57 protein-coding genes, 1 pseudogene and 1 other annotated feature (1 of these 59 running past the window's edge) are annotated in these 57,671 nt (G+C 45.1%); of the genes and pseudogenes, 43 read left to right on the forward strand and 15 right to left on the reverse strand.

Features of this window, described 5'->3' with window-relative positions; all coding sequences use genetic code 11:
- Positions 1-914 precede the first annotated feature (914 nt).
- Together MKY48_RS14075 and MKY48_RS14080 are read left to right on the forward strand one after the other, a co-directional pair.
- Entirely contained in the window at positions 915-1,367 is a 453-nt protein-coding gene (locus tag MKY48_RS14075; protein ID WP_213644862.1) for a VOC family protein, read from the forward strand.
- Positions 1,368-1,534: 167 nt separating this feature from the next.
- Positions 1,535-2,248, forward strand: coding sequence for a metallophosphoesterase family protein (locus MKY48_RS14080; RefSeq protein WP_339293236.1), 714 nt, complete (start codon positions 1,535-1,537; stop codon positions 2,246-2,248).
- Positions 2,249-3,078: 830 nt separating this feature from the next.
- Here the strand turns inward: MKY48_RS14080 and MKY48_RS14085 are convergent.
- The 3 genes from MKY48_RS14085 to MKY48_RS14095 form a co-directional block, all read right to left on the reverse strand.
- Positions 3,079-3,618: a helix-turn-helix transcriptional regulator gene (locus tag MKY48_RS14085; protein WP_339293237.1), complete on the reverse strand. Its 540-nt coding sequence runs from the start codon at positions 3,616-3,618 to the stop codon at positions 3,079-3,081.
- Positions 3,615-4,457 carry a sialate O-acetylesterase gene (locus MKY48_RS14090; RefSeq protein WP_339293238.1) on the reverse strand — a complete coding sequence of 281 codons (843 nt, stop codon included), beginning with the start codon at positions 4,455-4,457 and terminating at the stop codon, positions 3,615-3,617. The genes MKY48_RS14085 and MKY48_RS14090 overlap by 4 nt, the downstream gene beginning before the upstream one ends.
- A 75-nt stretch (positions 4,458-4,532) precedes the next feature.
- Positions 4,533-4,820 carry a hypothetical protein gene (locus MKY48_RS14095; RefSeq protein ID WP_339293239.1) on the reverse strand — a complete coding sequence of 96 codons (288 nt, stop codon included), beginning with the start codon at positions 4,818-4,820 and terminating at the stop codon, positions 4,533-4,535.
- Positions 4,821-4,960: 140 nt separating this feature from the next.
- Between MKY48_RS14095 and MKY48_RS14100 the strand changes: the two genes are divergently transcribed.
- From MKY48_RS14100 to MKY48_RS14130, 7 genes and pseudogenes are all read left to right on the forward strand, one after another.
- Positions 4,961-5,407 carry a helix-hairpin-helix domain-containing protein gene (locus MKY48_RS14100; protein WP_339293240.1) on the forward strand — a complete coding sequence of 149 codons (447 nt, stop codon included), beginning with the start codon at positions 4,961-4,963 and terminating at the stop codon, positions 5,405-5,407.
- 695 nt (positions 5,408-6,102) lie between these two features.
- Positions 6,103-7,632: a PucR family transcriptional regulator gene (locus MKY48_RS14105; RefSeq protein ID WP_339293241.1), complete on the forward strand. Its 1,530-nt coding sequence runs from the start codon at positions 6,103-6,105 to the stop codon at positions 7,630-7,632.
- Between the two features lie 130 nt (positions 7,633-7,762).
- A complete protein-coding gene (locus tag MKY48_RS14110) occupies positions 7,763-9,025 on the forward strand; it encodes a cytosine permease (protein ID WP_339293242.1) in 1,263 nt (420 codons plus the stop codon).
- Positions 9,026-9,028: 3 nt separating this feature from the next.
- A complete protein-coding gene (locus tag MKY48_RS14115) occupies positions 9,029-10,132 on the forward strand; it encodes a DUF917 domain-containing protein (protein ID WP_339293243.1) in 1,104 nt (367 codons plus the stop codon).
- Complete coding sequence (locus MKY48_RS14120) at positions 10,125-11,675, forward strand: hydantoinase/oxoprolinase family protein (protein WP_339293244.1); 1,551 nt, start codon at positions 10,125-10,127, stop codon at positions 11,673-11,675. Before MKY48_RS14115 ends, MKY48_RS14120 begins: the two co-directional genes overlap by 8 nt.
- A 256-nt stretch (positions 11,676-11,931) precedes the next feature.
- Positions 11,932-12,528 (forward strand): hypothetical protein, encoded by a 597-nt coding sequence (locus tag MKY48_RS14125; protein ID WP_339293245.1) that lies wholly within the window; start codon positions 11,932-11,934, stop codon positions 12,526-12,528.
- Between the two features lie 465 nt (positions 12,529-12,993).
- Positions 12,994-13,120: pseudogene (locus MKY48_RS14130) on the forward strand (beta-hydroxyacyl-ACP dehydratase); the annotation flags it as partial.
- 140 nt (positions 13,121-13,260) lie between these two features.
- On the opposite strand, the gene MKY48_RS14135 reads toward MKY48_RS14130, so the two are convergent.
- Positions 13,261-13,611, reverse strand: coding sequence for a TipAS antibiotic-recognition domain-containing protein (locus MKY48_RS14135; protein WP_339293246.1), 351 nt, complete (start codon positions 13,609-13,611; stop codon positions 13,261-13,263).
- A gap of 203 nt (positions 13,612-13,814) precedes the next feature.
- Between MKY48_RS14135 and MKY48_RS14140 the strand changes: the two genes are divergently transcribed.
- The 7 genes from MKY48_RS14140 to MKY48_RS14170 all read left to right on the forward strand — a co-directional run bounded on the left by MKY48_RS14140 (position 13,815) and on the right by MKY48_RS14170 (position 20,311).
- Positions 13,815-14,432: a TetR/AcrR family transcriptional regulator gene (locus MKY48_RS14140; RefSeq protein WP_339293247.1), complete on the forward strand. Its 618-nt coding sequence runs from the start codon at positions 13,815-13,817 to the stop codon at positions 14,430-14,432.
- 415 nt (positions 14,433-14,847) lie between these two features.
- Positions 14,848-15,903, forward strand: coding sequence for an ankyrin repeat domain-containing protein (locus MKY48_RS14145; RefSeq protein ID WP_339293248.1), 1,056 nt, complete (start codon positions 14,848-14,850; stop codon positions 15,901-15,903).
- Positions 15,904-16,281: 378 nt separating this feature from the next.
- A complete protein-coding gene (locus tag MKY48_RS14150) occupies positions 16,282-16,674 on the forward strand; it encodes a GNAT family N-acetyltransferase (protein WP_339293249.1) in 393 nt (130 codons plus the stop codon).
- A 95-nt stretch (positions 16,675-16,769) separates the two neighbouring features.
- Positions 16,770-17,519, forward strand: coding sequence for a class I SAM-dependent methyltransferase (locus MKY48_RS14155; RefSeq protein ID WP_339293250.1), 750 nt, complete (start codon positions 16,770-16,772; stop codon positions 17,517-17,519).
- Positions 17,520-17,799: 280 nt separating this feature from the next.
- On the forward strand, positions 17,800-18,330 hold the full coding sequence (locus MKY48_RS14160) for a DNA topology modulation protein (RefSeq protein WP_339293251.1): 531 nt from the start codon (positions 17,800-17,802) through the stop codon (positions 18,328-18,330).
- Between the two features lie 230 nt (positions 18,331-18,560).
- Positions 18,561-19,301 carry a hypothetical protein gene (locus MKY48_RS14165; protein ID WP_339293252.1) on the forward strand — a complete coding sequence of 247 codons (741 nt, stop codon included), beginning with the start codon at positions 18,561-18,563 and terminating at the stop codon, positions 19,299-19,301.
- A 128-nt stretch (positions 19,302-19,429) separates the two neighbouring features.
- On the forward strand, positions 19,430-20,311 hold the full coding sequence (locus tag MKY48_RS14170; RefSeq protein ID WP_339293253.1) for a GNAT family N-acetyltransferase: 882 nt from the start codon (positions 19,430-19,432) through the stop codon (positions 20,309-20,311).
- A 238-nt stretch (positions 20,312-20,549) separates the two neighbouring features.
- Here MKY48_RS14170 and MKY48_RS14175 read toward each other — a convergent pair whose 3' ends face one another.
- The 5 genes from MKY48_RS14175 to MKY48_RS14195 are packed head-to-tail and all read right to left on the reverse strand — an operon-like array spanning position 20,550 to position 25,011.
- Positions 20,550-21,128 carry a hypothetical protein gene (locus MKY48_RS14175; RefSeq protein WP_339293254.1) on the reverse strand — a complete coding sequence of 193 codons (579 nt, stop codon included), beginning with the start codon at positions 21,126-21,128 and terminating at the stop codon, positions 20,550-20,552.
- On the reverse strand, positions 21,125-21,889 hold the full coding sequence (locus MKY48_RS14180; RefSeq protein WP_339293255.1) for an energy-coupling factor transporter transmembrane component T: 765 nt from the start codon (positions 21,887-21,889) through the stop codon (positions 21,125-21,127). The genes MKY48_RS14175 and MKY48_RS14180 overlap by 4 nt, the downstream gene beginning before the upstream one ends.
- A gap of 1 nt (position 21,890) precedes the next feature.
- On the reverse strand, positions 21,891-22,748 hold the full coding sequence (locus MKY48_RS14185) for an ATP-binding cassette domain-containing protein (protein WP_339293256.1): 858 nt from the start codon (positions 22,746-22,748) through the stop codon (positions 21,891-21,893).
- Positions 22,748-23,554 (reverse strand): ATP-binding cassette domain-containing protein, encoded by an 807-nt coding sequence (locus MKY48_RS14190; RefSeq protein ID WP_339293257.1) that lies wholly within the window; start codon positions 23,552-23,554, stop codon positions 22,748-22,750. Before MKY48_RS14190 ends, MKY48_RS14185 begins: the two co-directional genes overlap by 1 nt.
- 29 nt (positions 23,555-23,583) lie before the next feature.
- Complete coding sequence (locus MKY48_RS14195; RefSeq protein WP_339293258.1) at positions 23,584-25,011, reverse strand: PQQ-dependent sugar dehydrogenase; 1,428 nt, start codon at positions 25,009-25,011, stop codon at positions 23,584-23,586.
- 127 nt (positions 25,012-25,138) lie between these two features.
- On the opposite strand from MKY48_RS14195, the gene MKY48_RS14200 reads away from it, so the two are divergent.
- Entirely contained in the window at positions 25,139-25,321 is a 183-nt protein-coding gene (locus MKY48_RS14200) for a hypothetical protein (RefSeq protein WP_339293259.1), read from the forward strand.
- 582 nt (positions 25,322-25,903) lie between these two features.
- Here the strand turns inward: MKY48_RS14200 and MKY48_RS14205 are convergent.
- Positions 25,904-26,773, reverse strand: a complete 870-nt coding sequence (locus tag MKY48_RS14205; protein ID WP_339293260.1) for a cation diffusion facilitator family transporter — start codon at positions 26,771-26,773, stop codon at positions 25,904-25,906.
- Positions 26,774-26,999: 226 nt separating this feature from the next.
- Positions 27,000-28,946, reverse strand: a complete 1,947-nt coding sequence (locus MKY48_RS14210; protein WP_339293261.1) for a translation factor GTPase family protein — start codon at positions 28,944-28,946, stop codon at positions 27,000-27,002.
- A 281-nt stretch (positions 28,947-29,227) separates the two neighbouring features.
- Between MKY48_RS14210 and MKY48_RS14215 the strand changes: the two genes are divergently transcribed.
- The 4 genes from MKY48_RS14215 to MKY48_RS14230 all read left to right on the forward strand — a co-directional run bounded on the left by MKY48_RS14215 (position 29,228) and on the right by MKY48_RS14230 (position 33,311).
- The gene (locus MKY48_RS14215) at positions 29,228-29,671 is read left to right on the forward strand and encodes a GNAT family N-acetyltransferase (protein ID WP_339293262.1); all 444 of its coding nucleotides are present in this window, start codon (positions 29,228-29,230) and stop codon (positions 29,669-29,671) included.
- Positions 29,672-29,909: 238 nt separating this feature from the next.
- On the forward strand, positions 29,910-30,674 hold the full coding sequence (locus tag MKY48_RS14220) for a metallophosphoesterase family protein (RefSeq protein ID WP_339293263.1): 765 nt from the start codon (positions 29,910-29,912) through the stop codon (positions 30,672-30,674).
- A 41-nt stretch (positions 30,675-30,715) separates the two neighbouring features.
- Positions 30,716-31,204: a translation initiation factor IF-3 gene (gene infC / locus MKY48_RS14225; RefSeq protein WP_339293264.1), complete on the forward strand. Its 489-nt coding sequence runs from the start codon at positions 30,716-30,718 to the stop codon at positions 31,202-31,204.
- A gap of 87 nt (positions 31,205-31,291) precedes the next feature.
- Positions 31,292-31,550, forward strand: a binding site (T-box leader).
- Positions 31,551-31,628: 78 nt separating this feature from the next.
- Positions 31,629-33,311 (forward strand): glutamine--tRNA ligase/YqeY domain fusion protein, encoded by a 1,683-nt coding sequence (locus tag MKY48_RS14230; RefSeq protein ID WP_339293265.1) that lies wholly within the window; start codon positions 31,629-31,631, stop codon positions 33,309-33,311.
- Between the two features lie 112 nt (positions 33,312-33,423).
- Here MKY48_RS14230 and MKY48_RS14235 read toward each other — a convergent pair whose 3' ends face one another.
- Positions 33,424-34,287, reverse strand: coding sequence for a pentapeptide repeat-containing protein (locus tag MKY48_RS14235; protein WP_339293266.1), 864 nt, complete (start codon positions 34,285-34,287; stop codon positions 33,424-33,426).
- A 356-nt stretch (positions 34,288-34,643) separates the two neighbouring features.
- Between MKY48_RS14235 and MKY48_RS14240 the strand changes: the two genes are divergently transcribed.
- From MKY48_RS14240 to MKY48_RS14305, 14 genes are all read left to right on the forward strand, one after another.
- Positions 34,644-35,069, forward strand: a complete 426-nt coding sequence (locus MKY48_RS14240) for a DMT family transporter (protein WP_076326058.1) — start codon at positions 34,644-34,646, stop codon at positions 35,067-35,069.
- 52 nt (positions 35,070-35,121) lie between these two features.
- Positions 35,122-35,823 (forward strand): cyclic nucleotide-binding domain-containing protein, encoded by a 702-nt coding sequence (locus tag MKY48_RS14245; protein ID WP_339293267.1) that lies wholly within the window; start codon positions 35,122-35,124, stop codon positions 35,821-35,823.
- A 40-nt stretch (positions 35,824-35,863) separates the two neighbouring features.
- Positions 35,864-36,322 (forward strand): DMT family transporter, encoded by a 459-nt coding sequence (locus MKY48_RS14250; protein ID WP_339293268.1) that lies wholly within the window; start codon positions 35,864-35,866, stop codon positions 36,320-36,322.
- A gap of 33 nt (positions 36,323-36,355) precedes the next feature.
- The gene (locus MKY48_RS14255) at positions 36,356-36,760 is read left to right on the forward strand and encodes an NUDIX domain-containing protein (RefSeq protein WP_339272728.1); all 405 of its coding nucleotides are present in this window, start codon (positions 36,356-36,358) and stop codon (positions 36,758-36,760) included.
- 751 nt (positions 36,761-37,511) lie between these two features.
- Positions 37,512-38,759: an MFS transporter gene (locus MKY48_RS14260; RefSeq protein WP_339272730.1), complete on the forward strand. Its 1,248-nt coding sequence runs from the start codon at positions 37,512-37,514 to the stop codon at positions 38,757-38,759.
- A 185-nt stretch (positions 38,760-38,944) separates the two neighbouring features.
- Positions 38,945-39,397 carry a hypothetical protein gene (locus MKY48_RS14265; protein WP_339272731.1) on the forward strand — a complete coding sequence of 151 codons (453 nt, stop codon included), beginning with the start codon at positions 38,945-38,947 and terminating at the stop codon, positions 39,395-39,397.
- A gap of 29 nt (positions 39,398-39,426) precedes the next feature.
- Positions 39,427-40,053 carry a TetR/AcrR family transcriptional regulator gene (locus tag MKY48_RS14270; protein ID WP_076326064.1) on the forward strand — a complete coding sequence of 209 codons (627 nt, stop codon included), beginning with the start codon at positions 39,427-39,429 and terminating at the stop codon, positions 40,051-40,053.
- On the forward strand, positions 40,050-40,511 hold the full coding sequence (locus MKY48_RS14275) for a DUF2269 family protein (RefSeq protein ID WP_339272733.1): 462 nt from the start codon (positions 40,050-40,052) through the stop codon (positions 40,509-40,511). The genes MKY48_RS14270 and MKY48_RS14275 overlap by 4 nt, the downstream gene beginning before the upstream one ends.
- Positions 40,512-40,687: 176 nt before the next feature.
- Positions 40,688-43,195, forward strand: a complete 2,508-nt coding sequence (locus MKY48_RS14280) for a WG repeat-containing protein (protein ID WP_339272735.1) — start codon at positions 40,688-40,690, stop codon at positions 43,193-43,195.
- A 113-nt stretch (positions 43,196-43,308) separates the two neighbouring features.
- Positions 43,309-43,722: a hypothetical protein gene (locus MKY48_RS14285; protein WP_339272737.1), complete on the forward strand. Its 414-nt coding sequence runs from the start codon at positions 43,309-43,311 to the stop codon at positions 43,720-43,722.
- 26 nt (positions 43,723-43,748) lie between these two features.
- On the forward strand, positions 43,749-44,969 hold the full coding sequence (locus tag MKY48_RS14290; protein WP_339272739.1) for an MFS transporter: 1,221 nt from the start codon (positions 43,749-43,751) through the stop codon (positions 44,967-44,969).
- A 115-nt stretch (positions 44,970-45,084) separates the two neighbouring features.
- Positions 45,085-46,698 (forward strand): alkaline phosphatase family protein, encoded by a 1,614-nt coding sequence (locus MKY48_RS14295; RefSeq protein WP_339272740.1) that lies wholly within the window; start codon positions 45,085-45,087, stop codon positions 46,696-46,698.
- Between the two features lie 215 nt (positions 46,699-46,913).
- A complete protein-coding gene (gene hisC, locus MKY48_RS14300) occupies positions 46,914-48,041 on the forward strand; it encodes a histidinol-phosphate transaminase (protein WP_339293269.1) in 1,128 nt (375 codons plus the stop codon).
- Between the two features lie 244 nt (positions 48,042-48,285).
- Positions 48,286-48,945: an NAD(P)H-dependent oxidoreductase gene (locus MKY48_RS14305; RefSeq protein ID WP_076326071.1), complete on the forward strand. Its 660-nt coding sequence runs from the start codon at positions 48,286-48,288 to the stop codon at positions 48,943-48,945.
- A 101-nt stretch (positions 48,946-49,046) separates the two neighbouring features.
- On the opposite strand, the gene MKY48_RS14310 is transcribed toward MKY48_RS14305, so the two are convergent.
- Positions 49,047-50,441, reverse strand: a complete 1,395-nt coding sequence (locus MKY48_RS14310; RefSeq protein ID WP_339272744.1) for a PLP-dependent aminotransferase family protein — start codon at positions 50,439-50,441, stop codon at positions 49,047-49,049.
- Between the two features lie 122 nt (positions 50,442-50,563).
- Here MKY48_RS14310 and MKY48_RS14315 point away from each other — a divergent pair, with 122 nt between their 5' ends.
- Complete coding sequence (locus tag MKY48_RS14315) at positions 50,564-51,550, forward strand: DMT family transporter (protein ID WP_339272746.1); 987 nt, start codon at positions 50,564-50,566, stop codon at positions 51,548-51,550.
- A gap of 320 nt (positions 51,551-51,870) precedes the next feature.
- Here MKY48_RS14315 and MKY48_RS14320 read toward each other — a convergent pair whose 3' ends face one another.
- Positions 51,871-52,383 (reverse strand): DUF3231 family protein, encoded by a 513-nt coding sequence (locus MKY48_RS14320; RefSeq protein ID WP_339272748.1) that lies wholly within the window; start codon positions 52,381-52,383, stop codon positions 51,871-51,873.
- Positions 52,384-52,646: 263 nt separating this feature from the next.
- Between MKY48_RS14320 and MKY48_RS14325 the strand changes: the two genes are divergently transcribed.
- The 7 genes from MKY48_RS14325 (at position 52,647) to MKY48_RS14355 (ending at position 56,930) form a co-directional block, all read left to right on the forward strand.
- Positions 52,647-53,240, forward strand: a complete 594-nt coding sequence (locus tag MKY48_RS14325) for a DJ-1/PfpI family protein (protein WP_339272750.1) — start codon at positions 52,647-52,649, stop codon at positions 53,238-53,240.
- Positions 53,241-53,411: 171 nt separating this feature from the next.
- Positions 53,412-53,537, forward strand: a complete 126-nt coding sequence (locus MKY48_RS14330) for a hypothetical protein (protein ID WP_339272752.1) — start codon at positions 53,412-53,414, stop codon at positions 53,535-53,537.
- Between the two features lie 15 nt (positions 53,538-53,552).
- On the forward strand, positions 53,553-54,089 hold the full coding sequence (locus tag MKY48_RS14335; protein ID WP_339272754.1) for a GNAT family N-acetyltransferase: 537 nt from the start codon (positions 53,553-53,555) through the stop codon (positions 54,087-54,089).
- Positions 54,090-54,281: 192 nt separating this feature from the next.
- Positions 54,282-54,842, forward strand: a complete 561-nt coding sequence (locus MKY48_RS14340; protein ID WP_339272756.1) for an RNA polymerase sigma factor — start codon at positions 54,282-54,284, stop codon at positions 54,840-54,842.
- The gene (locus tag MKY48_RS14345; RefSeq protein WP_339272758.1) at positions 54,803-55,768 is read left to right on the forward strand and encodes a hypothetical protein; all 966 of its coding nucleotides are present in this window, start codon (positions 54,803-54,805) and stop codon (positions 55,766-55,768) included. Before MKY48_RS14340 ends, MKY48_RS14345 begins: the two co-directional genes overlap by 40 nt.
- Positions 55,769-55,886: 118 nt before the next feature.
- The gene (locus MKY48_RS14350) at positions 55,887-56,678 is read left to right on the forward strand and encodes a hypothetical protein (RefSeq protein WP_339272760.1); all 792 of its coding nucleotides are present in this window, start codon (positions 55,887-55,889) and stop codon (positions 56,676-56,678) included.
- Positions 56,679-56,810: 132 nt separating this feature from the next.
- The gene (locus MKY48_RS14355; RefSeq protein ID WP_339272762.1) at positions 56,811-56,930 is read left to right on the forward strand and encodes a YjcZ family sporulation protein; all 120 of its coding nucleotides are present in this window, start codon (positions 56,811-56,813) and stop codon (positions 56,928-56,930) included.
- Here the strand turns inward: MKY48_RS14355 and MKY48_RS14360 are convergent.
- A protein-coding gene (locus MKY48_RS14360; RefSeq protein ID WP_339272764.1) for an anthranilate phosphoribosyltransferase crosses the window boundary here: on the reverse strand, positions 56,927-57,671 show its 3' portion. Its footprint extends 380 nt past the window's final position; 745 of the gene's 1,125 nt are visible here — the last part of the coding sequence; its start codon lies beyond the right edge, outside the window; the stop codon is at positions 56,927-56,929. The two genes, MKY48_RS14355 and MKY48_RS14360, sit on opposite strands and share 4 nt — an antisense overlap.

The raw sequence follows: 57,671 nt of genomic DNA on the forward strand, positions 1-57,671 counted from the left end.
CCGGAAAAGATGGAAAGCCGATTTCGCAGTATATCCAAATCGGCGACCGCAATTTTTATGTAGATAACGATCGATAGGTCCGTTGGAAAAAAGTTAATAAGCAAAAAGGCAGCGATGTGTAAAGCAGAAGCTGCCTTTTTTGCGTACCAATGCGTTCTGCATAATAATGAGGCTCGCAAGGCAGATGGAACGATAGTTTGTGGATTTGATACAATTGTAAACCTTAATTACGAAAAATAGGTTTTCAATAATGTGACTCAAACTCAAGGAGAATTCCAATCCTGACACTTGCATTACTAAGTATTATTTAATGAAGCCAAGAGGAAGAATTACAAACAATAATAAGGAGATTCAGGAACTCCTCGGCCACTCAAGCCTGAAGACAACCGAGATTTACACACATGTTGGCCTTAAACAGCTCCAACGTATTCAAGCCCTCTGGACCGACTCATGAGAAGCAACCTGCCGGAGATGGAGGATTAGCCCTCTCTTCGTCTAATAATATATATGGGAACATAAAGCGAATTCGTATATTTTCTCCTACGAAGGAAATGGGTGAATTCGTATTAGCTAATCGAAGAAGTCGAGGAAACATCACACGAGAAGAAAAAGGTTCTACTCATCTCGTACAAGAAGGAATCTTGCCAAAAAAAGAACTGATATTTGAGAAGTTCAAAGAGTATTTACTAATGCGATCGGAGCCAGAGTAAGTCTAACGACCCGTTCCCTTTGGTCACTTAAGCCGCTTGAACGTTAGGAATACGAGAACGTTATATGACATACCCGAGAACCCAATTTCACATTTTTCAATACTATGAATTGTTACAAAGCATTTGTTTTAGAATTAAAGAATTATTCCTTGAAAAATATTGAAGATGATCAGATAGTAAATATGTACACGAGGAGATAAAACTATGATAAAAAACAAATTACTAAGAATGGACAATGTCGGCATCGTTGTAGAATCCCTTGATGACGCGATCTCTTTCTTCGAGGAGATTGGCTTGAACCTCGAAGGGCGAGCCACTGTCGAAGGTGAATGGGCTGGTCGCGTAACCGGACTAGGTTCTCAGTGCGTAGAGATTGCTATGATGGTTACCCCAGATGGGCACAGCCGACTTGAACTTTCGAGATTTCTCACCCCGCCTACTATATCAGATCACCGGACTGCTCCTGTTAACTCCCTCGGTTATCTACGCGTTATGTTTACAGTTCAAGACATTGACGAAATGGTATCCAGACTCACTAAGTATGGTGCGCAGCTCGTTGGCGAAGTGGTTCAGTACGAGGACTCGTATCGGCTCTGCTACATTCGAGGAATCGAAGGACTTCTAATCGGTTTGGCGGAACAACTCGGTAACAAATAAGTAGGTGACGGTTTATAAAAGGCATTTACTGAAGGCATATTCAGCCGGACACATCCGCACCACCTAACCGCATCGCGGCCGCCCTTCGGGCTTAAGGTGGTGGGACGTCGTGAATACAATAACGTTATATGAAAGCCCCCAAAACCATTTTAATTACAGGAGATTCTATGAAGCGAACTATAATGATCAGTGATATTCATGGCTGCATAAATCAATTAAATCAATTGTTATCTCAAATCTATTACGATCCGAATAATGATCAACTTATTTTGCTGGGTGATTATGTTGATAAAGGGCCAAACAGTAAAGAGGTAGTTGAAAGAGTTATTGATCTGATGGGGAATCATAATGTAATTGCATTACGTGGAAATCATGACCAACGATTGTTTGATCTAATTTATACCGAAAGTAGTATTGTTAGGTACAAATTCATGGAACACGGTGGCATTCAAACTATACAAAGTTATTGTGATATAAATACTGAAATCAATGAAGAGCAATTGAATAAGGCGATAGAAAATATTAGAACTCATTTTAAGCATCATCTTGATTTTTTAGGTAGCTTGCCTCTATACCATGAAGACAATAACCACATTTATGTTCATGCTGGATTGAATCCAAACTATACGGATTGGAAGACGCAACCTGAACGGGATTTTATGTATATAAAGGACGAATTCATTAGATCAAATTTTGAAATAAACAAGAAGGTTATTTTTGGGCATACCAGGACAATTGATATACATGGAGTACCCGATATATGGTTCGGTGAGGACAAGATAGGAATAGATGGTGGATGCGCATATGGAATGCAATTAAATGGTTTAATCTTTCAAAATGGAATATATACAACGGCACAGGTTAAGAGCTCTTTAGATTAGTACAGGATGCAGGGAACATCACCTAAAATTATATTCACGTATCGGGACGACTCTGTCGTCCCTCGGTCCGGCAGTAGCTTGATGTAATTCGGTGAGGCATTTCCGTAGAAACTGAAATCGTAAGATTGGTTTGTGTACGTTCAGGAACACAGGAGCGTAAAGAGGGGTTACAGTCGAGTTAGTATGTAGTATTCGAGGTCATGTATAAATCAGGTATTCTCAAGAAAGATTATCAGGAAATCATAGAAATTCAATATTGGGATATACATGATGTGATGGTTTCTAATGAAGTAATAGGATTGAATAAAGAAATTATTAAAGCAACATGGGAAACCAGAAATGGTCTATATCGTGGAAATAATAACCAACAACAAATACATTTCTTACAATTACTATCTACCAAACATATAAGGACATATTCTAAAGTAATTCTAAGAAGGCCCAACCATCTTATAACACCGTTTTCCTGCATCACGGCCTACACCGCTCGGTCCGCCCGATGATTTTCGTAGAATTGAATTCAGGCAGATAACCCTGCGAGACTAAGTGGCAAAGCCACCCAGTCGCATACGCTCCTTTAAGTCTCTCGGGTTCAGGAACACAACAACGTTAGGTGAAATAACCGACAGAGAAAGAGAAAAATATCAGTGATCAAATTTTCTAAAATCTTTATCATGTTCATACAAATCTTATCTTGCACATCTTGTAATCAAAATAATAAACAGAATATCTATGAAGAGTGGCTTTTTTAATTAAAATCCCCTTCCCGACGAGTTTACAAGGCAGAATACGTTGCAAAATAAAAAGAAAGTGATTAGCTTTCTTTTTTATTATGCAACAGGTCCCTCTATTTCTGCTTTCAATTGTTCAAACCACTCTAAGTTAACCAGGTGATGGGAACGGGAATTTTCGTTCATTCGACGGTAGTAATTAATTGTGCCGGGAAGTTCTTGTGTGCTGGACAGGTATTCATCAAGGAAAGCGATTCGGGTTTTAGTCTGGTCGATTTGCGATTGGATCAGTTCCAACAATTTGTTTTTGTCGTATTCATCGGCAAAGAGTAGCGCCCCATAAAATTGCAGGTTCACATATTCCGATTTGGTGCCGTATTTGACCATTAATTTTTCGAATTCAGCCATTCCCGATTCGGTGATTTTAAAGTTCCGAGTTTCGCGCCCACTGGCTGAAGGATCCTGCCGAATCTGTTCAATCCAACCTTTTTCTTCAAGTTGCTGCAGATTGTAATAAAACGAGCCTTTCGTGAAGTTTACAATGTAGTTGTAATGGCGTTTTTCCATTAAGGCCAATAGTTCGTAGCCGTGAGCGCCGGGGTTTTGGATGAGCAAGCCAAGGATGAGTAAGGGGATCAAGGCTGCATCACCTTCACCATCTGCGCCTCGAATTCCGCGTACGTGATTTTACCCGAAGCCAAATCCATGCTATGAAGATAAATCTGTTCTGTTTTCGAATAGTCGCGCTCCACTTTTAGTGATTGCTCCTCCCCCGGGATGGGTTCCAGGACATCACACTCTTTCAAAAAAGCATGGAAATAGCGGTAGCCGAATTTGCGTTGCGAAACCGCGTCTAAATGAATGCCATCAGGATTCGCTGTCAAACCTGCTGCTGTTACAAAATAACAATTTTTCTGTTTATTGGCGAAGCGCTGTAATTGCTCATTGACCTGTTGATATTCTGTCGCATGCTGTCCGAAACCGGTCTTCCCAAGGAAATCACCAAGTCCGCCAATGATCAACGGCGCCTCATCAAGATTCAATTCGTTTCTTAGAGTCTCGATGATAAGGGTTAATTTCTCGTAATAAGTTTCATGCAGCGAACGATGACTGTCGCTCTCACCCTGGTGCCAAAGGATTCCGCAGATTTGACTGGACCGCAGGGCGAAGCGGGCTTCGGACAAAGCATGTTGAAAAAGGACGCCTTCCGGATGCCAGTCATCCAAGGAACTGCCACCTTCCGCACAAGGAATCAAACCAATTTCTTCATCGGGATTGGCTTTCGACCAGGTATCGGCAAAAGACGCCGCTAGGCCTACACCGGAAACCGGACGGTCGTAATTAATCGGCTCAGTCATCATCTGCCACTGTCCATTGCGCAGCATTTTTATTTTTTCATTATAGATAGGATCAACATCATGCAAAAATCCACGGCCCGCCATATTCGACTGACCCAACATTAAAAATGACTGTATCATTTAGTCTTCACTCCATTACATCATTATCATGGTCTAATTAGACTAAAAACATTATATAGTCTGATTAGACTATAGTCAATAAAGCAACAAAAGAAATAGTTGATTTAGATCATTGGAATCATCCAACGAAGAAAGTGTTCGAAGATCTGAATAAATGGGAAGTATCTTTTCATGATAATTGGGGGAATCTGGGCGCTGAGTTGTAGGTTTTTCAAGCTGCCCAAGCAAAGGAAGAAGAGCTGAAATATCATCCGGAGAATGAGAGAATGAAAAAGGCTTTTTTACTAGACTACCGTAAGATGAGAAAGCAGCGGCAACACTCTTCCCTTTCGCAATATCGATACTTAGAACAGGTTGATTCATATGACATCCTTAGAACACTAGGACCCAAAACAGATGCTCTCCACAGGTTGGCACGGTGATTCAGGCTCGAAGCCCAACCAGCTAAATTGGGGTATGAACATTGCAAGGGCTAAAACACTTTATACGCCAGGGGTGAGAGAATGAAAAAGAACAAGATTCCAAAGCTTGATTTGACTATCTCTGAGAGAAAAGAGCTGAGGAGAAATAAAATACTCATAAGCGAAATTCATAATATAACACTTAACGAATTGTGTTCTATTCTGAAAGTTCCAGAAAATAGAGCGAAGGAAATTAAGGCATTATCGGAATTTCAAAATGTACCTTCGATCGGACCAAAATTTGCAAAGGATTTATTAATGTTAGGTTATTATTCTTTGGATGAATTAAGAGATAAAAATGGTGCTAGATTATTTGAGGATTTAGAGGAATTATATGGGGAAAAGATTGACCCTTGTGTTGAGGATCAATTTAGATTAATAGTACATTACGCTATTAAAAATAGCAGTGAAAAGCAATGGTGGGATTTTACCGAGGAAAGAAAACATTACAGGGCTAAACATGGATATCCTAAAGATAGAGCAGAATGATTTTTTTGTATAAATGTTAAGTTAAGATAAGTCGCAGAGGCATAAGACATCGCATAACAATTAATTGACGCTTTGGGGCTTACGCCCTTTGATCCTCCCGAGGAATTTTGGAGAAATTGGATCAGGCGGACGATATCCGCACTGACTAACCGCATCGCGGCCAACGGTGCTAAGACTCCCTGTGAAAAAACGCTGATATATAAATTGAACTAAAGAAAGGAAAGCACTTCGCTGTATTCCAGATGGAATCAAGGAGAAGCAAGGTTAAACTTTAGTTCATTTTATATAGTTGGTTATATAAATTCGACTAAGAAGATATATGGAGACTTAGTTTAATGAAGGTTATGATTCAGACGCTACACGACTCGGCCCGGCCTAAGATAAATGCTATCTAAGACCGGGACGCATCGTGAATGCGGGTGCGTTATAAGAAATCCTTAACAGGGGATGAATATTTGTACGAGTCGATTTTTGACTCAGCATCTTAATGGGCCAGGCTGAGTATGCAAAAAATTTCATAGTTGGCAAAGGAACATACTTGGTTGCTTATCATAATGAGGGTTATACTAATATTAATGAAGCCTATCTTAGGCTGCTTCGTTATGCGAGCAGCTTGAATCGAACAAAAAAGTGGTGGTTGAATTGGGGTAACCGTTAAAGATTTACTGCAGCTGCCTTCATTTAGAGGAGCTCAGGTGATCACTGGAACAAGCAGGCTTCATCAGACCGTGTCCTCCTTATCTGTTTTAGAGGTGGCGGATGTCAATTTCTTCTCGCAAATTATTCAAACCGTTCAAGAAGAGTGGTATGCCGAAGAGCTGGTCATTAGCTCTTTTTATTCCATTAAGGACAGTGTGGAGCAGCAATGCAAAACGGTTCAATATTTGCATGACCTTGGTGAAGTGGGATTGATTTTGTACTATGTTGGCATTATCATGCCAGATATAGCCGATGAAGTGCTCGAGCTGGCCGAATCTCTGAATTTTATTATCATTTGCATGCCGAGAAACGATTACTCGCTTAGGTATAACGAAGTCATTTATGAAGTCATGGAGGCAATCGTAAGCAATCAGAATGTGAATGAGCATTTCGTGAATGAATCACTGGAAAAGGTCTCGCTGCTGCCGGAACATTTGCGGAGCGTGGAAATTACCCTTAAACTGCTGTCGGACCGGATGAAAGCGAACATCGTTCTGACAAACAGCAACCTGGATATCATCAATCGTGTCATGTGGCCGCGCAATTCATCGCTCGATGTTGCGAATATAATCCGGTCCATGGCGCCTTCCATTTTGAACGGCAGAATGGGAGAAGGAGAGCTGGATTCGTCTTGCTTTGTTGAATACAAACGTGTTCATCAAAAAAACGGGGAGGTCCTCTACCTGTTTCTCATTAAAGAGAATACGAAGCTGCCTCCGAAGACGATGGACCAAATCAGCGAGGTGGTGCAGGTGGCCATCAATTTGTGGGGAGATAAGCATAACGAGGTCAGCGAATACGCTTTGGTTAAAGCCATCGTGAATGATGAAAGCGAAAAAATGCGCAGATTGGCCAGTTTGCTCTATATTGACGTTTCCGCCATCCAAATGATGTGGCTCGTTTACATTCGGGATTTGTCGGAGGAAAGAAGGATAAGGGAAGACTTAAAAGCGCATCTCTCGCAATATTATAAAACCGCGGTCATTCAAACGATCGATCACTGCGTTGTCGTTTTGCTAGGGAATTGTTCATATAAATACAATGAGTTTGAGATCGCAGCGGAATATATCGAAACCACGAGTCTCATGGCTGACATATCAAGCATCGTATATTCTCCTAGAATGCGGAACACACAGGACGTACGCCGAATGTACCAGCTCGTAAACGGAGTCTCAAAAGAGGTTCACCGTATCTATCATAACCGCAAACTATACACCGCGGCTGAAGTCCGTTCCATGAAACGGGCCATAGACCTCAGCAAACAAGGGGAAGAGATCACTGAAGAATGCTTGTCCGTCATGGAGCCAATTATGGACGACGCAGACGCATTGAAAACCCTGATGACTTTTCTTCTGGATGCGAAGGGGAATATGGATGACTGCAGCAAGCTGTTGTTCGTCCACAAAAATACGGTGAAATATCGCATTAAAAAAATTTGCGAGCTCATAGGATATGATGTGACCATCAATTCGGAATCGTACGATGTTTATACCGCCTGCATGGTCTACCGTCTCATCCATAACTAAAAAGTTCCGATGTTTTGTCCAATAAGACAAAAACATCGGATTTTTTTTTGTTTTCTGAAAAAGACGCTGACCTACTTCATCTTTTACAATAAGAAAACAATATTCGAACGAACAGGATTGGGGGGATCATATGAAAGCCGTTAAAGAGCATCAATCCTGGTTCAGTCTCGGGATCATCTGGGCTGGCGCGGTAATCAGCATCCCGAGTTTGTTGGTAGGGAATGCGCTTATTGCAGGCATGGGACTATCGAAGGCATTGCTTGTCACGTTAGCAGGTTATTCCATTATTGTGCTGCTCATGATTTTGCAGGGTATTCAAAGCACGGATTTAGGAAGGCCGACGGTTCAGGTTGCAGGTCAGGTGTTTGGCAAAAAAGGGTCTCGGGCGATTCTTTCGATCATCCTCGCCATTGCGTGCCTTGGATGGTTCGGAATTCAGGCGAATGTGTGCGGCGCGGCCTTGGCCAATTTGTTAGCCGTAGGTGGAATGAGTGTCCCGGTTCCGCTGGCTTCTCTTATCTGCGGTCTTGTGATGGTGGTCTCGGCGATCTATGGCGTTAAAGTGCTGCGCGTCATCAGCTATATTGCCGTTCCTTTATTGGTGGGAATCAGCATATTTGGTCTTATCGAAGCATTGACCGGTGACTCCCTGCAGATCATTCAGAATTATAAGCCTGAGGGAGCTATGACCTTTACGGATGGGCTGGCGATAACGCTGGGTTCGTTTGCCCTGGGTGCAGTCATCGCGGGAGATTATTCGCAATTTTCAAGAAAACGGTCCGATGTCCTGAAAGCCGCTCTATTCGGGATTGTTCCGGCAGGCTTGCTGATGATCGGTGCAGGAGCTGTCCTGACGATTGCTTACCAAGCCAGCGATATTACAGCAACCTTTTTGAGCATCACGACTCCGTTTGTTGGCGGTGTGGTTCTGATCCTGGCTACGTGGAAGACGAACCTCGTGAACGCTATTTCAGGCGGTTTTGCTTTAATTAACGTGTTCAACGTATCGAAGGAAAAAGAAAAGTGGGCCGTCGGCATCGCGGGAACCATTGGGACCGTATTGGCCGTCGTCGGTATACTGAACTATTTTACTCCGATCATGTCCATCCTGTCGGCCATGATTCCGCCGGTTGCAGGCGTGATGATCGCATCTTACTGGGCTCTTGGCAAAGGGGATAAGAGCCGCTGGTATGAGGTTGAAGGCGTGAATACACTGGGCGTCGTTTCCTGGCTATTGGGCGCGGTTATTGCTAGTACCCCTGTTGTGTTATCCTTGTTCCCAAGCTTGCCGCAGGTACCGAATCAGCCGTTGATCGGGATTGTCATTTCTTTTGTCGTGTATTATGCAGGCTATCGTTTATCGGCTCAGAAGACAGTTATATTGGAGGAATAATGAATGAGATATTTAGATAAAGCAGCTGTTGAAAACATCGCCGTCGGCGCAGCATTTCTGGGAACCGGCGGAGGGGGAGACCCTTACATCGGAAAATTGATGGCTCTCTCGGCCATTGAGAAGTTTGGACCTGTAAAACTATGCTCAGTCGATGAGATTAAGGATGAGGACTTTTTCATTCCGGCCGCGATGATGGGGGCGCCTTCCGTATTAGTGGAGAAATTCCCTAAAGGGGACGAGTTTGTTAAGGTGTTCCAAAAATTAGCGAATTACTTGGGAAAAGATCAGATCGCCGGCACGTTTCCGATGGAAGCAGGAGGCGTCAATTCCATGATTCCCATCGTCGTTGCGGCGCAGCTGGGCTTGCCTCTGATCGACTGTGACGGTATGGGGCGAGCGTTCCCGGAGCTTCAAATGGTGACGTTTAACCTGGACGGCATTCCGGCGACACCAATGGCGATTTCGGATGAAAAAGGGAACATCGGCATCTTTGAGACCATTGATAATAAATGGACGGAACGGCTCGCCAGAGTGGCCACGGTTGAAATGGGCGCAAGTGCTCTGGTAAGCCTGTACCCGGCAACGGGTGCTCAATTAAAGCAAAGCGGCGTTCATCATATTGTGACCCTCTCCGAACAGATTGGAGAAATCATTACATCGAAGAATCGGGATGCGGGCGATAAGCTTCAAGAACTCCTGAACCTTGTGTCCGGCTATGAACTTTTCCAAGGTAAAATCGTGGATGTCATCCGGGAAACCAAGGGCGGATTTAATCTTGGACGAATGCATCTCGAAGGAATCGAAGCGTTTAAAGGCGGAGAGATGAAAGTTCATTTTCAAAATGAAAACCTGGTTGCCGAAAAGAACGGTCAAGTCGCTGCGATCACCCCGGATTTAATCTGTCTGGTCGATTACGAAACCTTGTTGCCAGTGACCACGGAGAGCCTGAAATATGGGAAGCGCGTACGGGTGGTCGGACTGCCTGCACATGAAAAGTGGAGAACGGAAAAAGGGATCCAGACGGCAGGACCAAGATACTTCGGGTATGATTACGATTATGTTCCTATTGAGGATTTGGTGAAAAAGGCGGTGGTTGAGAATGTATAGAATCGGGATCGATGTAGGCGGCACCAATACGGATGCCATCATTTTGGATGAGAATTATCATTTGATTCATGCGGTGAAATCACCAACAAGTCTGGATATTAAAGCGGGTATTGAAACCTCGCTCCGGAATTTACTGCAGGAATCGAAAATTGATAAAACCCAAATAACGCATGCTATGTTAGGTACAACACAGTGCACGAATGCCATTGTTGAGCGCAAAAAGCTGGCCCAAGTCGGCGTCATTCGTCTGGGTTACCCGGCAACGGCTTCCGTTGCTCCGTACACGTCTTGGCCTGAAGATATGGTTCAGAAGCTGTCGGGTAAATATGCTCTCGTTCATGGCGGATATGAATATGACGGCCAAGTGCTTGGAGAAGTCGATGAAGCTGAAATTACAGCCCTTTTAGAGGAGTGGCGGAGCAGTGTCGAGTCCATCGCAGTCATAGGGGTGTTTTCATCCATTAAAAATGATCAGGAGCTCCAGGTTCGCGATCTCATCCATCAAGTGTATGGAGCGGGATTCCCTGTTTCCTGCTCTTCCCTGATCGGTTCTGTCGGTTTAATCGAACGGGAAAATGCGACCATACTCAATGCAGCCTTGTGTAAGGTTATTGAAACGACGACCCAAGGATTTGTGCAGGCGTTAGAAGAAGAAGGCATCACAGACGCAGCGGTGTTTTTATGCCAGAATGACGGTACCTTAATGTCGATAGATTTCGCTAAACAATTTCCGATCCTAACCATTGCATGCGGGCCAACAAACAGCATACGCGGTGCCTCTTATTTGGCGAAGATCAAAGATACGATGGTTCTCGACGTAGGCGGGACGACATCGGACATCGGGGTTTTGCAGGACGGCTTCCCGAGAGAATCCTCAGTTGCGGTCGAGGTTGGCGATATCCGCACGAATTTCCGCATGCCGGATATTATCTCCGTTGGGTTGGGCGGCGGAAGCATTGTGCGCTCGGAGAACGGCAAAATTACGGTTGGCCCCGACAGCGTAGGATACAAGATTGGACAGGAAGCGCTGGTCTTTGGCGGGCATACGCTGACTACAACAGACATTGCCGTTCGGCTGGGTCTCGCGGATGTCGGGGATAAGAGCTTGGTAGCGCATCTGGATGAAGACTTCGCTAAAAATGTGCAAGCTGAAATTGCAACCATCATTGAGCAGGCCATTGATAAAATGAAGACATCGTCGGGAGATGTTGAGCTTGTTTTGGTAGGCGGCGGCAGTGTCGTGATCCCGGACACCATTCGCGGAGTATCCCATATGATCAAGCCTGAGAACGGGGGCGTGGCTAACGCCATTGGCGCGTGTATTGCCCAAATCAGCGGACAATATGAGCAAATTTACATCTATTCTACAGAGCCCCGTGAGGAATCATTAAGAGATGCGCAAGAAAAAGCTGTGAAGCAGGCGGTGCTGGCTGGCGCTGATCCGGCTACGGTGGAACTCGTGGAAGTGGAAGAAACCCCGCTGGCTTATCATCCGGGAAATGCGACGAGACTGAGAGTGAAAGTCGTAGGAAATATGAAGTAGAAGAGAGGCTTCACATGAGTTTATATAACTTGTGTGAGGCTCTTTTTTTATCGGTGAGGTGCAATGGGATGAGCGGAAAAGAGATTTCACTTTTAATTGAACAATATTAATTGGGAAGCTAATATAGTTATGATAAATGTGTTTTTAGTTAATCGTAAGAACCCAAAATGAGACGGTAATCCAGTGCAAGGATTTCCTAAAGAATATAAACAAGCATCGCTAGTATGCGATGGCAATAATAGAAGTATAGCATATCGTGGAAAAGATATATTATTTTTTAGTAAAGGGTATTTCAGAAATTAGCATCACTGGTCAGTCCAGACAGCGGCTACTGATGGTTGAGCTTAACCTTAGAAAGGATGGAAATGAAGTGGTCGTGTACTGGCTAAGTTTATTGTTATTCACCTCACTCGGAAGTTTTATTTTGTGGATTTTCCTCTACAAAATTGTATGGAGAACTTGGAAAACTCGAAAAATAAATCTACGAAAAAAAAGTATCAAAAAGGTTATCAAACGGACGTTTTTCGGAAAGGTTAAACATGTTTTCGGGGTTGGATTATCTTATGTTTTCATGTTTGCTCTATTTATTGGCATACCTATCTTCTGTTTCTATGTTGCAGTTCCGACTTGGTTAGACCTACCTGCTGTGCTTACAGGTAACTATGCCGAAGTGACAGGTCATTTAACTAACAATGTCACTGTTGAAATGTCAGGTAAGTCATGGGGTTACCCATACTATGCTTATATTGATGGAGAATTCTATTATTCTCTAGTACCGCTTGATTCATTTGAGGATCTAACAATTACTGTGAATTATCTACCTCACACGAAAGTAATTGTGGACATACTGTAACTACTCTTAACGATCAGCTGTTTTTGATGAACTCTGGGAGGGAGCAGATAACACCATATCTACACGGCGTTGCTGATGCTCCTTGGTCTACCCGAGGGTTTTCGGGGGGAAGATGACCTCAGGCAGACAATTCTGCGAGGATGGTACAATAGGAAAGACAGTTGAATCTTGGGTGGCTCGATTCTAACACCAAGAGAAAGTAAGAACCCACCCCAAGGTTAGAGCCAGAGGTGGGTTTTTGGTCCTTTTTAACTCAGAAGGGATAACCCTTCCAAGCCAATTGTTGAACTGAGGTTAGCCGCACTCAGCTTCTTACAAAGTATGATAACACAATTGGAAAAAGAAGTGAACAGGAAATGGATTAAAGAATATTGAAGCATAATAAAGACGACAAAACTAGAATAGAAAAGCGTATTACAGGCGTGTTAAGACGTAATACAACATAATGAAAGACAAGTCTCTTAAATGATTAATATTCAAGATATTCTGCCTCATAGGTATCCATTTTTGTTAATTGATAAAGTGCTGGAAGTCGAAAAACAAATGGGCTAAGGGATATAAAAATGTTTCAAGTAATGAGTGGTATATGAATGAACGGAATGATGTTATTCTAGTACATTGATAATAGAGGCAACGATAATACCCGGTTTGAAACCATTCCAACTGTTCGTCATTCGTATACCTGCTCAATGTTTTTAATCGAGTAAATGCAATCAACCAATAGCTAAATAATTATCTAATGTAAGACTTAGCTTTCTCAATATATCTGTAGATTTTCAAATCCATTCCATGATCTTTCTCATCAGGGTTTTCAACGTGAAATCGTTCAATCGTTCCTTCCATCTCAGGATCTCGTTCATTGAACATAGCCTGACTCTCATCTAAACGTTTGGCTAAAGCGATAATCTCTTCATTTTCGGGAGGTACTCCCTGTTCAAATCCTTTGATTAGTTTGGAGACGACTTCATTCGACTCACTTCTCAATTTCTTAAATTCCTCCAGACCCAATTCATTTTTCACTTGTTCTATTCTCTTACTCAGTCTTTCCTGTTGCTCTGGTGTAAAATAGTCCCATACTCCCATATCCCTCTCTCCTCCAATTCAAGGTATTTTTAGGAAATTGATCGGAGTTAATCAACAGCAGTGTTGAATAACCTATCGTATGATTATATTAAAAAAAATTAATGACCTATTCAATCATTGATATTATCCAGATCTGTTGCATAATCGATATCTGTGATAAGAACTGTCGATTTTCTCAAAAATTAAATCAGAGGTGAATCAGTATGGCCGAGAAAATGGATCGTCGAAAGGCACGAACAAGAGCAGTGCTATACAAAGCTCTCATAAAGGTACTGGAGGAAAAAGGACCATCCCGTATTACTGTCAGTGATATTACGGAGAAAGCGGGTTTAAACCGCAGCACCTTCTATTTACACTATACAGATGCAATCGATTTACTCGAACGGGTGAAAGCTGACATATGGACGGGCTTGTCAGAGAGGATGAAGAATCTTAATCCTTACAACTATCTGTCCTACGCTGTCAAAAATGAGCCCGATCCCGCAATGGTGAAGGTTATCGAATACTACGGCGAGCACGCTGATTTCTTCAAGGTTATCCTTGGCCCAAATGGAGATCCTGCTTTCGCTGTTCGAATTAAGGATTTTTTGAAAGAACATCACCTCTCCAAAATCCTCGATAACCGACCGGATTTGGCCGATACGATCGTCCCGAAGGACTATATGATTGCTTACTTCGCTGCCTCCAATCTCAGCATTCTTCTGAACTGGATCGAAACTGGAATGCAGCAATCTCCCCGAACCATTGCACTTATGATTACCAGTATCCTGAGCAGCGGGATAAATCAATTGTACGGAATTTCCCCCAACAATGGGATCTGATCCAGTTAGGACATAAGCCTTTAATCCGAACCAAAATTATTAGATGTTTGATCTGGGGAGGGGATTACTTCAGTTAACATATTATTAATGCTTCGGTCCTGTCGACCCTAGGTCCGGCAGCAGTCCGAAGCGGGATCGATGAATCATTTCAGTATACAAGAAGCGAATTCAGCCGGACACACCCGTACCAGCTAACTGCGTCGAGGCCAGTCGCTTCGCTCCTTTAAGGTGGTGGGGCGTCGTGAATACACGAACGTTACCAGAAATGATTGCAAGATAATGTTAAATAATATATTGTTGAAATTTGATTTCAATTGCAACTTTTAATGCTGCAAAATGAAAAAGATGGTAACATGTAGAGTTTATATGTGATGAAGAAAATTTATAAACTCTGACGTAAGGAGAGAAAGAACATATGGGCAAGAAGAAAAAAACCTTACCGAAAAATTTTGATGAACTAATTAATGCAGGCGATATATCAGCATTAAAAGAGGTATTTAGCCGATGCGAATTGGATGCCCGAGGCGGTTACAGTAAATCAACAGCCTTGAGCTTTTACCAAGTACCGAATGAATTGGTTCGCTGGCTCGTGGAACAAGGGGCTGATATAAATGCTAGAGATAATTACGGAGCAACGCCTTTGCACAAACATGTAATGAGTTGGTGTGGTAATACGGAGTTGCTGCTTGATTTGGGTGCAGATATAGAAGCCGCTGATTATCGAAACGAGACACCTTTATTTGCCGCCGCAGGTTCATTTAAACCAAAAGCGGTTCACACGTTGGTTACTAAAGGCGCAAATATCAGCGCAAAAAATAATATGAGACAGACTGCATTAGAAAAAGCTTTGGCATCGTGCAAAAACGCGGATATTGTCAATATGGCGGAAGTTGCCGATATATTGCTTAACGCTGGAATAACTGTAACGCCGGAAATGAAAGATTCTATTAAGCGAATCGGAAATGACTTTGAATTTCACAGAGAAGGCTTTAATAAAGAATATTTGAATCAAACCGATGAGGCACTTTTACGTCTATATGAGCTATTTGATGTTACTCCAGTAGAGAAGCGAAAGACGCACGACGGCGCCTCTTCAATAACAGTATCAACAAAGGGATGGCAGGCACAACATAATGAACTCTGGAATTTACTTATTCCTTCAAAAGGACATGCGAAAACCGTACAGGGTGAGGTTATCCGGATTACTGGTAAAGTGTCATACGAAATTTTAGATAATGGGGGTATCAACTGGGATAATCAATATCGTAAAATGCTCAATAGTTTGATTCATTACTTTAGCATGGGTACATCATTAAATCCCACTTCACTTCAGGAGGCAGGAACATTAGCGAAAGAACTTCACAACGGAAATGGTAGTGATGAACCTGCGAGACTGTGCGAACTGGCAGTGCATTGGGTACTCAGCAATCCGAATCCTATTACTCTGGAACAGCCTGACTATATGCGATAACATATGTTCGACTTATCAACGTACATAATAAGCATTTTTGAAGCAAAATGCATTCCCTCTTTAAGCACTTTCTAGCTAAAAATAAGGGAAATTATTTTAATTCAATACAATAAGAAATGTTGAGAACGGAGTGAAGACAATCATATCTGATAACACTGTATTTACGCAGCGGTGCTTAGGCCTCTTGGTCTGCCAGAGGCATTTTGAAGAAGGGTGATTGACAATTTGGTTATAAAAAATTAATGGATATATTCTTCGCACAACCCTTCGTTGAGATCAAGAATTTAGCAAAGGTGACTCATTAATTATCTACGATGATTAAAAATCAAAGGTATACCACGGAAGCAACTGCGCAAGACACTTTGCAAATCATACAGCATGGTAAAACAACAAGAGATTAATGTGTTAGGAAACCGCAAGGTTAATCTTGATAATTTTTCCGTTACGCTAGAGAGAATGAATAAAGATGGGAACTATAAAACATTTGTAGCATTATTTGAAAATAAAGTGGTTGGTTTTATTACAACGGTACAGGCGTTATCATTTGGAGATGAAATTGGTTACTTACACATCCAGGGTCTTGCTGTGCAAATAGAATTTCAGAATAAAGGAATAGGAACAAAACTGCTTAAATATGTGGAGGATTATTCCAAAAGGAAAGGGATTTCAACCATAATCTTATGTAGTGGATTCAAACGCACAGATGCCCATGCCTTTTATGAACATAATGGTTATGACAAAGATTCATACTGTTTTGACAAAGGTCTTTGACTTTGTAGAAGAGAATTTGTTTAACAGGCTTTTCAGAGAAGTATTCGAGGAGCAGATTGTGAAGTAAGATCATTATATTACGTGGAGGCAATCATATGAACAAAACTTTTAGCAATATACATAACACGAATAAGATTTATTGGGACGAGAACGGTAATGATTTTTTAGAAGCAATTGTACTGCCTTATTACGGTTGTAATACTTTAACGGAAAATGAATTAAACTTATTTGGTGATGTAGCAGGTAAAAAACTTTTAGATATTGGATGCGGCAACGGTGAATCTCTTAAATATCATGGCAATAACAAGGCCGCTGAGTTATGGGGAATAGATATTTCTAAAAACCAAATTGAGAAGGCAGCGAAATGCCTCTCAGAAAGTGGCTATACAGCTAAGCTGATTTGTGGGGCAATGGAAGAAGAACACGGACTACCATCCGATTATTTTGATTATGTTTATTCAATTTATGCAATTGGATGGACAACGGATATACAGGGTACATTCAACAGGGTTGCATCATATTTGAAAAAGGATGGTGTGTTTATTTTCAGTTGGTCGCATCCTATCCATATGAGCGTGGCATTTGAAGAAGGAAGAGCCTTTTTTAAAAATAGCTATTTTGATGAAACATGGTCTGAGCGAGATCTTGACGGGAAAAATGTTTTTCTTTGCTCCCGAAAAATATCAACTTACGTGAACACCTTGGCGAAGGCAGGTTTTGTAATTGAGCAATTGATTGAACAGACAAACGACGAAACTTTGCAATTAACAGGCGAACTTAGTGATTGGAACAAAAAATCGCAAATGGTTCCGTTAACAGCTATTTTTAAAGCAAGGAAGCTGTAGTCGGGTGATATCTTTGGTGTCATCAGATCGGGGGATGTAAAGACTTCTTTCGCTAATTCAGAGGAGAGCAGGGGCATCACCTTACATAGCATTCGCGCTGTGGGGCCTACATCCCCTTGCTCGCCCGATGTATAAATCATGGAAGATTACTCAGACAACACACGAGCCGACCTAGGATAGGTGCTATCTAAGGCCGGCTCTCGTTGTGAATGCGGAACGTTAGAGGAAATTATTGCAACAATTGAAGTAACTATAATCCATTAATAACCAGGAGAACAAAATGAAGAGAATAATGATAATTGGATCTGGAGGATCAGGGAAATCTACATTTTCAAGTGAACTCTCTGAAGTTTTAGGGTTACCATTGTATCATTTAGATGCGTATTATTGGAAACCTGGATGGATTGCAACCCCTAATCACGAATGGGATGAATTTCTAAGAGAGCTTATTCAAAATGATGAATGGATTATTGATGGAAATTATAATAGAACAATAGATATTAGAATTTCGAGAGCAGATACCATAATTTTCTTTGATTTACCTCCGTGGATAACTACTTATAGAGTCATTAAACGAAGAATTAAATACCATGGAAGAACGAGACCTGATTTGAATGAGGGATGTCCTGAGCAATTAGATTGGGAGTTCATTAAATGGGTGTGGAATTTCAGAAAATATAAAAGACCAGGAATACTCGAAAAATTAAAAAAATATGAAAACGAAAAAAATATAATAATACTTAAAACATCAAGGGAAGTAACTAACTTAATAGATCAATTAAATAGTAAAGAAGGCAATAACATCCTCTAACATTGTATCTGCTCTTCGGTTGGACCCGGCGTTATAGTGCCTTATTCCAGTGAGGGATCATGGCTACTGAAACGTTATAAGAAATAGCCGAAAAAACTTTATATAAGGAGGAGCAATGAAACAATTTGAATTAGTTAGCCTTGACATGTTTCAAACACGCAGCGGATTCACTATTGCTTAAAAATTATGTGGGGTAAAGTTTACTTATGTTTGATGCAGGAGGTTTTGATATGAAAAAGACAATATTGATATTTATGATATCTTCGCTAGTGACACTCACAGGATGCAAACAAACCCATGATATAAAAGACAAAGCATTAAGCAAAGAAACTCAATCAGTTCCAGCTGAAACCAGTAAGGCATCCCTCGAGAAAAAGACAAAAGATATACTAAACCAACTTGCAAATCAAGACTTTTCTATTCAAGGTGAACATCTTAGTAAGGCAGATGACGAAACGATTATAGAGTTTGGGAAGGCATTTGTAAACTTATTTAACGGTGCAGTTGCAGAGCAAGAAAAAGTCTTATTTGAAAAATATATTTCGAACAAGAACCTACGAAAATTCGCAGATAAAATGTTGGAGATAACGCAAAAACAGGATTTACAAAGTGGAAATTCTATAAATTACGGGTTGAAAAATGAGTTTAAACAAGCCAAGTTACAACATACAGAAGATAACTTTTGCTATCTTGAATTGGCATTTCAATTTGAAGGTTCAGGAATGGGAAGTAAAATGCTGATTACCGCCGAAAAAAAGTCTTTAAAGATTGTGGACTTCTACTTTGGAAGTAAGGACGGCGTGGATACGTTTGCCACAGGTCATCCTGCGGAAAGAGAGATGAGCAAGCCTGATTTATGGTTGGACGAGGAATGGCTAAAGAATGTTTTTGATAAATTGGAGGATTTTGAGGCAGGTTTGACTCTTGATGTCACTACGTCATCGCTGATGTTCTCGTCACTTAAAGGCTAGGGCGTTTCGTGAATGGCTAACGGAGTAGATTAAATCATTGGAGATGCGCAGTATAATTTATGTATGGCCTTTGAAAAGCATTGGTATTTTATTTTGTCGTAAATTTTTTTGTTTTATGGGGGATTGAAATGAAAATTGTTTTTAGAAACTTCGATAATTCTTATTATGATAAAGTTTGTGAGTTTTTGATTGAATTATTAAAGGATGACCGTAAACATATAAATTGGAATTGGGCAAGGTGGGAATGGATGTTTTTTCATCCTGACTTTAATAGTGACTTAATGGATAAGATTGGCTTGTGGTATTGTAATGACGAGATAGTAGGTATAACAACTTATGACCATTATTTCGGCGAAGCATTTTTTGCAACTAAACAAGGGTATAGAGAATTGGGAAAGGATATATTGGAATATGCCATTGATACTTTTAGTAATGAAAAAGGCCTTGGGATTGCGGTGAATGATGCGGATACTCACACTCTAGACTTATTACGCAGCAAGAAATTTGTGAAGAATGATCAGACTGAAAATGTACTTGAACTTGAACTAGAGAATGTTAGTCTTGATTACATAACTCCTGAAGGCATAACAATGAAAAATCTCAACGTAAAACATGATTTATATAAGCATCAGAAATTACTATGGAAGGCATTTGACCATGAAGGACATGTGCCTGTTGATGAAATTACTATTCATAAGCAACAAAAAATGTTGTCAGCAGCGAATATGAATCCATTTTTACATATTGTTGCAGAAAATGAAGATGGGGAATATGTTGCATACTGCGGCTTATGGTATAGTAAGAAAACGGATTATGCTTATGTTGAACCAGTATGTACGATTCCAGAGTACCGGCATAAAGGACTTGGTAAAGCGGTGGTTTTAGAAGCCTTAAAAAGAAGCTGTTCCTTAGGTGCTAAGAAAGCATATGTTATTTCTGATAATCCCTTTTATAAGTCCATAGGCTTTCATCAGCATTCACATTATACTTTCTATTGGCATAACATCTGATGATTTAATTATGGATTTATGGTTAATTCATCCTTTTATATTTAGTATAGCTTAAATAGATTTGTGTCACCCGACCATATTATATGGTGATATGTAAATACACTTGAGGAAGCATCCGAATGATTTGCTTGCTTTGCATGAACGGATCAAACAAGCAGAAGCCCATATTGATAAAGAACCTGTATTTACTGATGAATTCGGCTATTTCACCTTTTATGATTCGATTGCCTAGTCTTTTTCAAGTAATCCCTTTACTTATTTTTTTAATGAAATACCTGCTTATTTCTACCCAAAGCCAGCTGTAGAAAAGCGAGAACACATAAACGATGGTGATCGTACTCAGGCTAAATGTTGATGAAACTGCCGGGCCCAGTACAGGAAATCGAAAAACGTATAGCAACAAAAGGATTCCCGCCCACAAAGACAACGACCCGGTAATAACGACCGGCAAACGTACTTTCAAATATATCAGCGAACCGCCAACCCCAAGCCCCAATAAGCCTGTCGTGAAAGGAAAAACGATCAGTTCGCTTGGTTGGATAAAAAAGAGAAGCAACATCGTGAGCAAATAGGCGGTCAGACCGGAACCGACGGAAAGGATCGTACTTAACACAATGGGGGCTGTGGCGAGGGGACTAATCAAGTAGCCTATCCCTGGCAATAACCCTCCCATGGATTGAAAAATGGCGGATAGCGCGGCAAGAAAAGCGACCGTAATCATTTTTCTTGTGGCAAATTGGGCCGCTCCAAAACGGGTGTTAATCTCTGAAACTTCTGGACATACGGGCTTTAACCAGTAATTATTCATGGGATTCATCGTTCAAAAACTTCTCCTTTCAACAGCACATGGATCAGAAGCAGAGCCAGCGCAGAAATGATCGTCAACCAATCGCGCCAACTAAACTGTAAACGGCGTGCCCGGATTTTATTTCCCGGTAAGTAACAGCGAGCGTCCATCGCGAGAGCCAGTTGGTTTGCACGGCGAAGCACGGCAACGAACAGCGCGACGAGAAGCTGAAGAAGAGATTGTAATGTGGTTCGAAGGCCTTCGCCTTTATAACGCGCGTGTTTCACTTTTTGCGATTTCAACATGGAGTCGACTTCATCAATAAAGAGAGGAATAAACCGGAAGGCCACCGAGATCATAAATACGAAATTCTGAACCGGAAATCGAATGAGAGTAAGCGGGCGTAGGATGGACGCTAGTCCGTCAGCCAGCTTGGTCAGGGGAGTCGTTGCACTGAGCGCTATAGCCGTTGTGATAAAAAAAATGAGCTTGCAAGGCAGGAGAATTGCATGTTTAAGATCGCCTAACAGGATGTGGAAACAAAACAGCGTGAGCAGAAGGGGAAGCATACCCTGCAGGCCGTTCCATAAATAAGCTAGGGGCAATCGGGCGGCGAGAACCAACAACAACCCAACGATTGCATAGAAAACCACGCTGACTAGATCATTTGAAATGGTAACCAAAGATAAATATGTCGCTGTAAAGATAAGTTTTGAACGAGGATCCAAGTCCTGCAAAAAAGAGCGCGTGTTCATAGACGGCCCGAAAGACAGCAACTTCAACCATTGCACGTCACAGTTCCTCCCTAGAGAGATTTGTGATGAATGACATCAATTGCTCTTCTTTATATACACTTTCGAGCATATTTTGGTCGAACTGTTTTTCGAGTGAATCTATAAAACGGAGCAGGGGCGTTTTCACAAAACCGATTCGCTCCAGCCGCCGCCAGTGATCCCGAATTTTAGAAGGGTGGAAATCCACGTACAATTGACCATGGTCTAACACGAGAATCCGATCAGCGTATTCGAGGGCTTCTTCAAGCCGATGAGTAATGTAGAGAACCGTCATTTTTTTCTCATCATGAATTTGCTTTATATACGACAACACTCTGCTCCGTTCCCAGCTATCCAGACCCGCTGTCGGTTCGTCCAGAATGAGAATTTTCGGTTCCGTAACGAGTACTCCTGCTAGTGCGATCCGCCGCAATTCACCGCTGCTGATTTGAAATGGTGACCGGTCTTTGAACTGTGAAAAGCACAACCCTACGGCTTCCATCGTTTGTTTCACTTGCTCGGTAACCCATTCCCGCCTCGGACCTATTCGATGTAGTCCGGCTCCGATATGGTTGAAAACCGTATCCTCCATGACTTGGTGCTCGGGGAATTGGAACAAAAATCCGATTGCTTTCCAAAGGCGGAGGCGGTCGGACTTTTTATTGACTCGGTAAGGTCCGATCCGTACTACCCCTGATTGAGGGAGGATCAGGCCTCCAATCAACTGTCCCAATGTGGTTTTTCCGCTCCCGGTTGGCCCCATAATCGCCACGAACTGCCCTGCAGGAACGTGCAGCGAGATTCGATCAATGGCTTTTTTATGAAAAGGGGTTCTGGCCGCAAGCATGCAATTGACGTTCTCCAAAACAATATCCATCACTCATCCCCGAACTCAAATTCATTCGTAGTAGGTAAACTCAGCCCTGTTTGCTTGGCAAGATCACGCATTCGAACAGAAAACGGAGGGAGAAGGCCAGAGTCCGTAAAAACGCATGAATTTGCCGCCGCTTCTTCGGGCGTTCCATCGAACTGGATCTTACCTTTTTGTATCACAACAAGACGATCGGCAGTGAAAATCTCTTCGACCTCATGGGTCACCTGGATAATCGTAAATCCGTCACGATGCAGTTCGGACAGGATCTCATGAATTTGTCGGGCGCTTTGGGTATCGAGCATGGAAGTGGACTCGTCAACAATGATCACTTTGGGCTCCATGGCCAGAACTCCGGCAAGCGCGAGCTTTTGTTTTTCCCCGCCAGATAGAAAATACGGAGGACGATCTTTCAGTTCATCGAGTCCAAGCAATTGCAAGACGGATCGGCATCGGGATTCTGCTTCTTCCGGGGAAACGCCGATATTATACAAGCCAAAAGCCGTATCCTCCTGAACGGTCATGCCAACAATTTGATTCTCCACGTTGGGGAATACCATACCTACATTTTGGCGAATATTCCATAAGTTCTGATGGTCACATGTTGTCTTTCCGTAAACGGTGACTTCTCCCGATGTATGTTGGAGCAGACCGTTAATCAATCGAACTAACGTTGATTTTCCAGAACCGTTACCACCCACGATCGTAAGCCATTCTCCTTCATCAAGGGTTAGATTGATTTCTCGAAGTGTCCAATCTTGGCGCGAATCGTACCGGAACCATACGTTGTTGAACGATATAACGCTGTCCATCATTCCCTCCGGCTTGGGTTCGTTATGAATCATGGAATAATTTCAAAAACGGTACCTTGGTTAGCATCAACCACTTTCGTTGAGCCATAAACCCCTAGGTAGAGTCTGGTTTGATTCAGATTCGTTCCCAAACTAACATAATACGCGGATTCAGACCCAAACGGATAATCGGTTTCAATAACATGAAAATCATGTAGTTTACCATCCGTTCTTACCCTGGTATATGCTAAGGCTCCTCTAACAGGAAGTTGAGATTCATTCTTTCGAGCTAGATCGGTAAACACAACGTTTCCTGATAAAGAGGGGATTTCATATCCCATATAGGGCTGTACTCCCGTAAGTGCAGTTGCTCTAAACTTGTCGATTCGAGAATCTTCATGAAAATAACTTGTCAGAGGCTGGAGACGCTGTGCGGAAGTTCTTACGGCTTCATCGTAATAAGCAATGGTTTTCTCGTTCAAAGCTGGATTTGCAGAGCAACCGGTTATGATCGAGGTCGGAAAAGCACCTTCCCAACCGCGCCAGCCGAAGTTAATAAATCCTTCTTGGTCCAGTTCCGTTCTCACTAAAGAAGCTTGAATAAGCTGAGTAACCGGTATCGGTTTATAATGAACGAACGAAAAAATCGACTCTACAAGATCCTGTCCGACATTTCCTACGTATTTGATAAAATGATTATAAAACCTTTGAAATGAAATGCCGGGTATATTGCGAACGCCTTTGGCTATTACCGTAAGCGTTTCCTGAATGGGTACGGGCAGTTCATTAAAGCGCGTAACTACGGGCGGATTATCGATAAACGTATTCTTAACGACATCAATTTCGATGATTTTACCTGCGATTTCCATATCGTCTTGGCTTAAATTAAACGGATCATAGCCTGATCCGCCATCACCGGTTGTCAAAACAAGCCTTCCTGTTTCAGGGGAAAAGTTTAAGCTATTGACACCGTTATGGTTTAAAAATGGCCTTCTGAGGTTAAGTAATGTCCGCCTTTTTTGAGGTTGGCCATTCGATTGCAGAATCCATTCTTCGACTGTATCGATATGATCGTATTGATGTTCTCTATTTTCCCACTTCAGGTTTAAGGTGCTAGCATTGCACGGGTTCGGCTTAAAAGATTCAGGAGGAGCACCTGGAAGAGCCCCTGGACCTTGGGTTCCAGCTACTGAATAGTGGAGATAAAACAGACGATTATAATAAAATTGGGGATGAAATGCTAGTCCTAGCAAACCCCGTTCGTCATATCCGCCGCTAGAACCACCTAGTTTCAGGATTCGTGGGCGAATATCTAAGAAAGTCTCTATAACTCCGTTTCCTATGTAAAAGATCTCTCCTACTTGGGTTGCAATAAATAATCTTTCGATGGAGTCGCCCGGAAGAATCGTTGTTTTCAATACAGTGGGTAAATTTAGCTTGCTAACAATGGGCCGCAAACTAACTTTAACTTTCGTCAATTCACTTAACCCTCCTCTTTTGGCTTTCTTTTATAAGCTTATGATTAGAACGGTTTATTATTCCGGGGGGGAGGCTAGTAGAGTATCAATCAGGTCTTTGAATTCGTCAGAGGCGGCTTCACGCAGCATGTCTGCACTGATTGCCGTAATTGCTAGCGAGAAAGAAAAATATGAAGAGTTGGCAGAAGAAACGAAGCACGAGGTTGAATTAACTGACATCCATTGGCATTGGGCTAAGGAGAGCATTCAACAGCTAATGAGTATGAGAGCGATCAAGGGGACATTTCATCTTGGGCCCGCGAGGCGGTAGATGCACTGTCGGGACAGGGAATCATCTTGGGCCACCCGGATGGCAGCTTCCTGCCACAAAAAGCCGCTACCCGTGCAGAAGCGACGGTTACATTCGTTCGAACTTTAGAAAAAGTTAAATTAGTGCAGAGCGATATGTAATGACACGATATAGAAGTTGAAATTAAGGGCTGTTCTCGATAAGTCAATCCAATGATGACTTATCGAGAACAGCAGTAATACAAGGCAAATCGTTGAAGAAGACAGTTGGCATGCAATCCAAATACCTAAACCTGAGATCGTAATAAAGTCTAAAAGGGAGACCTCCGTTCTCCTACTTCTCTTTGCTTGCGTGCTCCGCGCATAACTTTGAAATTGTTGTCGAGATATACGCGGTCTTTGTTTGTTCTGAGAAAATAGAAGATGAACCTGATTCTTCTTATGGTTCTGACGATGATCAATTATGCAGCGCTAGGTTGTCAGCCAGGAAATCTGCTAGAGCACATAGCGGAGCAATAAGTAAAAGAAATAAAGTTAAGGTCCGGCCAATAGGAATATGGCCGGACCTTCTTCGTTAGTTATGACACTTTGTAATGTTGCAGGTTTAACTCGGTTCTATATGAACATGTACGTCATAAACGCCGTGGGTTTCTTTTAATTCATGTTCCACCTGGTCAGAAATATCATGGGCGACCCGGATATCCAGATTCGACCTGACCAGGATGACGATGTCGACAACCGTGTTGCTGCCATAATTCCTTGCCCGAATGTCCTTGACACCCTTAACGCCAACCACTTGTTTTACGGTTTCTTTGTAGTCTTTGACAATGTTTTCATCGAAGCCATCGGTTAAATGATGAGAGGCATCGCGGAATATATCCCAAGCGGTTTTACATATCAGGAAGCCTACCAGTACGGCGGTAAGCGGATCGAGCCACGGGAGATGAAATTGAGCGCCGATGATACCCACAACCGTACCGATGCTTACCCAGGCATCCGAGAGATTGTCCTTTGCCGCTGCCATTACGGCTTGACTGTTTACTTTGGCGGCCAGGCGCTTGTTATATCGGTAGACCAAGTACATCACAATGGCGCAGACAATGCCGGTCCATGCGGATATAAGATCAGGAGATTCATGGTTTCCTTCAAACATGGAAGAGACGGCCCCGAACAAGACCTGGATCCCGACGGCCATCATAATAAAAGAGGCGATCAAGGAGGCTACCGTTTCCGCTTTCCAGTGACCGTATGGATGATCCCGGTCCGCAGGTTTTTGCGATAATCGCAGTCCGATCAATACAGCAATGGACGCCACGATATCTGTAGAATTATTTAAACCGTCCGCCCGCAGGGCCTCGGAGTTCGCGGTGTACCCTATCAATAATTTAATTGCAGATAAACAGATATAAGCAATGATACTGATGATGGCACCTTTTTCACCCAATTTTAAATCATGATAACGTTGTTGTTCCAAATCTAGCCGACTCCTTCCGCACACCCAAAAAATAGTACCTGACTATATTACCAAGCAGAGCAGGGGTGGGTCTAGAGCAACGTTTTTTCCTATCACTTAATAAGTGACAAGGGGCAAAAAGAGTTGCACCAGACTAAGAAAGATAGAGTGACGCTAGGATTTTAAGCACATCAAAATAGCGGGCGAGATCATCTCTCGGCACCGCTATGGATTGATACATATGTTCTTACATGATCTTGTTCAAATGAAGCATATATTCACCGCGATTTAGCGGGTTGACTTGTCTCCGTTTATTCACAGGGACGGTGGCTTGCACCTTCACGTAGCCTCCTGGTTTTACGGAGAGCATGCCCTCACCGCTTGTTAGAGAATGGACTTCGGCTTTCAGCAAGTCGGTCGTCCGTACGGGAATGGTACCATGAATGTGGACGGCATGGTTGTGGAATGTGGGTTCCTGATAAGTCCCTTCCAGTGCCGCCAATCTGGATAACGCTTTGCTCAAACTGGTTTCCGGCAGAATGAATTGGATCACGTTTATGGGCTCATATACTTCCGTTCCGGCTATGTTGAGCGCAGCCATGAGGACGAGCGGGGTCAGACTGCGAAAATCCTTTGCCGTCGATACCGGACTTGCGTAGCCGGTATGCGTCAGCGTCACCATAATATCGGTCACGGACCATCCATACAGTCCCTCTTGCAGCACCTCAACCACGGTATCTTTAATCGCTTTCTGAAAGGATAAGGGGAGGGAGCCCAGCTCCACTTCCAGTCGATAGTGAAGTCCAGTTCCTCTCTCGCCAGGTTCGACTCGTAAGCCAACCGTTGCATAAAAAGGACACTCGCCCATATATTCAACAGCCTCTCCCATCGCAACAGGCTTCTCGATACAAATGACCCGCGGAGCTGAAAATACAGCTTCGATGCCGTATTGCTGCTGGATCGTTTCCAGCAGAATTTCTTGCTGGACTTTGCCGAATACGTGGATGATATGTTCCTTGGTATTTGGATCCTGGATATATTGCAGGAACGGATCCTCTTCAGTAAGATCGCTTAAGGCAGTGTAAAGTTGATGCTCCTCCGCAGGATTCTTGGCTGACACTTGGACTTGTATCGGCGGCTTCTGAAAATGGACCCGCTTCATCCTGTCGGATACAGCACCGATGACGTCGCCCACCTTGAGTTCATCAGTAATGAGAATCGCAATGTCACCGGCATCGATCTGATTCACCGGAATGGATTTGCCATCATCCAGAGCATGTAGGTGTTTCACCTTGAACATGGTGGTGTTTCCGTTCTGCGTGATCACCTTAATCTCATCACGTGCCTGGATACTGCCGGCGAACAGCCGGAGGTAGACGTTACGTTCCCCATTCGGAAGTTTGATGACTTTGAACACCAAGCCGGATAACGATTCATGCTGAAGCTCCGAGGCGTCATTAACGGGGAAGCATTCACCAAGCGCATGAAGCAGCGGCTCGATGCTGATCCCTTTGGCTGCTGATCCTGCAAAAAGGGGGTATACTTTACCTTGCTGGGTTTGCCTGTGTAATTCCTCCTGCAACCGTTCGCGAGATATGGGAATATCCTGAGCATAGTCGTTCAGCAGATCGTCATTGGTCAGTGCCAACATTTCGACCCACCCGGCGTTATGGGGATCAGCCACATCCACCCGAACGGCTGCGCTGCCTTCCTGAGTAACAGAGCTCATCTCACAAATATGTTCATCCAGCAGATTACGTATCATGGTAGAGACTTTCTCGTAATTCGCGCCCATTCGATCGATCTTGTTCATGAATAGAACGGTGGGAATCCCTTGTTCTTTCAGTGTTTGCATGAGCACCCGCGTCTGGGCCTGTACGCCCTCAACCGCGGAAATGACCAGAATGACGCCATCCAGCACACTTAGTGAATGCTCGACCTCCGAGATGAAATCGGCATGTCCCGGCGTATCGATCAAGTTGATTTTTAGATCGCCCAGCATGAACGATACCGCAGCGGACTTTATCGTGATGCCTCGTCTGCGTTCAATGTCCAGCGAATCCGTGATGGTATTGCCTTGGTCAACGGAGCCCGCTTGATCAATAATTCCGGATCTAAACAGGATTTGCTCCGTTAGTGTGGTTTTACCGGCATCAACATGGGCCAAAACCCCAATATTCAATATTTTCTTCATATATAATAACCCTCATTCGTTTCATTGTTAGTTGTCCTTTCCGTTGGTTGTTATAGTTGAATTGCCGCATAAAGATCGCCTCCATGAAAAATAAAGTTACTTCTAGTTTATCCATTAAGAGATATTCGGAATATGTAATAAATACTTATAGTCATTCATTATCTTGTTCTCTACCCTTCAACGTGCAGCGTCATATTTGAATTTACATATTTAATACCGTGAAAAATGGTCGGCATTGGATTAGGATAAAGGCATACACCATATATGAAGGAGTCTTGCATTTGATAACACTTCATGCCATAGATAAGGACAATTGGGAGGATTGCATTCGTCTTAAACCGAGACCTGAACAGGAGAAGTGGATTGCCCCCAATCTATATTCAATAGCGGAAGCTCAATTCATGGAGGGCTTCGAAACGCGTGCGATCTACCATGATGAAGAGATGATCGGATTTGTAATGTATGGTCTGCACCCACACGATGATAACTACTGGATATATCGGTTTATGATCGATGGTAAGTTTCAGGGACTGCATTATGCCAAACCCGCGATTCGTTTGGTTCTCGAGGAGATTCGGACCTCGCCGGATACAACGGACGATGTTATGCTATGTTACAAACCCGAGAATGAGCGTGCAAAAAGGCTATATTCGGAAATTGGATTTAAAGAAGCCGGGTATGCCCCTTGGGGAGACGTGATGGCTAAATATCGTTTTATAGAATAGGCTATAAATAGAAAAGCCGTGCATTCATCCATTTCCTATGGCAGAACGCATGGCTTTTTAGCTCGATTCTTTATGGAGGCGGATGAATTAGGACTGTACACGAGTTTTTTTTCACCAAAAGCGGAGGTTTGCCAAGAGAAAGGAAGTTTGGTTCCTCACAAGGCGTAGCTCCGAGTTCAAGTGCGTGTTGATATGAAGGAGAATATGCTATTATACCTAAATAGCAAAGTTGCTCGGAATGGAGGGGACTACGATTCGAATATTAGCGATTAGCGACATTCATGGCTGCTACGATGAATTCAATCAGTTATTGTCTGACGTGCAGTACAAACCTGATAAGGACAAGCTGATCTTGCTCGGGGATTATGTGGATCGCGGATTAAGAAGCAGGGAAGTCATTGAGCAAGTGATGGAATTGCGGGATGAAGGTGCCATCACTCTTCGGGGGAATCATGATCAGATGATGCTGGATGCCATTTTGCTTGATACGGATGAAGTGAACTCACGCTGGATTCGCAATGGAGCTCGACATACGATTGAAAGCTACTGCGGCGCCGATTTTTTTGAGGGTGAAATGGATCGCGCCAGATATAACGAAGGTAAAGCCTATATTAAAAAAAAGTTCGAGCATCATTTATCTTTTCTAGATACGCTGGCTCTCTATTATGAAACAGACACTCACATATTCGTGCATGCAGGAATCAATCCGGGTGTTGATGACTGGAAGTTGCAGCCTCATCATGATTTCATCTGGATTCGCGATCCTTTCTATAATTATCCAACAGGCCTTAACAAAACCGTGGTGTTCGGGCATACGCCGGCCATGAACTTGCATGATTCGGAGGGGATTTGGTTCTGTGAAGAAGGGGACAAAATCGGTATCGATGGAGCGTGCGTGTACGGTAAACAGCTTAACTGCCTGGAAATCACGGAAGAGCAGGAATATCGAACGCATATTGTTCGGTTCATGCACAATGATGTGAACGTAGAGGAAGAGCAATAAAATAAACGAATACATACTCTCGATAGGAGGATCTATCCACCATGTTAATTATGAATGAAAAGATAAAAGCTCGCGAAGTAGAGCTGACCGGCCTAAACGGCGAAGATCTGGGAGTCGTCTCCAGGGATGAGGCGCTTGCGCTGGCGAAAAGTCACAAAGCCGATTTGGTGTGTACCTCGCTATTCAGCAGTCCCCCGCCCTGCAAGCTCGTAAGCCGTGGGCAGGCGAAGCAGGAGGCCGTGATAGAGAAGAAAGGCCAGACAGCTTCATCAAGTCCGATGAAAGTAAAGGAATTCCGCTTGTCTGTACATATTGAAGAGCATGATTATGACACCAAGCTGTCGCAAATGCATAAGCTGCTGGCAGCGGGCAAAGCTGTCCAGCCCGTTATTCGCATTCAAGGCAAGGAGGGCGAAGCCGCCCGCAAGCTGCTTGAGCGACTCGTTCAAGATCTGGCTGAGGTAGGCAAGAAGGAGACGGGCATTCAGATCAGCGGCAAGCAGGCTACCGTGAAGCTGCTGCCGATCTAAGCTGACGGAACGCATATTCAGGCGTTTCATTTTAGTGAGGTTCCATGGTTTACTTTTTTATATTTAGATGATACTATGGATCAAATTGTAAACGCCATGAAGAGAAGAGTAGATGAGCAGGAATCCCCACAGAGAGCTCCGGTAAGCTGAAAAGGAGTTGGAAGCCATTCATTGAACCAAGTCTCTGAGCGGCGCATCGGAACTTATGGATAAGGGATGGTGCGACAGGGGCTCCTGTTACAGAGCTAGGGTATAAGCGATCGCGTGATGGCCGTACCTGATAAGGCTGGTATCGTGAGATATCGGCGAAGAGGGGTGGCACCGCGAAACCAATCTCGTCCCCAAGACTTATGTCTTGGAGACGGGATTTTTTTGTTTTTTACGGAGTTACGGCAGAAAAAATCAACGTAAGGAGGAGTCAGGTATGAGCGAGAACAAAAACAAGGCAGAAGAAACGGTGGATTTTTTGACCAAGATGATCAAAGAGGATGTAGACAACAGCGTGTACCACAGGCCGGTGGCTACGCGATTCCCGCCGGAGCCCAACGGTTATCTGCATATCGGCAGCGCCTATGCGATTTACATCAATCATTCCATCGCCAGCCGGTTCCATGGGACTTTCAATCTTCGGTTCGACGATACGAATCCACTGAAGGAAGATATCAAATACGTGCATGCGATTCAGGAGGATATCGAGTGGCTCGGACTTAAGCCGGACGTTTATTTCGGGTCGGATTATGCGCATCAAATCGCTGAAGCGGCCAAGAAACTCATAGCTAAAGGGAAGGCTTACGTCTGTGATCTCACGCCTGAACAAATGACGGAATACCGGGGGACGCTGACAGAAGCTGGAATCAACAGCCCTTTTCGGGAGCGCAGCATTGAGGAGAATTTGGCGTTATTTGAGCAAATGATCGCAGGGGCATTTCAACCATCGGAAAAAGTACTCCGAGCCAAAATCGATATGTCTTCCCCTAACATGAACCTGAGAGATCCAGTCCTGTATCGTATCATTTATGCGGAGCATTACCGTACGGGAACAACGTGGTGTGTATATCCGATGTACGATTTTGCCCATCCGATCCAGGACTGGATCGAAGGAATTACCCATTCGTTATGCTCAGCCGAGTTTAAAGATCATCGCCCGTTATACGAGTGGGTGCTTACGGAACTGGAAGTGACGGAGCCTCCGAAGCAGCGGGAATTCGGAAGGTTGAATATCTCGGGATACGTTACGAGCAAACGATACCTGAGGGAGTTGGTGGAGGGAGGTTTTGTCGACGGATGGGATGACCCCAGACTACCAACGTTGATAGGATTACGGCGGCGAGGTGTGACACCTGAGGGTATCCGTCGTTTCCTGGGAGAAATCGGGGCGTCTCGCGGCAACAGCCTGGTAGACTCGGGCATGCTTGATCATTATATCCGTCAAGACTTGAAGGAACGGTGTTATAACGCGATGGCCGTCATGAGGCCGCTGAAGGTGATCATCACGAATCTTTCAGAAGATTGCACCGAGATGCTTGTCATACCGAATCATGAAAGTGACGAAACATTGGGTGAGCGGGAGGTTCCTTTTTCACGAGAGTTGTACATCGAACAAGAGGATTTTATGGAGGAGCCCGTTCCCGGATTTCACCGGTTAACCCCTGGCAAGGAAGTGCGTTTGAAAGGAGCCTATTTCATCAAATGCGAACATGTCGTGAAAGACCCAGCAACGGGGGAAATCATGGAGATCCACTGCACGTATGATCCACTAACGAAGAGCGGGAGCGGATTTAATGAGCGGAAGGTGAAAGCAACGCTGCATTGGGTGTCTGCGAAGCACGGGATTCCGGCGGAACTTCACTTGTATGATAAGCTGCTGAAGGAATCAGCCGAGTTATCAGAATCGGATAACGTCTGGGAGGATCTGATGAATCCCACATCGTTGATTCGAGTCGATAACGCCATATTGGAGCCTTCCATGCTGGAGGCGACGATGAACCGAACGTACCAATTCATCAGACACGGCTATTTCTGCGTGGATTCCAAATATACGACAGAACGCAGACTGGTGTTTAACCGTATCGTTCCTTTGAAGGATTCATGGAAGAAGCGCGCTTAAAGTCTTTGAGTACAAGCGTTTGGCCAACATCAAAAATCCGGGAGCAAGTTAGCTGCCGGATTTTTAGTGTTTATAGTAAATCATCATCTGTTCTTTCCTAATATATTGAGCGTTAACGCGTCCAATGCCCCGGTCGAGATAAGGATGGAGGCAGCTTGGTGCTGGCGTCTCCTCTCGCTGCGTTAACCTGGAATTGAGTAAGGAAGATGCTGGTCGCTAGATTGGCTCCGCTAAGGTCTGCGTCCCTGAAATCGGCACCGATCAGATCGGCAGCCCGCAGATCGGCTCCTCTGAGGTCCGCGGCAATGAGATAAGCGCCTCTCAGATTGGCGTATCTCAGGTCTGCTCCCTTAAGCTTTGCTCCCATCAGGTCAGCACCGCGCCCCCCGATCTTTTGACGCACGGGTGGCCCTTTATGCTTCTTGCGCGCATCATCTCGCACAAGTTCACTGGTTCGGAGAAGCAGCTGATTCACTTCTGCCCGATGAGCTGCCACATCCAGCTGTAACAGGGATTCGGGAGGAAGTTGAGTCAATCGACTCGTCTCTTCCAGCGACAATCTCAGATCGGTATGAATGTCTTGAGCCGGTTGCAAAGCCAGGGCTTCGTTCAGATACCATAACAGCTCGTGAAGCTGTCGCATGATCGGGAATACGTCGAACATTTCTTTTGCTGTCCCAGGGGCCTGCCGCCAGTCGCGTCCGTTATAGGTGACCTGTGAAACCATTTGACCTGCTCCAAAGCAGTCGTATACGGTACAGCCTCTCATACCTCGCTGCCTCAAGCTGCTGTGCACACCGCAGCGGAAGTCGGATTGCAGATGGTGACAAGGGGTTCCGCCGTCTTTGTCCATGGCAAAATCCGTTGAGGCGGCGAAGGGTAAAGCGACGCAGCATAATCCAAAGCAGCGTTCGCAATCCGCTTGTAATTGTAATCCGCCCTGTTCATAAGGGACTTGTTCTTGTTTGTCTAGCATAACGTTAGAGGAGCTCCTTCCAAGTCGGTGTTACGTCAATGAGTGACATCTAGTTATATTTTAAAACAAAATGATCATAGAGTCCTAGATGCAATCTTGGTTTAAACTATTTTATACCCCGGGAATGGGTTAAAATCATAACCCTCCGATGCTATAATGCATCTTAAGCTGCCAAGGAAATTCCGGCAGCCTTTTGTATGTTATATGCAAAGCCAACCGATAGTATATAATGAAATTCGTGTCTATGGACATCGCTTTATTTGGAATTTCCGTCATTTCAGGACATATGTCCTTTCCTGAGTTTGGGGAATTCACTTTTAATAGTATACAGACCTATAGAAGAAGGAGTAAGTATCGTGAGAGGAATCTTATTTGCATTCATTGGCGGTGCCTGCATTACGCTGCAAGGGGTGGCCAATGCCCGGATTAGTCAGGATATGGGCACCTGGCAAGCTGCCGCGGTTACGCAGTTGACCGGATTTATTATGGCCTTCATTATTCTGCTGTTCGTTCGCGACGGAAGCAGACAAGGATTTGGACAAGTGAAGCCGCTCTATCTAATTGGAGGAGCCTTGGGGGCGCCCATTATATTCAGTGAGGTGACTGCGATTCAGAACATCGGTGTTACATTAACGATATCCGCGTTATTGATCGCCCAGTTATTCTTAACGTTCCTGATTGACAGCAAGGGATGGTTCGGTGTAGTGAAAAAGAGAATGAGCTTGCCTCAATTCATCGGGATCGGGATGATGATCGCTGGTGTCGTGATTATCAAATTATGATATGGAACCAAGCGGTTCTTGAGATGGAGTGTTCGGGAAAGGAGAGAGGGACGTGAAGGAAATTCATAATGCGGAGCTCATGCAGCATCTTTTGCTGAGCAACCAGATCCAGTCCGTATTTCACGATGATTTAATGCCTTATTTGGTGTTATATCACTATGATCAGGGCGACATCGTCTGCACGCAAGGCGAGCCGGCCGAGATGCTGTATATTCTGGTTCAAGGGAAGATTAAAATCTTCACGACCTCCGCGGAAGGCAAAGCGCTTGTTCTATCTTTCAAAACACCGCTTGAGGTGATCGGAGATATTGAATACATTCAAGGCAATCCGTTGATTAATACGGTACAGGCCGTATCATCTGTCTATATGATCGGCGTGCATTATCGCTGGCTTCGCAAATACGGACAGGAGCATCCACCGCTGCTTCAATTTATGCTGCGGATCATTACGCGGAAATTTTATATTAAATCCAATTTCTTGAGTTTCAATTTGCTTCATCCGGTGGAGGTACGACTGGCTAGCTATTTACTGTCCGTTTCAGAGGCGGAGTCGGATACGTTCGCTACCAAAAACCCGGCCGCGTTCAACCTGACCGATATCGCGAATCTGCTTGGAACCAGCTATCGGCATTTAAACCGGGTGATCTTGAAATTCAGTCAGGAAGGGCTGATCGAGCGTCACAAGGGGTACATTCTGATTAAAGACCGGGATGCGTTAACGAATGTAGCGGGAGGCAATATTTACGAAGAATAACACATGGTGATGATGAAACATGAAGTAAGGGAGATGGAACATGTTAGCAGGATTGGTATTGGCACTAATCGCGGGTTCAATGGTTAGTTTGCAGAACATTTTCAATAATAGAGTGAATGAGAAGACAGGCTCCTGGTCTACGACGACGTTGGTGTTAGGCATGGGCTTCGTGGCTTCGTTCGGCATGAGTCTTGCTGTAGAAGGCACGGGGACGTTCGCCATTCAAAACATGGAGCCTTGGTACTGGATTAGCGGGTTGATTGGGGTCGGCGTGGTGATTTGCCTGGTACAGGCGACAAAGCTGCTGGGTGCCACATTCGCCATTTCGATTGTCATGACCTCGCAGCTCGGTTTCGCACTGTTGTGGGACTCCTTGGGTTGGTTAGGGCTTGAGAAGGTTCCGTTTACAATGAACCAGCTGATCGGTGTTCTTGTGATTGTCGGGGGGATACTGGTATTTAAATTAGGCGGGAAACGGGAACAACAAGGAACGGCTTAGCATGAAGTTTACATGATAAGGGGAGGAATCCATATGATAACGGAGATTGACAAGATCGCCTGGATCCATATCGCGGATGGACGCATATTGGGCGCTCGTTCCAAAGGAAAGGATACGTACTATCTGCCGGGAGGAAAACGGGAACCGGGAGAATCCGATATCGATACGCTGGTGCGGGAAATCAAAGAGGAGCTGTCCGTTCGGATCAAACCGGAGACCGCGGCGAATGCAGGCAGCTTCCGGGCTGGCGCTCACGGCAAATCGGAGGGTGTTCGAGTAACGATGTCCTGTTACACGGCGGAGTATGAAGGAGAGCTAAGTGCGGCTTCGGAAATTGAAGAATTGGCTTGGTTAACGTATAAGGATCGGGATCGGGTCTCTGAGGTTTGCCAGATGATCTTCGATCATCTGCATGAATTGAAGAAGCTGACTGATTAAGTCCCGTTGGAGAAGAAGCCTGCATCCAGGCGTCCAACTGCTAAGCGCATTCTATATTCTATACTGGTCCAACGGAAGGATAGTACGATTTATCGTACAAATCTCTTCCAACAGCTGGTATTTGACTCTCAGTTGTGCGATTCTTCGTACAAATTACGTCGGGCTGCCCGTGTTACTCTCGTTTGTACGATTTTTCGTACAGTCGTTTCATAATGGCCCCCGATGTGCCTGTGTTTATGCGATTATTCGTACAAAAACCACAGTTTGTTCCTGTTAAGCCTCAGATTGTACGATTTATCGTACAAATCTCTTCCAACAGCTGGCATTTGACTCTCAGTTGTGCGATTCTTCGTACAAATTTACGTCGGGCTGCCCGTGTTACTCTCGTTTGTACGATTTTTCGTACAGTCGTTTCATAATGGCCCCCGTCGTGCCCGTATTTATGCGATTATTCGTACAAAAACCACAGTTTGTTCCTGTTAAGCCTCAGTTTGTTTAATACATCATGCAACAAAAAAAGGCGCTCCCGAGGGAGCGTCTTTCATATTTAGAACAAATGTTCGTTTTGTGGGTCATCTAAATTGAATCGGTCGATATTCGGCTTTCATATTATTAGTATAGCTCAGCGCTCATTATAAGTCTATATTTTGCCAGGGAAATGTTTTATAGTTTGTAATACCCGGCCGGGGGACGTGATATATCGTTCGATTTTTAACTGTTGTGCTGCTGCGACATAGAGAGAGGGAGTCTTGTGCAAATACGATTATGGGATAACAATTTAAAGGTTAGATTATTAGGTGAAGCGCTGTTCAATATGCTGTTTTGGATGTACTTTCCCTTCATAACGGTTTATTTCGGTGCGGCTTTAGGCAATCATATCGCGGGAATCCTCATGACGGTTCCTCCGATATTCAGCATTATAGGCAGCTTGCTCGGCGGTGCTTTAGCCGATCGGCTGGGACGTCGCCCCATCATGCTGCTTGGCGCGTCGCTGCAGACGGTCATGTTTGCGATGTTCGCGTTATCGCCTTCGCACTGGATCGATTATGCCGCTTTTATCGGCATCGGATTCGGGGGAGCCATCTATAGACCTGCCAGCTCCGCGATGGTAGCCGATCTGGTTCCGGTTCAAGAAAGGCGGCAAGTATTTGCAACGTTTACGACAGCGAACAACTTGGGTGCTGTGCTTGGTCCGGCACTTGGAGCCATTTTCTTTTTTCAGTATCGGCAAGAGCTTCTGTGGTCATGTTCCTTCGTATTGCTGATCTATTTCATCGCGATTTACTTCATCGTTCATGAAACCCTGCCGGGGCCTGCCCAAAGTGTAAAGGCAACAGGGTCGATTCTTCAGGTATTCAAGGAACAGTGGAAGGGATATGGCATCATTTTTCGAGATAAAGTGTTTCTGGTGTACATACTGGCGGGGATTTTTGCCCTTGTGGCGATCATGCAGCTGGATCTGTATTTGGCGGTATATGTGATCGATTATGTACCACCCCAGGCGCTGTTCTCCTGGAACGGACATTCGCTTATGCTATCGAGCACAGAGATATTAGGGTGGGTGCTGGGGCTCAACGGTCTCTTGTTTGTTCTCTTTATTCTGCCGGTCACCAAGTGGTTTCGGAATTGGAAGGAGCGTGATGTATTCGTACTATCTTCCTTGTTATCCGGAGTAGGTACTTTTGCACTCGGACTGAATACGAACATCTGGTTCTTATTCTTTGTAACCATTATTTTTACTTTCGGTGAAATGGCTCGTTCCCCAGTGACGCAAAGCTTTATTAGCCGTTATGCTCCAGAGCATGCAAGAGGACGGTATATGGGAGCTGACAGCTTACAGTTTACGATCGGAAGATTTCTGGCTCCGATGACGGTATTTCTGTCCACTTGGCTGCCGCCTATGGGTATATTCAGCATCATCTTGCTATCGGCATTAATCAGTGTGGCGCTGTATATCCTGCTATTTCGAATGTATGTAGAAGAAAAAAGCGCAGCATAGCTGACCTATGTTATGAGAGTAGAGGGCAAGCCTGGTTGTAACACAGCCGCACGCTTGCTCTCTTTTTTAATAAGATACTGAATGTGCCTGAAGTCTCTAAAGGAATAAATTTGGAATTCTCAATTTACAAACCGATGGTCGGTATATATAATGAGGTTATGAAATTCGGAAGGTTGGTGAGGTTGATGATCCCATTTGTTGCGATGATGGTTTCGCTACTTTTGTTTCGGACGCTGGGCTTCACAGGCTGGGAGTATGTAAATGACTGGGGCATTTCGCTCAGGTTTGCGGTTGCGGTCATGTTTTTGGTAACAGCTTCTGCCCACTGGGGAAAACGACGACCCGATCTAATCGCCATGATCCCCCCGGGAATACCGAATGCCCCGTTCATGGTTACCTTCACCGGGCTGCTGGAGATTGCAGGCGCTATTCTCATCCTGATTCCGGCTACCACAGCTTTGGCATCTACAGGTCTCGCACTGATGCTGATAGCCATGTTTCCTGCCAATGTATACGCAGCGAATCGCCATTTGTCACTTGGCGGCAAGCCGGTCACTCCAATCGGGCTGAGAACGGTTCTGCAAATCGTTTTCCTGGCCGCAGTTCTCATGGCGGGCTGGCTTCCGCCTCAGGGGTAACCAACTTATCATCAAGGAGGAGTTATTAGATGAAGCAGGAAGAAAGGCGAGAGCAAACCAAGCGAATACTGCTTGAAGCCACGGAAGAATTGATAAGGGAGCAAGGCTGCAGCCAAACCACCCTTAATGACATCATGAAGCGTTCGGGCTTGTCCAAAGGGGCCATATTTCATTATGTTTCAAGTAAGGATGAGCTGTTTGTGCACGTATTACGAGCTAAGCTTGCCGAGCAGAACGAGCAGTTCATGAGTGAAGTGAACAAGCAAGGGGACATTAAACAGTTTGAAGGACCGATGAATACCATTACCAACAGCATGTCGAGACTGGAAAGCCGTGACGATGTGAGCAACCTGATCTTAATGTACCTTATTGGCAAAAGCGATCAGCCCGAAATCGCCGACATTGTGGCTGGCTTCTATAGAGAAGCTACAGCGACTTCGAAGAAATGGATTGTTACAGGCCAGGAAGCGGGGGTCATACCGGAAACCATCGATGCGGAACGGACGGCAGAGCTGTTTGAGCTGTTGTCGTTCGGACTGCGGATGCGAGGACTAATCGGCGTAAATAGTCATGTATTCGGCACGAAGGAATATGCGGATTTCATCATCGATATTCTTCGGCCCGGGCACCGGGAAGAGGGGAAGGATGGCTTATGACATTGTGGTTATTTCTGCACATCGCCGGATGTGTGTTATTCCTCGGCAATATCATTACGGCGGCATTCTGGAAAGTAAGAGCTGATCTGAAAGGGGATCCGGCAGAAATCCATAACACGGTTAAGAATGTCATGTTAGCCGATATGGTATTTACCCTGCCAGGTTTGCTGCTGATCATCATTTCAGGCGTTGTGATGGCTGTTCAAGCCGGATATGGAATGGGCGGAATGAGCTGGCTGATGGTTTCATTGATTCTGTTTGGTATGACGGGGATCCTGTGGGCTGGTTTATTGATTCCGCTGCAAAAAGGGATGATTCGGCATAGTAAACAATCCATTAGGGATGGGGTCATTACAGCAGGTTATAAAAGAGCTTCGGCGTATTGGGCGGTAGGCGGGACGATAGCCACGCTGCTGCCGGTCGTTATTTTGTATTTCATGGTCAGCAAACCATTTTGAAGTGAAGAGAACGATCTGATTGCCTAACGTGATCAGGCCGTTTTTTTGTTTTGCGGTCATCCGCCAATGGAAACATGGGACTTAAGAAATGCTCTTCGCCCCGCCCGCAGGTGCATATTTAACCATCGTCTGCATACGATTAGGCGAGAAAGCTCTGAATAAGGGAGGGTGCCCAAATGTCCGTTAATGATCAGCAGCTGGCACAAATCGCTATGGCCTATCTGCCGCACGGTGCTGAACTTGTACGAATCGATAAGCCTGCAGAACATCCTGCAGTTATCGCAGTCGACATCACGGGAGATCACATCCCAGAGATTGTCGGTGTGTCCCGATTGAATCATGATCTTTATTTATTTGTGCTGCTTTACCGCAATGGCGGATATGAGGTCGTTGCCAACGTCTTGGGGCAGGGATATGGGGTTACTTCATTGACGGCGGCCCCTGTGTTGAACCCAGGTATGAATCAATTAATCGTAGGTTGGCGACTCGGTTTCATCTGGTCAAAATTGTCGATCTACGCTTGGACGCCAGAGGGCCTTCAAGATATCGCACCTGCTGATATATATTACAGTTATATCGATATTGCGGATATGCCGGGTGCTTCGGGTCCGGATGGTCAGGCTGAAATCGCGCTTTGGATTCACGATACAGGCGAAGCTTATCGAGTCGAGGTAGTCAGATGGAGCCAAGGGGCGTTAGTGACTGCACCGGATGTATACCCCTATTATTTCCCTGTCGTTGTAAGGTACTACGAGAGCTTGACGCAAGAACATCCGGATTATTCTTATTATTGGTATTACCTGGCGGATGCACAATATCGGGCCGGGATGCCGGAAGCGGCCCTTGTGTCGGTCCGCAAAGCACTTACGTTCGCAGAACCCTACCCGGCGCGTGAAACGCTGCTGGATCTTGAGAGGCGAATCAAGGAGATGCTGGCAAGCAGAGGACAGCCGCAGCAGCATGCCGGTTTATTTCCGGCATCCGTGAAGACGACGGACGGAACGAAGTGGGGATACATTGATCGTAGCGGAAGTATGGTCATTGAGCCAAAGTATGATGATGCACAGGATTTCCAGGACAATGGTCTTGCCATCGTGAGCGTGAACAGTAAGTATGGCCTCATTGACAGGTCTGACCGTTTCGTAGTGAAGCCTATATATCAGTCCATCAGCCCGTTCTCGGAGCATCGAGCGACCGTGATCGATGATCAAGGTTTTAAGATGATTAACGAACAAGGGGAAGTGCTGACACGACGAGGATTTCCGTATATAGCAGGGCTTCGAGAAGGAAGGGCGGTTTATTATGTAACTGATAATGGCAGTGGAGATGGAGCGAACAGCCGATACGGCTACCTCGATTCCGCGGGCCAAGAGGTGATCCCGGCGCAATATGAGGAAGCGAATGATTTTGTCAATGGCAAAGCTGTTGTGAAAATAAAAGACAATCTTTACGCGCTCATTGATCTCTATGGACGCCGATTGGCCAATTATCCGTTCGCCTACGTCGGACCGCCTGGCGATGGCTTGCTGGCCTTTCAGAAGGATAGCACTGGCAAATACGGATATATCGATGAGCAGGGGAACATCGTCATTCCGCCGACCTATACTTCGGCATTTCCTTTTCATCATGACAGAGCGATCGTTAACAAGGCAGAAGATTACAAGTCGAAGTATGGCGTCATTAATAAGCAGGGCGAGTGGGTAATCCAGCCGGAATATAACGATATCCGGGACTTGAATGAAGACCGGTTTGCGCTTGGGCGTGCGATTAATCCTGAACAGCCTTATATTGGTTCGATGTATGCCATTGCAGATTGGGATGGAAAGAGGTTATCTGATTTTGTATATCGGGAAGTTTCTGATTACAAGCGAGGATTGGCCTCGGTTTATGATGCGAAGCAGACGTATTTTATTGACCGAACCGGCAGAGCGGCGCCGGGGTATCCTCGAGTGAACGGCAGCGGTTCGCTCACGCTGGAACCAGGCGGACTAATTAAAGCCCTGGTCGATCAGCGTCTATCTTACCTGGACCGGTCGGGTCACCTCATATGGAAGCAGAACACGGTGATTCCGCTGCAACCACCTTATAAGGTAATGGAAGAAAAGTATAAACCTAATCCGGACTACTTAGTCTATTATCCACAGATCGATGGAATGCGGGATCAAGCAGCTCAGCACACGCTGAATACGAAGCTTAAAGAAATGTCACAGGTGAAATTCATTCCTCCGAATCAACAGCTTGATTATACGTATACAGGCGATTTTGACGTCATTTTCTACAAGCAGAAACTGCTTGAACTGGAGTTGAACGGTTATAACTATCCCTCTGGTGCCGCACACGGCATGCCAACGAAAGTTTACGCCGTGATCAATCTTGAGAACGGCAGGATGTATGAATTGAAGGACTTGTTTAAGCCGGGCAGCGATTATGTGAAGGAGCTCAGCCGCATTGTTGGTAAGCAGATTCAAGAGGATCCGCAGTATTCGTATGTATTCCCGGATAGCTATAAGGGAATCGCAGCAAACCAGCCCTTCTATGTAACCGGGGACGCATTACATCTGGTGTTTGCACCGTATGAGATCGCCCCTTACGCAGCGGGTTTTCCGACGTTCACAATTCCTTTTGCCCAGATCAAGGGCATGATTGATACCGAAGGTGAGTTCTGGAAGGCGTTTCATCCCTAACCTTTCATCCTCGGGAATAGAAGCCGTGCATAGTCTTTCCATATGACCAAACAAGGTTTAAAATAGATGGAAAACTCCCCTTACATACACAGCTGAGATTAGGAGGTTTGGTTATGGCAGATGGTATTGCAGGCAAAGAAGATTTCGTTATCACATGCGAGGAGGATTGCGGGAACGCACCGAAGAAGGAGTTGCTGAAGAGACTCCACATCGCTTTGGCTGGCATGGATACACAATTTATGAATGAGAATTTCACGGATGGGATTCAGATGAGTTACGTTGGGGAAAGAATCGTTCATGGGAAGGATCAAGTGATTGAATCGTTATGTCAGCTGAAGTATGGCAAGACAGCCGAACTGCATATTCATCATCTGATAACGCACGGCAGCACCGGTGCAGCGGACGGAATCCTTGTATTCGATGACCGGAAGCGCCTGGCATTTTGTAACGTATACCGGTTTAGCAGCACCCTTAATGCTGCCAAAATTAAGGAGATTACTTCCTATTTCATCCCATTGTCTGAATGATCACGGCGTAGAAAGGACCATTATTTGTGGTAACATTTTTTCTTCTAATTATTTATTTGGCCTTTATCAGTTTAGGGCTTCCGGATTCCTTGCTCGGGGTGGCCTGGCCGGCCATGCAGCCGGATATCGGTGCTGCCTTCGAATCCGCAGGGTTGCTATCGATGGTCGTAACCGGAGGCACGATTGTATCCAGCTTGATTAGCGGGAGCGTGATCGAACGCTTCGGAACGGGTATGGTTACGCTTATCAGCTGTTTGTTGACGGCGAGTGCGCTGCTCGGTTTTGCGTATGCGCCATCGCTGTTCTGGCTCATTCTGCTGGCGATTCCGCTGGGTTTAGGCGCAGGCGCGGTCGATACGGGACTGAACCACTATGTAGCAAACCATTATAAGGCCCACCATATGAGCTGGCTGCACTGCTTCTGGGGCGTGGGCGCAACGTTAGGGCCGATTATCATGTCCTATTCCATGGGTGCTAACGATACATGGAGAGACGGATATTTTACCGTATCCATGCTGCAGTTCGTTCTGGTCTTCATCCTGCTGCTCACGCTCCCACTCTGGAGGATCGTGGCAAGTCAGCATCGGCAGCCCGAAGGCATGATTGAAGAACAAACGGGAAATGAATCAACGAACAGCGATGAAGCCATTGTCCAGAAGCACGGAAAGCCGCTCCAAATTAGAGGGGTAAAGATAACCCTGTTGGCGTTTTTGTTCTATTGCGGAGTGGAAGCGACCGTCGGCTTATGGGGAGCGAGCTTTCTCGTAGGAACCCGAGATCTGTCCCCGGAAACAGCAGCAGTATGGGTGTCCATGTATTATGGAGGCATCACATTCGGCCGATTCATTACAGGATTCGTAACGCTGAGGTTGAACAATCGGACGCTCATCCGTGCTGGACAAGTGACGGCTATTACCGGTGCAGTCCTGTTGTTGCTGCCGCTGCATTCCTATCTTTCTCTCATTGGACTCATTGTTATCGGACTCGGGCTTGCACCCATATTCCCTTGTTTGCTGCATGAAACGCCAGCCCGCTTCGGCAAAGCTCAATCATCCAGAATCATGGGTTATCAGATGGCTGTTGCCTATACCGGCACCACGATCTTACCCCCACTGTTTGGTATCGTTGCGGCTCAAATATCGATAGGTTTATTCCCCGTCGTCATTCTGTTGTTTGCCCTGATCATGCTGCTCAGCTCCGAGAAAGTGAACCGGATCCTTTATCAAAGCAGGAAAAGCGAGGCTTGATTAGAACCGGCGAACATCATATTTGAACATAAATGGATCATCGTAATATGCAAAATATCCCTCGAATGACGTTTCCACTTTAGCGACAAAATGTACTAAGGTGGTGAATGTGAAAATGCGAATAAACAGGATGATCCTCGTAATGCTGTCCCTTGTACTGATCTCGGTAATGGGATGCCGACATCAAAAACCTGGCGAACAGGATTTGCTGCGGGTTAAATCCGAACAAGGTTCTACACATAAGAAAGTCATATTCCTGATGGTCGACTCCTTAATGGCACAGGCGATTGATAAGGGCATTTCTCAAAAACAGCTGCCCACCTTTCAATATTTGATCGAACATGGACAATATTACAAGGATCTGGTTAGCTCTTTTCCTACAATGTCTGTCACGATTGACAGCACGATGTTGACGGGAAAATATCCGAATGGGCATGGCGTACCAGGTCTCCTATGGTATTCGTCCGACGATAAGAAGATGATCAACTACGGAACAGGGCCGATGGAAATCCTCAAGCAAGGCATCAATCCGGTTCTGACTGATGCATTAATCCATTTGAACGGGAAACATTTAAATCCGGATTCACCTACGATTTACGAAGAATTAGCCCGCATTGGCTTGAAATCAGGGTCGATTAACGGCTTGATATATCGGGGACCGACCGAGCATACGCTGACGATCCCGGATTGGATTCAAGGTCCGACTTCCCTGCCGAAACACATAAAAGTCAAAGGTCCGGATTTTTTAACTCTGGGAGCCTTGTCCAATCCCCTGGAAGGCCCTAAAGATACCAAGAATCTGCCTGACGATCTCACGGATCGGATGGGGCTGAACAATAAGTATGCAATCGAAGCCGTAAATTATCTGATTCGAGCCAACAAGCTGCCGGATTTTTTGTATGTTTATTTACCGGACCTGGACCAGAAGCTTCATAAAAAAGGTCCGTCAGAGCTCGAAGGCGTCAAAAAAGTGGATCAGCAGCTCCGGGCCGTATTAAATGCCTTCGGATCGCCGGAAAAAGCGTTCAACGAAGCGATTTTTGTCATCGCTGGGGACAGCGGCATGACACAGCTTCTTCCAGCGGAACAACGTTCGGAGATTGATATGCCCGCTATGCTGAAAGGCATCTCTGTTCTAAAGCCGGGTGAAAAGGTGAAAGCGGAAACCGAGGTCGCCCTCGCAGTCAATGAAACGATGGCTTATGTATATAATTTCAAGCCTAGTCGTTCTCTGCGAAGCTTAGCGGATATCCTGAGCAAGGATGACCGCATCGATTTTGTTGCTTGGAAAGAAAACGGATGGATTCATGCTCTTCAAGGATCCACTTCGAAGGAACTCCGATATAAGGCGAAAGGTAACCTGATCGATCGCTATAAACAAACGTGGACCGTGAAGCAGGATGCCGATGTGCTGGACCTTAAATTGAATGCCGATCATCGAACCTTGGATTACGGACAGTATCCCGATGTGCTGGAGAGGTTGTCCGGTTCGCTGAATTCTCATAAAGGAGAATTTTTGGTCGTGACGGCTAAACCGGGATACGAATTGGCGGACCGGAGCTCTCCGACGCATGCGGGGGGCGGGGGCCACGGCTCGATTCGCCAAATGGAGTCGCTTGTGCCACTTATCATTGCGGGAACTAACGAAAAGCCTGCAAATCTACGAATGGTTGATCTAAAAGCCTATTTACTTGATCTGTTGACGAATCACGTTCAGAAGACAAAATAATTTGCAAAGGCGATTCAGTCATGTTCCATGACTATGCCATTGTTGTGAAATTTGCAAGATATTAGGCACTCTTTTTCGATTTTATGGAAAAGGGTGCCTTTTTCGTAGCGATTTATTTGAACTTTACCGTTATAATATGATGTAACTTCGGCTTCTCGATGGTGAAGTGTAGAAGATAAATACACATAAATACATGGCAACGGAGGGAGAACATATTGAATCAAGCAGGGGAAGATAAAGAGCTGCAAATAACACCGCGGCAGGCATTAGGACGGTTGAAGCCTTACACGGCAGGTAAGCCAATCTGGGAAGTGCAGCAGGAATACGGCTTGGATCGCGTCATCAAATTAGCTTCCAATGAAAATTCACTTGGTCCCTCGCCTAAAGCATTGCAAGCCATTCAGGAGCAGCTGCCTGATTTACACCGTTATCCCGACGAGCGTTCATCAGGTCTTACACAAGCGCTTGGCGAGCACTTGGGGTTGGCAGCGAATCAATTCATTGTGACAAACGGCGGCGATGAGCTGATCATGCTGATTTCTCGGGCGTACCTGGAGCCTGGTGACGAGATTATCGTTCCTGATCCGACATTCAGCGAATATGAGTTTGGTGCTTTTCTTATGTCTGGTACGGTCATTAGGGTACCGCTGCGTGAGCAATATGCCTTCTCTGCTGAGGATATATTGTCCGTGGTTACGGAACGAACCAAAATCGTGTACTTATGTACTCCCAATAATCCAACAGGCACCTACATTCCCGAACTTGAAATGAAAAATCTTCTGGACCGTCTTCCAACTCGCGTGCTGGTTGTAATCGATACAGCATATCGCCATTACGCGACAGCCCCTGATTACTCGGACGGGATAGATTTCATCAAGCTGGGATATCCGGTCATCACCCTGAACACCTTCTCCAAAATCTACGGTCTTGCGGGTATTCGCGTCGGCTATGGCGCTGCTTCGGAAAGCATCATCCGCACATTGCTTCAGGTTAAGGAGCCCTTTAATGTCAATGCGCTGGCACAAGCGGCGGCGTCGGCCGCACTTGGAGATGGGGAGCACGTCCAGGCATCATGCCGGATGAATGAACAAGGCAGACAGCAAATCTATGAGGGACTGAGTCGGTTAGCGATTCCTTACTACGAGAGCATGAGCAATTTCATTCTGGCGGAGCTTGGAGAACATGCAGACATTATATACCACAAGCTGCTGGAGCGGGGGATTATCGTCAGGTCCGCCAAAGGTTGGGGACTGCCTGGGCATATTCGGATTTCCGTAGGGACGGCGGAAGAAAATCAAGGATTCCTTGATGCTTTAGGCGAAATCTTAGTGCATACGATGTAACCTTATGGTAAGTATAAAGTGTTAAAAAGTGATGCTGATCCGGCAAAAGCACGCAGCAAGAGCAGGTATGCTAAAATACGATAAGGACCGCAGATGTGGTCCTTTTTTTGATGGATTTTAACTAACTATTAGATATTATTTCCATCGCGGCCTTCGATTTATGCATAAAATCATAAGTTGATGTCACAATTGGATCGCCTTGTTTGTCTACATTATGAAATAGATGAAAAAGGAGAGATATCAGATGGAGAACATGCTCATTATCAACGCACATCCGAAGGTGGAGTCAGCAACATCTGTCAGCTTGCGGGTGCTTCAGCATTTTTTGGAGGCGTACACGAAATGGAATCCAGCAGGAGCTATAGAACAAATTGATTTATACCGTGATTCTATACCTGCCATCGATCATATGGTTCTAGAGCTATGGAGCAAACAGGGAAGAGAGGAGCCGCTTAACGAAGAGGAGCAACAGATAACGGACCGCATGTCCGCCATCCTGCAGCAGTTTAAGGCAGCACGGAAGTATGTTATCGTCATGCCGATGCACAATTTCAACATTCCTTCCAAGCTTAAAGATTATATCGACAACATCCTGATTGCACGCGAGACATTTCAATATACGGAGAATGGATCGGAAGGTTTGCTAACCGATGGCCGCAGTTTGCTGGTCATTCAGGCCAGTGATGCCATTTACACGAATCATGACTGGTATGCCGAGGTTGAATACTCGCATAAATACCTTAAGTCTATGTTTAATTTTATGGGGATCATCGATTATCAGATCATCCGGGCACAGGGTAATGCGATCCTGGATCGAGATGATATCCTCGCACAGGCCTTTCAGGAAGCGGAAGAAGCTGCGAAACAGCTGGCAAGCACGAAGCCAACGATAAACATTAAATAGGAATGGATGCATGGAGAACAGAACAGTGACTTAAGCATTAAAAGGCTGCCTGATGGCAGCCTTCACTGTTTGGATGGAAGTTTGAAGGAGTCTTGAGGTTGTTATAGGTACCCTTGATTCTTCAAATAAGCCTGCAGCAGTGAGATTCCACTGCGGATTTCAGCAGGTTCCAGGTGACCGTAGCCAAACAATAACTTGTTTGCATGGGTTCTTTTTTGAATACAATGGTAGTCCAGCGGCGTGATGCGTATCCGGTCTTGCCGGGTTTTCTGCCTGAAAGCCTCGTCAAAGATCGCCCCGGGAAATTCAACAGTCAGATGCAGGCCGGCTGCATCTCCCCAGGAACGCCAAGTATCTCCGAAAAACTCATGCAGCGAAGATAACAGGACCTGTCTCCGTTCGCCGTAGATCTTGCGCATTTTCCCGATATGCCTGTCAAATTTCCGGGTGTGTAAAAACTCGGCTAAGGCAGCTTGCTCAAAAGGGGGATTCTGCACATCGGTATGGGTACGCAGATGCCCCCAGCGCTGTTGAAGCTTACGGGGTACAATCGCGTACCCGATCCGAAGGGCCGGGAACAGCACTTTGCTGAAGGTGCCAACATAAATGACCCTATCGGGATCCATGGCATATAAAGGTGCGATCGAATCCCCGCTGTATCGGTACTCGCTATCATAATCGTCCTCGATGATATAGCTGCCGTTTTTTCTGGCGTAGCGGATGAGCGCAGCACGACGATCCGCCGGCAGAATCCCTCCAAGCGGAAATTGGTGAGAGGGTGTCACGTACACAGGACATCCAGGCTTGTCGTTCAAGTGCTCGGTCTGAATCCCGTGCTCATCCACGGGGACATGATGAATTCGATACCCTTTGTTTATAAACGTCTGCAGCATCTCGATGTTGCAGGGATCTTCAAACCATATATCCTGATTTTCATGATAGAGTAAGTCCGCAAGGATATTCAGTGCATGTGTGGCACCTGCCGTTATGAATATATCTTGAGCATCAACCTTAAGGCCCTTGCTGCGATAAAGCCACAATGAAATTTCGTCACGAAGTGCGGGCAGGCCCTGAGGACCTGTATAACCTAGCAGAGTGGGGCTCATATCGCTGAGTGTTTTCATTGAAATTTGCTGCCATACGTACCGTGGGAATAGCCGGAGTTCAGGTTGTCCTGTCCGGAAATCCACTGCAAAATCAGGAGGGGCTTTTTTCCGCGGCGGCGGATCTACCTCAGCCAGGTTATCCAGTACAATGCCTTTCGCAACCCGTGTCGGAGCCCCTTGTCGGCTAACGACGTAGCCTTCGACGTTCAACATGTCAAACGCTTCATTGACCGTGTTACGAGATACCTTGAGTTCTATTGCTAATTGACGGGATGAGGGCATGGCTTCTCCTGGCTGCAAGATTCCTTGAACAATCCTTTCCCTTATAGCTAAATAAATTTGCCGTTTAAGCGATACTTCACTGCTTCGGTGCAGTGTGATTCCCCACATGAGGCTCGTCCTCCAACTGGTCTGCATAATTTCACGTTTAACTGGATCTGTAACCATACCAGTCTATCCCCTATGATTGTAGCATAGATTCAGTCGCTATCGATCTGTGATATCTGGAGGATGTGATCTTATTGGAACGATGGAAAGGGATGTTTTATTTATGCGGGGCGTTCACGCTTGCAGGGACTTCGGTCATCACGGCATGGTTTTTGAACGGGAAATTAGGGACGTTTACGATCACAGCGGCCAGCTTGTTATTGGCTTTGCTATGTATGCTTCCTCTATGTAGGAAGGAGCTGGTGAGGACGGTTCGACAATTAACATTTCGGGAGTGGAGGCTTCTGTTCTTTCAGGCGTTACTCGGGATGTTTCTGTTTCGGATGATGCTGCTGCAGGGCCTTCTTCATACCAGCACGGCAGAAGCGGGAATTCTAACAGGCGCAACACCCGCCTTTACTGTCATGCTGGCATTTGGGTTCCTGAAGGAATCGGTGAACGGCATGAAGCTGGCAGGCATTCTTAGCACGGTGGCGGGCATTATGATCATACAAGGAATACTCACGCCGGGCCATGCATTCGAGGTACAACATCTGTACGGTAACCTGCTTGTGCTCTGCGCGGCATGTAGTGAATCCGGCTTTAACCTGCTGTCCCGCATTGGTTCGATGCAGCGCACGGCTTCACAAAACAAAGCCATTCATCCTATGGTCCAGACGACGCTGGTCTCGGTGATCGCCTTGATGTTATGCCTGATACCCGCATGGTTCGAGAATTCGCTGGCTTCACTGGCAGCATTAGAGTTGCAGGAATGGCTTGCGCTTGTTTGGTACGGACCGATCGTAACGGCCTTGGCCTTCATGCTGTGGTATGCCGGTATCAAGCGCTGCCATGTATCCACAGCTGCCGCTTTTTCTGGTATGATGCCTTTTACGGCTTTGTTGTTATCGGTCCTCGTATTAAAAGAATCCGCAGGATGGGAGCAATGGTGCGGCGGCATCCTAGTTATTCTAGGCATGTTTCTCATCGGCTGGCATCAGGCAGTCATTAACCCGCTGCCACAACAGCACCCGCCGGAACATGGAATCATCGATAAGGTTAGGATTGAGTAAAAAACAAAAAGAGGCAAGCTGGCCTCTTTTGTTGTATAGAAAAAGGGTTAGCGTCTGAGCAGATTAAGATGCCAACTGTCTGAGCGGCTATACGATCGCTTGTTGCGGGCTGTATTCACGGCGCTAACGAGTAAGAATATCAAGACAGAAGAACTTACATTCTATTCTGGAGGGGATCGTATGGTAATAGACAGATCGAAAACGAAAATTTTGAAGCGATAGAATTTTAATATATAAAAGATACAAACGAGATGAATAGAACAGAACAGCAAAAACACCCTGAGCTTCATCAGATCAGAGTGTTTTTTTGCTGGATTATACTATTCTCCTTCAGGTCTCTTGATTTGAAGCGGCGGCGGAATGAGCCAGCCTTTTTCCTTATTCATCTGAAGGATCCGCAAACCTAGCGCCGTCTTGGTGATATGATATTTAGCAAATAACGCGCCAATATCCTCCCGGATGGATTGTCCCATAACTTGACTGCATGATACCAGTCCGAGTGATGTATCAGCAGCGATTTTGGCCGCAATTTCCGGATCCGTGAATCTTGCGCCCGCCGGAATATCCTCAAGTTTGACCGGGGGTCTTTCGGGAAGTACCGGTGCAGGGGCGATTCCGTTTTCGGTAAGCAATTCATCACATTCTTTAATCTCAAGTTTAGCTTGATCCAACAGATCATTGAGGATTTTTTTGAGGTCTTTATCGCCTGCATGGTTTAAATAAGCCTCGTAGCAGGACACCATGCCTTTTGCCAACGTGGATGCTGTCCATACGCTAAATATTTCCCCATAATGCATGGGTTCGTTTTTAGGATTACCGCTTAAAATTCCCAATCTTATTCGCTCCTTTAATATTTATTCAAACAGAGTTATTATGCACAGGAGATTGTTATTTAATTCTTTCGAAGTAAGCAGAATACATTCATTCAGGTATGCAGGTTGGTTATTGAACGAGGCAGTTATCGGGCTGCTTTTTTGTTATTCATTTGTTTTTCAGTTGAATTTAGAGAGAAGTATAGATAAGATAGAACACAATCCGATAGATCGGGATATCTCTTAAGATTTTATAGTGTGACAAGGACGGGGGAGGTTGGCTTATGAAGAAAGTGCTTTTGCTGTTGGCGGATGGATTTGAAGCTGTTGAAGCGAGTGTATTTACTGATGTACTGGGGTGGAACAAGCTGGAGGGTGACGGGACCACTCAGGTTGTGACTGCGGGACTGCATGACCGGTTGAAATGCACGTGGAACTTTACCGTCATTCCTGAGGTCACGCTGGACTCGGTTAAGGTGGATGATTACGATGCGCTGGCGATTCCTGGCGGGTTCGAGGAAGCGGGCTTTTATAACGATGCATACGACTCCAGGTTCTCCAAGATCATTCAGGAATTTCATGCGCAGGGCAAGTGGATTGCTACGATTTGCGTTGCAGCCCTTACGCTTGGCAAAGCCGGCTTGCTGGAGGGACGTAGAGCCACGACTTATGATCACCCAACCAGCATCAGAAAATCGCAGCTGCGGGAATTCGGTGCCCATGTGGTGGAAGAACAGATCGTTGTTGATGGGAACCTGATCACTTCATGTAACCCGGCAACGGCTTTTGATGTGGCTTTCACTTTGCTGGAAAAGCTGACATCTTTGGAAAATACTCTGCATGTGAAAGAGCTTATGGGATTTACAAGCAAATCATGATTGAAGACTAAATGATTTTAAGCAGTAAGCCTGTCTGAAAGAAGACAGCGCTTATTGCTTTTTTTGTGATTACGACGTACCGCGGTTTATATAAAAAATAATTATAATCATACAGCCTATATGTAAGAGTTTGTCGAGGATGATACCCTTGAGTGCAAGGAGGGATTTGGGTTGAGATTATTTCCTGTCACTTACTCGCTTCTATCTAAACAAGCGGTAGGGTTACATATCCAACATCATTATGAGGTCGGTTCCATTGTGAAAATTCAGTATTTCAAGAGTTTGGATTATGTCTAGGACGGAGGAGAACCTATGAAAGTTACCGTGGAGCTAACCGATACTTCCACCAAATTTATCATTAATAATATATATCCGCTATATTTGCATGATTTATCAGGGATATGGGGATGGAAGCCGAATCGATATGGCGTCTATGAGGATGATGACACAAGAACCTTGAAAGACCAGATCCAAGTTTTTGATATATGGTGGGAGAAGCCCTCGATTTTGTTTCCTTACCTGATTCGAGTGGATGGCATCCCGGCAGGATTTGCTCTGGTAGCAACCTCGCCATATACATATGGCAGTGAATTTTACATGAATGAGTTTTTTGTTATGAAACCCTTCCGAGGCAAACATGTTGCGGAGAATGCTGCATCACAAGTGTTCGACAAGCATGCCGGCAGCTGGGAAGTCCAGACGAATGCCACGGATCGCAATATGCGGGCGCAGGCATTCTGGAGAAAGACGATGAACAACTATGTTTCGGACTCACGCGTGCAGGAATTTGTTGCTACGAGGGACGACAATGAGAAGTTGATCTTTCAGTTTGAATCATCGCGGGTGTAAAGTCTGTCGCACATATCGTTTTCTGAACAAAAGAAGTGATCGACAATACAGAAAAACAATTCATACTTGAGATATGAGTTGTTTTTTTATTTATGTTACAGGTGTCCCTTTTTTGGCAGAAGAGGTGTTATACAAACGTAAATAAGATTTACGCGGAGGTGCGTCTTCGAATTGGATTCGATAGAGGAGTGCGTGAGGCGCGTTAAGGCCGGTGAGGTGGATTGTTTCGAGCCTATCGTTGAAACGTACAAAAAACAGATCTACATATATTGCTGCCGGATGCTCGGCTGCAAGCAGGACGCGCAGGATGCCGTCCAGGATATCTTCATCAAAGCGTTTACCAAGCTCCATACCTATGAAGCGAAGGTTTCGTTCTCATCATGGTTATACAAGATTGCCTATCACCATTGCCTTAATCTGCTTCGCAAGAGACAGGTTCGCATGCGAGTGAGCCGTCTAATCAAACCAGCAGGTTATGCTGATAGCGTGGAACAGACACTCGAGCGCAGATGGTTCAGCGAACCGCTGGAATATGCCATGACGAAGCTCTCGGTGGAAGAGCGTAATCTACTCGTGCTGCGGGTGTTCGAAGATAAACCGTTCTCGGAGATCGCGCAGATTCTGGATAAGAATCTCAGTGCAGTGAAGAAAAAGTATGCTCGTATGAAACTGAAAGTCATCAAGCTGATCCAGGAGAAGGAGGGGGCGGAGTTATGCGAGATTCGAGACAGCCGGAGCAAGATCGAATTCTGAGAGGCATGGAATTGCACTCCGTGGAAGAAGAGGTGGACGTGACCCCCGCCATCATGCGGAAGGTGAGGCAAATCCACCAGAGTAAACAGGGGAGATATTACGGGAATCGTAAAAAAACCTTTATTGCAGCGACACTCACTGCGGTTTTGATTCTTTCGTCAATTAGCGTTTACGCAAGCCAATACTTGATTCAGATCAAGAACAAGGAAGGCGAAGTCATTCTGTCTACCATAAAGCCATGGAAATATTCCGAATCAGAATATAACGCCAAACGTATAAAGGAGACGGAAGAAGAGCTGAAAAAGAGGTTAAAGCCGGGAGAACAGGCTGTATATTATATCAAGGACCTGCATATGACACCACTGGTCAAAGAGCAGCCATTGAATTATTTTTATATGTTGACTAAGCATTCAAATTATCAGGAACTCGCAAAAGAAATTGAGGAGAAGGGTGCTCCTGTGCTTCAAGAACCTGATTATGTACCGGATGGGTATCGATTTGATTTTGGACAGATTCAAATAAGGAACACGCCCGTATGGAATACGCCGGAGTATAAAGTTCTTGCGGATGAACTCAAAGCGCAGGCTGAGAAGTCGGATGAAGAACAGGGACTGTTCTATAAGATTGTTCCTTGGTCCGATATTGCCTCTACAGGAATGGAATATCGTAAAGGCGAAAATCGGATCAAGATTGTAGCCTTTGCACGAGAGAAGGGCTCAAAAGCTGGGGTGCCTACAAACCAAGCCATAAAAATAAAGGTAAAAGGGAAAGAAATGATTTTGTCTACCAGTCCAACAAACCCATCGCGCAGATTAACATGGCTTAGTGATAGTGAAGAGGTTCTGTATCTGATTACGGATGATCCGAAGGATCCGCTATCCAAGGAAGAGTTTGCGAAGATTGCAGCCGGTCTTGTTTCGAAATAAAAAGATTTCTACTTTTTTTTGGATAAATGTCCCTTTTGTTGTCGGCAAGGTGTTATACGAGATGTATTTAAAAAATAACTTTAAAGGCCTTACCGCCGAAAGGAGCACACATTTTATCATGATGAAAAACAAGATGAAAGTCGCATTATTTCTCGCAGCAACGATGATGGTCGGATCCGCGAATGTTTACGCAGCAAGTAATGCAACTACATTTGTTCCACAGATGACAGCAGCGGTTTCTTCTGCCATACCGGAGAATACATCCGTTTCGTTTGATGATCGTATCAACGAGTTGAGTGACAAACTTAAGGCAGGACAGATGGTTGCCTATTATGTTGCTGACCAGGAATATAACCGTCTAGATGAAATCTATTTTACGTCTAAAGGCTTTGCTTATACGAAGTATGCGGACTATGTGGCGAAGGCAAAGGCCATGAACGCTCCAACCCTAACCAAGCCTGCTGACTTGCCGAAGAGTTATTCTTTTCAAAACGCGATTATATTCTTAAAGAGTCCTGAAAGAACGTCCAGCTTGTACGAGGAGATTGATCAGGAATTGAAGGAGAAGGCCGCAAACGGCGAGAAGTTCGTATACTCCGACATCATGAAGTCAAATGAAGCGTCCGCGGCGATCTTGAATTTTGATAAGGGAAAAGTAAAGCTTCAAGTCACAGCAAGTTATATTGTTCCTGAACAGCCAATAGGTGGAACGCCAGTGCCACAGGAGAAACCGAACGAGAAAAAGGAAACCATTGTCATTAACGGAGTGGAATGTGTCTACACCGCCGACTCCAAGGGAAGGGATCACCTGGATTGGGTGGATGAGGAGCAACAGATTCGTTACAGCATTTGGACGGAGAGCGCCAAATCGGATGTGCTGAACTATGCTAAGAAAATGATTGCGAAGTAAGTCTTCGCCATAAGAATCCGGATTCATGTTGACCCAATTCCTGTTTGTTTTTATTTTTTCCTCTAGAGTCTACGCTCTTTGATATGACGAGCATAGGATGTTGTGTTCGGAAAAGTAAAGGAGGTTGGAACAATGGGTGAAGTAGCTGGATATGGTGGCGGAGGATACGGATCATCTGTTGGAGCAGTACTGGTTCTCTTTATTCTCTTGGTCATTATCGTTTCTGCTTTTGGATTTGGATTTGGGGTTTAATAGGTAATCAAAAAGAAACCCGCACCGCTTACTGGTGCGGGTTTCTTCTGTTCAATGCAAAACATGTCTGACGGTTGGCGGGGTCCAACCATCATTCGGGATGGGTTCCAAAGCAAGCTCAGCCACTTCCCATACAGCTCCCACGGTTTACCCGAGTCTAGCAGAGCTTTGCAAGTATAGATCCCTTCCTCGACGGATCTTACCTTATCCGCCAAGTGTAAGCGAACGGCTCCATTCAGCAGAACCTGGTAGACAAAAGCGATGTCCCCCTTACCCTGCAGAACCTGCTCGGTAACGTTAGCTTGTTCGGAGGGGGTCCAGCTTATGTCCGGGACGGGCGTATCGAGTCCATACGTTTCTGGATCGATGATCTGGAGGTTGGCTTCACCGTTCTCAACTCGGTAAGTCCGCGAGGGCCGGTGAATGAACAGTTCATCCGAGCCTTCACAGCCCTGAATGATGATCGCCTTCCGATATCCGAGTTTCGTGATTAACCGGCTTAAACGGTCAAAGACCGTGTTATGGTACACACCGAAGGTGAGGAACGGGGAATGGGAGTAATTCACAAACTTTTCGGCCGTGTTGAGTACGGTCCGCATACCCAGCTCCTCCCGGATCGGGCGAAGATGCTTAAGCGGGGGACACCAGTCTTCAGCATGTACATATAATACGCCCGATTGACGGGCAGCGCGGATGGATGATTCCTTTGCCAGTAACGGTCCGGTTATTCCCTTGGCCGCG

Source organism: Paenibacillus sp. FSL W8-0187 (assembly GCF_037969755.1).
GTDB lineage: Bacteria > Bacillota > Bacilli > Paenibacillales > Paenibacillaceae > Paenibacillus_AQ.

Excerpts from the sequence above, each read along its gene's own strand:
- MKY48_RS14075 (WP_213644862.1), top strand. The coding sequence starts at position 915 with ATGATAAAAAACAAATTACTAAGAATGGACAATGTCGGCATCGTTGTA.
- MKY48_RS14080 (WP_339293236.1), top strand. The coding sequence starts at position 1,535 with ATGAAGCGAACTATAATGATCAGTGATATTCATGGCTGCATAAATCAA.
- MKY48_RS14090 (WP_339293238.1), bottom strand. The coding sequence starts at position 4,457 with ATGATACAGTCATTTTTAATGTTGGGTCAGTCGAATATGGCGGGCCGT.
- MKY48_RS14095 (WP_339293239.1), bottom strand. The coding sequence starts at position 4,820 with ATGAATCAACCTGTTCTAAGTATCGATATTGCGAAAGGGAAGAGTGTT.
- MKY48_RS14100 (WP_339293240.1), top strand. The coding sequence starts at position 4,961 with ATGAAAAAGAACAAGATTCCAAAGCTTGATTTGACTATCTCTGAGAGA.
- MKY48_RS14110 (WP_339293242.1), top strand. The coding sequence starts at position 7,763 with ATGAAAGCCGTTAAAGAGCATCAATCCTGGTTCAGTCTCGGGATCATC.
- MKY48_RS14115 (WP_339293243.1), top strand. The coding sequence starts at position 9,029 with ATGAGATATTTAGATAAAGCAGCTGTTGAAAACATCGCCGTCGGCGCA.
- MKY48_RS14120 (WP_339293244.1), top strand. The coding sequence starts at position 10,125 with ATGTATAGAATCGGGATCGATGTAGGCGGCACCAATACGGATGCCATC.
- MKY48_RS14135 (WP_339293246.1), bottom strand. The coding sequence starts at position 13,611 with ATGGGAGTATGGGACTATTTTACACCAGAGCAACAGGAAAGACTGAGT.
- MKY48_RS14140 (WP_339293247.1), top strand. The coding sequence starts at position 13,815 with ATGGCCGAGAAAATGGATCGTCGAAAGGCACGAACAAGAGCAGTGCTA.
- MKY48_RS14145 (WP_339293248.1), top strand. The coding sequence starts at position 14,848 with ATGGGCAAGAAGAAAAAAACCTTACCGAAAAATTTTGATGAACTAATT.
- MKY48_RS14150 (WP_339293249.1), top strand. The coding sequence starts at position 16,282 with ATGGTAAAACAACAAGAGATTAATGTGTTAGGAAACCGCAAGGTTAAT.
- MKY48_RS14155 (WP_339293250.1), top strand. The coding sequence starts at position 16,770 with ATGAACAAAACTTTTAGCAATATACATAACACGAATAAGATTTATTGG.
- MKY48_RS14160 (WP_339293251.1), top strand. The coding sequence starts at position 17,800 with ATGAAGAGAATAATGATAATTGGATCTGGAGGATCAGGGAAATCTACA.
- MKY48_RS14165 (WP_339293252.1), top strand. The coding sequence starts at position 18,561 with ATGAAAAAGACAATATTGATATTTATGATATCTTCGCTAGTGACACTC.
- MKY48_RS14170 (WP_339293253.1), top strand. The coding sequence starts at position 19,430 with ATGAAAATTGTTTTTAGAAACTTCGATAATTCTTATTATGATAAAGTT.
- MKY48_RS14175 (WP_339293254.1), bottom strand. The coding sequence starts at position 21,128 with ATGAATCCCATGAATAATTACTGGTTAAAGCCCGTATGTCCAGAAGTT.
- MKY48_RS14185 (WP_339293256.1), bottom strand. The coding sequence starts at position 22,748 with ATGGATATTGTTTTGGAGAACGTCAATTGCATGCTTGCGGCCAGAACC.
- MKY48_RS14190 (WP_339293257.1), bottom strand. The coding sequence starts at position 23,554 with ATGGACAGCGTTATATCGTTCAACAACGTATGGTTCCGGTACGATTCG.
- MKY48_RS14200 (WP_339293259.1), top strand. The coding sequence starts at position 25,139 with ATGTCTGCACTGATTGCCGTAATTGCTAGCGAGAAAGAAAAATATGAA.
- MKY48_RS14210 (WP_339293261.1), bottom strand. The coding sequence starts at position 28,946 with ATGAAGAAAATATTGAATATTGGGGTTTTGGCCCATGTTGATGCCGGT.
- MKY48_RS14220 (WP_339293263.1), top strand. The coding sequence starts at position 29,910 with ATGGAGGGGACTACGATTCGAATATTAGCGATTAGCGACATTCATGGC.
- infC (WP_339293264.1), top strand. The coding sequence starts at position 30,716 with ATGTTAATTATGAATGAAAAGATAAAAGCTCGCGAAGTAGAGCTGACC.
- MKY48_RS14230 (WP_339293265.1), top strand. The coding sequence starts at position 31,629 with ATGAGCGAGAACAAAAACAAGGCAGAAGAAACGGTGGATTTTTTGACC.
- MKY48_RS14235 (WP_339293266.1), bottom strand. The coding sequence starts at position 34,287 with ATGCTAGACAAACAAGAACAAGTCCCTTATGAACAGGGCGGATTACAA.
- MKY48_RS14250 (WP_339293268.1), top strand. The coding sequence starts at position 35,864 with ATGTTAGCAGGATTGGTATTGGCACTAATCGCGGGTTCAATGGTTAGT.
- MKY48_RS14255 (WP_339272728.1), top strand. The coding sequence starts at position 36,356 with ATGATAACGGAGATTGACAAGATCGCCTGGATCCATATCGCGGATGGA.
- MKY48_RS14265 (WP_339272731.1), top strand. The coding sequence starts at position 38,945 with ATGATCCCATTTGTTGCGATGATGGTTTCGCTACTTTTGTTTCGGACG.
- MKY48_RS14270 (WP_076326064.1), top strand. The coding sequence starts at position 39,427 with ATGAAGCAGGAAGAAAGGCGAGAGCAAACCAAGCGAATACTGCTTGAA.
- MKY48_RS14275 (WP_339272733.1), top strand. The coding sequence starts at position 40,050 with ATGACATTGTGGTTATTTCTGCACATCGCCGGATGTGTGTTATTCCTC.
- MKY48_RS14280 (WP_339272735.1), top strand. The coding sequence starts at position 40,688 with ATGTCCGTTAATGATCAGCAGCTGGCACAAATCGCTATGGCCTATCTG.
- MKY48_RS14285 (WP_339272737.1), top strand. The coding sequence starts at position 43,309 with ATGGCAGATGGTATTGCAGGCAAAGAAGATTTCGTTATCACATGCGAG.
- MKY48_RS14295 (WP_339272740.1), top strand. The coding sequence starts at position 45,085 with ATGCGAATAAACAGGATGATCCTCGTAATGCTGTCCCTTGTACTGATC.
- MKY48_RS14305 (WP_076326071.1), top strand. The coding sequence starts at position 48,286 with ATGGAGAACATGCTCATTATCAACGCACATCCGAAGGTGGAGTCAGCA.
- MKY48_RS14310 (WP_339272744.1), bottom strand. The coding sequence starts at position 50,441 with ATGTGGGGAATCACACTGCACCGAAGCAGTGAAGTATCGCTTAAACGG.
- MKY48_RS14325 (WP_339272750.1), top strand. The coding sequence starts at position 52,647 with ATGAAGAAAGTGCTTTTGCTGTTGGCGGATGGATTTGAAGCTGTTGAA.
- MKY48_RS14335 (WP_339272754.1), top strand. The coding sequence starts at position 53,553 with ATGAAAGTTACCGTGGAGCTAACCGATACTTCCACCAAATTTATCATT.
- MKY48_RS14345 (WP_339272758.1), top strand. The coding sequence starts at position 54,803 with ATGCGAGATTCGAGACAGCCGGAGCAAGATCGAATTCTGAGAGGCATG.
- MKY48_RS14350 (WP_339272760.1), top strand. The coding sequence starts at position 55,887 with ATGATGAAAAACAAGATGAAAGTCGCATTATTTCTCGCAGCAACGATG.
- MKY48_RS14355 (WP_339272762.1), top strand. The coding sequence starts at position 56,811 with ATGGGTGAAGTAGCTGGATATGGTGGCGGAGGATACGGATCATCTGTT.